Origin of the sequence: Streptomyces sp. CBMA152 (genome assembly GCF_014596475.1) — a bacterium.
Taxonomy (GTDB): domain Bacteria; phylum Actinomycetota; class Actinomycetes; order Streptomycetales; family Streptomycetaceae; genus Streptomyces.
Map to the genome: position 1 here is coordinate 394,093 of NZ_MECJ01000011.1, position 42,294 is coordinate 436,386.

General features: G+C 69.8%; 38 protein-coding genes and 1 pseudogene (1 of these 39 only partly in view). 18 read left to right on the forward strand and 21 right to left on the reverse strand.

Translation table 11 applies throughout. The annotated features are described in order from the left end of the window. Positions 1-244, reverse strand: the 5' portion of a protein-coding gene (locus BG418_RS11615; protein WP_188273674.1) for a RimK family alpha-L-glutamate ligase. 647 nt of this gene lie to the left of the window's left edge; only the first 244 of its 891 coding nucleotides appear in the window; the start codon lies at positions 242-244; the stop codon falls past the left edge of the window. A gap of 190 nt (positions 245-434) precedes the next feature. On the opposite strand from BG418_RS11615, the gene BG418_RS39785 reads away from it, so the two are divergent. After that, positions 435-827, forward strand: coding sequence for a chaplin (locus BG418_RS39785; protein WP_223184648.1), 393 nt, complete (start codon positions 435-437; stop codon positions 825-827). A gap of 63 nt (positions 828-890) precedes the next feature. On the opposite strand, the gene BG418_RS11625 is transcribed toward BG418_RS39785, so the two are convergent. Further along, positions 891-2,360, reverse strand: coding sequence for a vanadium-dependent haloperoxidase (locus BG418_RS11625; protein WP_223184649.1), 1,470 nt, complete (start codon positions 2,358-2,360; stop codon positions 891-893). Between the two features lie 282 nt (positions 2,361-2,642). Between BG418_RS11625 and BG418_RS11630 the strand changes: the two genes are divergently transcribed. The 4 genes from BG418_RS11630 (at position 2,643) to BG418_RS11645 (ending at position 6,211) form a co-directional block, all read left to right on the forward strand. Next, complete coding sequence (locus BG418_RS11630) at positions 2,643-3,113, forward strand: Crp/Fnr family transcriptional regulator (RefSeq protein ID WP_188273676.1); 471 nt, start codon at positions 2,643-2,645, stop codon at positions 3,111-3,113. 146 nt (positions 3,114-3,259) lie between these two features. Next, the gene (locus tag BG418_RS11635) at positions 3,260-4,771 is read left to right on the forward strand and encodes an alpha/beta hydrolase (protein WP_188273677.1); all 1,512 of its coding nucleotides are present in this window, start codon (positions 3,260-3,262) and stop codon (positions 4,769-4,771) included. 136 nt (positions 4,772-4,907) lie between these two features. Continuing rightward, positions 4,908-5,273: a YrdB family protein gene (locus tag BG418_RS11640; RefSeq protein WP_188273678.1), complete on the forward strand. Its 366-nt coding sequence runs from the start codon at positions 4,908-4,910 to the stop codon at positions 5,271-5,273. Positions 5,274-5,404: 131 nt separating this feature from the next. Continuing rightward, entirely contained in the window at positions 5,405-6,211 is an 807-nt protein-coding gene (locus BG418_RS11645; protein WP_188273679.1) for a metalloregulator ArsR/SmtB family transcription factor, read from the forward strand. A gap of 7 nt (positions 6,212-6,218) precedes the next feature. Here BG418_RS11645 and BG418_RS11650 read toward each other — a convergent pair whose 3' ends face one another. Beyond that, positions 6,219-6,734: a GNAT family N-acetyltransferase gene (locus tag BG418_RS11650; RefSeq protein WP_188273680.1), complete on the reverse strand. Its 516-nt coding sequence runs from the start codon at positions 6,732-6,734 to the stop codon at positions 6,219-6,221. Positions 6,735-7,135: 401 nt separating this feature from the next. On the opposite strand from BG418_RS11650, the gene BG418_RS11655 reads away from it, so the two are divergent. The 3 genes from BG418_RS11655 to BG418_RS11665 are packed head-to-tail and all read left to right on the forward strand — an operon-like array spanning position 7,136 to position 9,326. Beyond that, positions 7,136-8,431 carry a cytochrome P450 gene (locus BG418_RS11655; protein ID WP_188273681.1) on the forward strand — a complete coding sequence of 432 codons (1,296 nt, stop codon included), beginning with the start codon at positions 7,136-7,138 and terminating at the stop codon, positions 8,429-8,431. Positions 8,432-8,490: 59 nt separating this feature from the next. Beyond that, complete coding sequence (locus BG418_RS11660; RefSeq protein ID WP_188273682.1) at positions 8,491-8,811, forward strand: helix-turn-helix transcriptional regulator; 321 nt, start codon at positions 8,491-8,493, stop codon at positions 8,809-8,811. Beyond that, positions 8,808-9,326 (forward strand): SRPBCC domain-containing protein, encoded by a 519-nt coding sequence (locus BG418_RS11665; RefSeq protein WP_188273683.1) that lies wholly within the window; start codon positions 8,808-8,810, stop codon positions 9,324-9,326. The genes BG418_RS11660 and BG418_RS11665 overlap by 4 nt, the downstream gene beginning before the upstream one ends. A gap of 102 nt (positions 9,327-9,428) precedes the next feature. Here BG418_RS11665 and BG418_RS11670 read toward each other — a convergent pair whose 3' ends face one another. Next, complete coding sequence (locus BG418_RS11670) at positions 9,429-11,651, reverse strand: RICIN domain-containing protein (protein ID WP_188273684.1); 2,223 nt, start codon at positions 11,649-11,651, stop codon at positions 9,429-9,431. Positions 11,652-11,881: 230 nt separating this feature from the next. Here BG418_RS11670 and BG418_RS11675 point away from each other — a divergent pair, with 230 nt between their 5' ends. Then, entirely contained in the window at positions 11,882-14,245 is a 2,364-nt protein-coding gene (locus tag BG418_RS11675; RefSeq protein WP_188273685.1) for a family 20 glycosylhydrolase, read from the forward strand. Between the two features lie 7 nt (positions 14,246-14,252). Here the strand turns inward: BG418_RS11675 and BG418_RS11680 are convergent, their stop codons facing one another. Next, positions 14,253-15,170 carry an AraC family transcriptional regulator gene (locus BG418_RS11680; protein WP_188273686.1) on the reverse strand — a complete coding sequence of 306 codons (918 nt, stop codon included), beginning with the start codon at positions 15,168-15,170 and terminating at the stop codon, positions 14,253-14,255. 101 nt (positions 15,171-15,271) lie between these two features. Between BG418_RS11680 and BG418_RS11685 the strand changes: the two genes are divergently transcribed. After that, positions 15,272-16,186 (forward strand): MBL fold metallo-hydrolase, encoded by a 915-nt coding sequence (locus BG418_RS11685; RefSeq protein WP_188273687.1) that lies wholly within the window; start codon positions 15,272-15,274, stop codon positions 16,184-16,186. A gap of 49 nt (positions 16,187-16,235) precedes the next feature. On the opposite strand, the gene BG418_RS11690 is transcribed toward BG418_RS11685, so the two are convergent. The 9 genes from BG418_RS11690 to BG418_RS11730 form a co-directional block, all read right to left on the reverse strand. Then, complete coding sequence (locus BG418_RS11690; protein WP_188273688.1) at positions 16,236-17,294, reverse strand: low specificity L-threonine aldolase; 1,059 nt, start codon at positions 17,292-17,294, stop codon at positions 16,236-16,238. 64 nt (positions 17,295-17,358) lie between these two features. Then, complete coding sequence (locus BG418_RS11695; RefSeq protein ID WP_188273689.1) at positions 17,359-18,642, reverse strand: MFS transporter; 1,284 nt, start codon at positions 18,640-18,642, stop codon at positions 17,359-17,361. Continuing rightward, entirely contained in the window at positions 18,635-19,888 is a 1,254-nt protein-coding gene (locus BG418_RS11700) for an acetyl-CoA carboxylase biotin carboxylase subunit family protein (RefSeq protein WP_188273690.1), read from the reverse strand. The genes BG418_RS11695 and BG418_RS11700 overlap by 8 nt, the downstream gene beginning before the upstream one ends. Continuing rightward, positions 19,885-21,519, reverse strand: coding sequence for a class I tRNA ligase family protein (locus tag BG418_RS11705; protein WP_188273691.1), 1,635 nt, complete (start codon positions 21,517-21,519; stop codon positions 19,885-19,887). The genes BG418_RS11700 and BG418_RS11705 overlap by 4 nt, the downstream gene beginning before the upstream one ends. Continuing rightward, entirely contained in the window at positions 21,516-22,616 is a 1,101-nt protein-coding gene (locus BG418_RS11710) for an FAD-dependent oxidoreductase (RefSeq protein ID WP_188273692.1), read from the reverse strand. Before BG418_RS11710 ends, BG418_RS11705 begins: the two co-directional genes overlap by 4 nt. Then, complete coding sequence (locus tag BG418_RS11715; RefSeq protein ID WP_188273693.1) at positions 22,609-22,983, reverse strand: cupin domain-containing protein; 375 nt, start codon at positions 22,981-22,983, stop codon at positions 22,609-22,611. The genes BG418_RS11710 and BG418_RS11715 overlap by 8 nt, the downstream gene beginning before the upstream one ends. Further along, positions 22,980-24,209 (reverse strand): lysine N(6)-hydroxylase/L-ornithine N(5)-oxygenase family protein, encoded by a 1,230-nt coding sequence (locus BG418_RS11720; protein ID WP_188273694.1) that lies wholly within the window; start codon positions 24,207-24,209, stop codon positions 22,980-22,982. Before BG418_RS11720 ends, BG418_RS11715 begins: the two co-directional genes overlap by 4 nt. Positions 24,210-24,226: 17 nt before the next feature. Beyond that, positions 24,227-25,450 carry an ATP-grasp domain-containing protein gene (locus BG418_RS11725; protein ID WP_188273695.1) on the reverse strand — a complete coding sequence of 408 codons (1,224 nt, stop codon included), beginning with the start codon at positions 25,448-25,450 and terminating at the stop codon, positions 24,227-24,229. A 419-nt stretch (positions 25,451-25,869) separates the two neighbouring features. Further along, positions 25,870-26,286 (reverse strand): hypothetical protein, encoded by a 417-nt coding sequence (locus BG418_RS11730; RefSeq protein WP_188273696.1) that lies wholly within the window; start codon positions 26,284-26,286, stop codon positions 25,870-25,872. Between the two features lie 258 nt (positions 26,287-26,544). Here BG418_RS11730 and BG418_RS11735 point away from each other — a divergent pair, with 258 nt between their 5' ends. The 4 genes from BG418_RS11735 to BG418_RS11745 all read left to right on the forward strand — a co-directional run bounded on the left by BG418_RS11735 (position 26,545) and on the right by BG418_RS11745 (position 29,041). Continuing rightward, positions 26,545-27,525 (forward strand): serine protease, encoded by a 981-nt coding sequence (locus tag BG418_RS11735; RefSeq protein ID WP_188273697.1) that lies wholly within the window; start codon positions 26,545-26,547, stop codon positions 27,523-27,525. 98 nt (positions 27,526-27,623) lie between these two features. Further along, positions 27,624-27,812 (forward strand): DUF6381 family protein, encoded by a 189-nt coding sequence (locus BG418_RS11740; RefSeq protein WP_188273698.1) that lies wholly within the window; start codon positions 27,624-27,626, stop codon positions 27,810-27,812. Positions 27,813-28,029: 217 nt separating this feature from the next. Further along, positions 28,030-28,155, forward strand: a complete 126-nt coding sequence (locus BG418_RS40505) for a hypothetical protein (RefSeq protein WP_262928571.1) — start codon at positions 28,030-28,032, stop codon at positions 28,153-28,155. Between the two features lie 19 nt (positions 28,156-28,174). Beyond that, positions 28,175-29,041, forward strand: coding sequence for a methyltransferase domain-containing protein (locus BG418_RS11745; protein ID WP_188273699.1), 867 nt, complete (start codon positions 28,175-28,177; stop codon positions 29,039-29,041). 13 nt (positions 29,042-29,054) lie between these two features. On the opposite strand, the gene BG418_RS11750 is transcribed toward BG418_RS11745, so the two are convergent. Beyond that, the gene (locus BG418_RS11750; protein WP_317453619.1) at positions 29,055-31,151 is read right to left on the reverse strand and encodes a phosphocholine-specific phospholipase C; all 2,097 of its coding nucleotides are present in this window, start codon (positions 31,149-31,151) and stop codon (positions 29,055-29,057) included. Between the two features lie 272 nt (positions 31,152-31,423). Between BG418_RS11750 and BG418_RS11755 the strand changes: the two genes are divergently transcribed. Then, positions 31,424-32,131: an alpha/beta fold hydrolase gene (locus tag BG418_RS11755; protein ID WP_188273700.1), complete on the forward strand. Its 708-nt coding sequence runs from the start codon at positions 31,424-31,426 to the stop codon at positions 32,129-32,131. A gap of 21 nt (positions 32,132-32,152) precedes the next feature. On the opposite strand, the gene BG418_RS11760 is transcribed toward BG418_RS11755, so the two are convergent. Together BG418_RS11760 and BG418_RS11765 are read right to left on the reverse strand one after the other, a co-directional pair. Continuing rightward, a complete protein-coding gene (locus tag BG418_RS11760; protein WP_317453615.1) occupies positions 32,153-32,935 on the reverse strand; it encodes a vWA domain-containing protein in 783 nt (260 codons plus the stop codon). A gap of 29 nt (positions 32,936-32,964) precedes the next feature. Beyond that, entirely contained in the window at positions 32,965-34,314 is a 1,350-nt protein-coding gene (locus BG418_RS11765; RefSeq protein ID WP_188273702.1) for a glutamate-cysteine ligase family protein, read from the reverse strand. A gap of 213 nt (positions 34,315-34,527) precedes the next feature. Here BG418_RS11765 and BG418_RS11770 point away from each other — a divergent pair, with 213 nt between their 5' ends. The 3 genes from BG418_RS11770 to BG418_RS11780 all read left to right on the forward strand — a co-directional run bounded on the left by BG418_RS11770 (position 34,528) and on the right by BG418_RS11780 (position 37,702). Continuing rightward, a complete protein-coding gene (locus tag BG418_RS11770; RefSeq protein ID WP_188273703.1) occupies positions 34,528-35,700 on the forward strand; it encodes a thioester domain-containing protein in 1,173 nt (390 codons plus the stop codon). A gap of 88 nt (positions 35,701-35,788) precedes the next feature. Further along, entirely contained in the window at positions 35,789-36,907 is a 1,119-nt protein-coding gene (locus BG418_RS11775; protein ID WP_223184651.1) for a serine protease, read from the forward strand. Between the two features lie 48 nt (positions 36,908-36,955). Then, the gene (locus BG418_RS11780; protein WP_188273704.1) at positions 36,956-37,702 is read left to right on the forward strand and encodes a DUF4142 domain-containing protein; all 747 of its coding nucleotides are present in this window, start codon (positions 36,956-36,958) and stop codon (positions 37,700-37,702) included. Positions 37,703-37,715: 13 nt separating this feature from the next. Here the strand turns inward: BG418_RS11780 and BG418_RS11785 are convergent, their stop codons facing one another. The 4 genes and pseudogenes from BG418_RS11785 to BG418_RS11800 form a co-directional block, all read right to left on the reverse strand. Continuing rightward, positions 37,716-39,644 (reverse strand): InlB B-repeat-containing protein, encoded by a 1,929-nt coding sequence (locus BG418_RS11785; protein WP_188273705.1) that lies wholly within the window; start codon positions 39,642-39,644, stop codon positions 37,716-37,718. 134 nt (positions 39,645-39,778) lie between these two features. Further along, entirely contained in the window at positions 39,779-40,645 is an 867-nt protein-coding gene (locus tag BG418_RS11790; RefSeq protein WP_188273706.1) for a geranyl diphosphate 2-C-methyltransferase, read from the reverse strand. A gap of 97 nt (positions 40,646-40,742) precedes the next feature. Beyond that, complete coding sequence (locus tag BG418_RS11795) at positions 40,743-41,951, reverse strand: family 2 encapsulin nanocompartment cargo protein terpene cyclase (RefSeq protein WP_223184652.1); 1,209 nt, start codon at positions 41,949-41,951, stop codon at positions 40,743-40,745. Positions 41,952-42,001: 50 nt separating this feature from the next. Beyond that, positions 42,002-42,294: pseudogene (locus BG418_RS11800) on the reverse strand (Crp/Fnr family transcriptional regulator); the annotation flags it as partial.

Sequence of the window (42,294 nt, forward strand, 5' to 3'; positions counted from 1 at the left end):
GCCGGGTGGCCCGGGCCGCCGTGTCCACCCAGGTCAGATACTCGTCGTGTCGTTCCGCGTAGTCCCAGGTGGAGCGGATGACCGCCAGGTCGAACCGCTCCCAGTTCCCCTGATCCGCGTCCCATGTCACCGCCTGTGCGTCCATACCGTCGGCGCGGAGGGCGTCCACGATCAGAGGCAGATCGACGTCGTACTCAAGCCCGGCATCGCTCGTCACCACCGCGACTTTGGTAACGCCGCTCATGCCACCCCCTGGCCACACGTCGGACCCACCGCCGGACCCGCTCTAGATGACACAAGTGTCATGGACTCATCGGGTTGGGGCAAGAACGGCCCGGCCGCACCGGGAGTGGCTTGTATCAACACTCGGACAAACGGGTGTATCTGTGGTGTCGCTACCCACTACGACACCACTCCTCCTCTTTCCTGTTTATATGACAAACCCGAAGAAGTACCTAGTCTGCGCCCTCATCGGCGCCACCCTGTCCGTCGGCTTCGCCGCTCCCGCCATGGCCGACGGCCACGGCAACCACGGCTACGGCGACGAGCGCAACCACCACAGCTACGGTGACCGGGACCGGGACCACCACAGCTACGGTGACCGGGACCGCCGCGACCACCACAGCTACGGCGACCGCAACCGCTACGAGCGCTACGACCGATTCGACCGCTTCAACGAGTCGGGCCGGACGTGCCGCAACGAGGGCGGCGGCGCCGAAGCCTTCGGACGCGTCTCCGACTCCCCCGGCTTCCTGTCCGGCAACCTCGTCCAGGTCCCGATCGACATCCCCATCAACGTCTGCGGCAACGGCATCGGCATTCTCTGACCCACCCCACGACCACCGGCCGGCACCGCCGCGCACACCACGGCGGCGGTGCCGGCCGGGGGGCTACTTCGTGCGGCGCGGATCGATGTGGCGCTGGACGAACTCGTAGGCGCGCGTGCCGAACTGCGGGCCCAGCCTCGACGACGCCTTGACGGCGGACGGGAAGTGCACCCCGGCCCACACCCTCGACTGACCGCAGGCCGCGGCGTAGTCGGTCCAGGTGTCATACGTCAGCGTGAGGTCCTTCGCCGGTGTGACACCCGGTTCGATGTGCGACGAACCGGCCTTGCGCGGCAGGGAGATGCCGATGGTGTCGCTGCCGAGGAAGAGCCGCGCCGCCTGCGCGTACGCATAGCAGGCAGCGGTCGAGCCGGACGGGTACTCGGGGTGGTTGGTGACCGGCAGATAGCTCTGCCACTGGTTGCCCGTGATGTCGTCCACGGTCCCCTTGCCGGGGCCGCCCCAGGCGGTCACCGGCGTGTCGCCGTACAGATACCGGATCGCGCTGAACGGCCGTACCGAGTCGTAGCGCGTCTTCTCGTTCCACACGACGATCGTGGTGTCGAACAACGCGATCTCGATGGTCGCGATGAACTGCACGAACCCCTGGACGTCCAGATGCCCGGCCTTGATCGCGGCCGTCCCGGGGACTTCCGCGAGCGCGACGAACTTGTCGCCGAACATCTCGGCGGCCATCTTCTGACGATCCGTCAATCCAGCGGAGGAGGCGAGGACTTCGTCGACCTGCTGCTTGTACGCCCGCCGGTTGTGGTAGTTGCTGTCGACCGGCGGTGGCACATGGAACCGGCCCGGTTCGTCATACGTGAACGGTGTGACCAGACGCATCTGCGGGGTCGCGAACTTCTGCACCTCGAAGGTACCGTCGCCCCGGGGAACGAGGGCCGGCTGCCAGCGCGAGGGGTCGCGCAACTCATACGCGGTGTTGACCGGCTCGTATCCGGTGTAGTCCGCGTACGGCGCCTGCTGACTACCGCCCTCGTCGCCCAGCCGGTTCATACCGTCGTGATACCGGGTCTCCATGACGTGCCGGGCCGCGAGATTGCCGAGGCCGATCGCGGTCCGGGTGTTCTCCTGGTGGTCGTCGGGGTCCAGGCCGACCGAGGTCATCATCGACCGCCAGGCCGCCGTGGCCTGCGGGATACGGGCGGTGAAGACACGGTAGGACGCGTAGAGAACCGCGATGTTCCGGTTCCGGGTGGTGCGCTCGGCCGCCGGGCGGCGGCCCAGGTTCGAGTAGATGCCCACCGCTGTGTCGTGGTACGGCGCGATGGAGTCGAACCAGGAGATCTCAAGGAGCATGCCGTAGTCGACGATGAGCGTGATGTCGGAGCCGTCCCGCGAGATCGCCGTCCGCTCCTGCTGCTGGAGCGCCGGGTAGACCACTTCGAACGCGGCGTTGCCGGTGTCGAAGTCGAACGACTGCACCGTGCGCTGTGCGGCGGGGTTGCGCTGTGCGCCGGGGGTACCACCGGCCGGGTCGGCCGACGCGAGGCCGGCGGACGTCCCGAACAACAGGACCGCGCTACAGGTGGCCGCCAACCGTAGAGATCCCGGCCGCCTCAGCCGCCTTCGCTTCCTCATGGGTCAATCTCCCTTCGAAGGGATTTGGCCAACGAAGGCACGGTAGAGCCTGCGACCATGCGCGGTGCCTCGGGATTCGGTCGACTTGACGGTGTACGTCCAACCACGTTCGGCCCGTGAACGCGCCCAGGCCACGCGCCCCTCATCCGCCGCACCCGCACACGAGCGCCCCCTGGGCGACACTGAAAGGGGACTCGAACAAGGAGGCCGTCCATGAGCACCCCTGCGCTTCCCTCGATCACCACCGCGCTGCCGACCGAATACCGCGAGCGCCTGATGGACATCGCCCGCGAGGTGAATCACCCCGCCGGGACGCGGATCTTCAACGAAGGCGGCCACGCCGACCGGTTCTGGATCGTCCGCTCCGGCACCATCACGCTCGACATGCACATCCCCGGCAGACGCCCGGCCGTGATCGAGCAGCTGGGCTCCGGTGAACTGGTGGGCTGGTCCTGGATGTTCCGCCCCTTCGTGTGGCAGCTGGGCGCCGAGGCGATGACGCCGGTCCGTACGCACGAGTTCGACGCGGCGACCGTGCGGACGATGATGGACGACGACCCCGCGTTCGCCGCCGCGATCGGATCGTGGGTGGGCCGCGTACTCGCCCACCGCCTCCACGCGGCCCGCATCCGACTCCTGGATCTGTACGGCCCGTACGGCAGTGGCAGCCAGAACCTGCTCTGACTCGCACGCGAGCAGCTACTCACTGTAACCATAGGTACCCGGTGGCCCACCGGGCAGAAACCCCCCGGAAGGCCTCCAGTCATCCACCGCCGGACCCGGGGGTCTGCCTCCTGGGGTGAGGGCCGGGCCGTCCCTAGCATGAGGACATGGGACACCGTAAGGCGGCCGCCGTTCTCACCCTGGCCCTCGCCGCCGTCACCACCGGATTAGTACCGGGCGCCACCGCGAAGGCCGCCGCGCCCGACGACCTCGACCGGTTCCGTCACCAACCGCTGAAGTGGACCGCCTGCAAGGATGCGCAGCTCACCGAGAGCGGCGCCGAGTGCGCGACGCTCAAGGTGCCGCTGGATTACGCCCGACCCCAGGGCCGCACCCTCGATCTGGCGATCTCCCGCATCAAGGCCACCAGCCCGGCGAAGCGGCGGGGCATCCTCCAGACCAACCCCGGCGGCCCCGGCGCGCGCGGCCTGACCATGCCGTCCGACCTGCGGCAGAAGATGTCGCCCAAGGTGGCGGCTGCGTACGACGTCATCGGGATGGACGCCCGTGGGGTCGGCGAGAGCAGCGCGCTGAACTGCGGGCTGACTCGGGCGAGTTGGCTGCGGTCGGCGGGCAAGACCCGGGCGGGCTTCGACGAGAGCTGGCGGCTGGCGAGGAACGACGCCATCGCCTGCTGGAGCAAATACCCCGACGTACTGCCCTACTTCACCACCCGCGATACCGCCCGTGACATGGACCTCGTGCGCAGTGTGCTGGGCGAGCGGAAGACCTCGTTCTTCGGGCAGTCGTACGGGACCTTCCTGGGTGCCACGTATGCGCAGATGTTCCCGGGCCGGGTCGACCGGCTGGTCCTCGACAGCTCGCTCGACCCGGTCAAGTACGGGATGCGGATGCTGCAGGACATGGGCCCGGCGAACGAGCGGGCGATCGACGACTTCGCCCGCTGGGCCGCGCGGAATGATGCCGAGTACCGCCTGGGCGCCACCCCGGCGGCCGTCCGGGCCGCCATCGAGGGGCTGGTCCGTCGGGCCGAGGCGAAGCCGATCCCGATCGCGGGGTTCCAACTGGACGGCTACCTGCTGCCGTACGCGCTCTTCGCCTTCGGTTCCGACGAAGCCGAAAACGCTCAATATGCTGGTGCACTGCGGCAGTTGCTGGACGCGGCCGACGGCAAACCGGTCGACGCGACCCCGGATCTTCGTGAGCTGCTGACCCTCATGTTCCATCCGCAGGGCACCGGCGCCGACGTCGATCTGTCGGCCACACTCGCGGTGCTGTGCGGCGATGTCGCCATGCCCCGCGACCCCGAGTGGTATCGGAAAGCCATCGCACGGGCCCGGCCCACACAGCCGGTGTTCGGCCCGATGCACAACGGCCCGACTCCGTGCGCGTTCTGGAAGGAGAAGCCGCGCGAGAAGCCGACGAAGATCGACAACAGCGTCCCGGCGCTCCAGATCCAGGCCACCGGCGACACCCATACCCCGTACGAGGAGGGCCTTGGCATGCACCGCGCGATGCGCGGCACGCACCTGGTGACCGTACCCGTCCGCGTCCACACCGTGTACCTCTCCGACCACAGCCCCTGCGCGAAGAAGAGCGTCGACGACTACCTGGCGGACGGGAGGCTTCCGGCGAGGGACATGGCGTGCGGGCGGTGAGCGACGACGGGGGCGGGGGCGGCGACGGGCCCCTGCCGAAAACCGGTCGACCGAATCGGTTCTCCTCGACTGGCGCGTTCTGCTCTAATGGCGCGTTCTGTTCACGTGGCTCGCCACCGTACGGAAGGACCGCGCGATGCTGTCCAGACCCCTGCACGTCCTCAACGAGGGATCGGCGTTCCTCCTGGAACTGTGCGCGCTGGCCGCGCTCGCCTGGTGGGGGTATCGGACGGGCGAGAACACCGCTGTGAGTCTGTTGCTCGCGGTGACCGCACCTGGGGTCGCGGCCGTCGCATGGGGGTTGTTCGCCGCCCCGAAGGCGCGGATCCACGTTCCGCTGGCGGGTGTTCTGACCGTAAAGGCGCTGGTGTTCGGTGCCGCCGCGGCCGCGCTGTACGCCATCGGCCACCACATGCTCGCCGTCATCTTCGCGGCCGTGGCCTTGCTCAACACCACCGTCGCGACGCTGGACCGCCGCGCCTTGATGCACCAGGGGCGCTGAGAACGCGGCGCGCGCCCTCAGCCCGGCCTGGCTTTCCGCCACTGACACGACGGATGCGATTGACATGCAGCCTGGAGGCTGCCTATCGTGGAAATGCAGCCATATGGTTGCATTACTGGGGGTGGTAAGCGATGGACGCGGTGTTCAAGGCGCTGGCCGATCCCAGTCGGCGACGGTTGCTCGACCGTCTTCGGGAGCGCAACGGGCAGACCCTGCGCGAGCTGTGCGCCGGGCTGGACATGGCCCGGCAGTCGGTGAGCAAGCACCTCGCCGTACTGGAGGCCGCCGAGCTGGTGACCACGGTGTGGCAGGGGCGCGAGAAGCTGCACTACCTGAACGCCGCTCCCGTCAACGCCATCGCAGAGCGATGGATCAGCCGTTTCGACCGCGGGCGGGCGCACGCCCTCGCGGATCTGAAGAGAGCATTGGAGCAGCCCCCCATGGACAGCAAGACCTTCGTGTACGCGACATACATCCGCACCACCCCCGAGCGGCTCTGGCAGGCCCTCACCGACCCGGCCTTCACCGACCGCTACTGGGGCGTGAGCTTCCGCACCGACTGGACCGAGGGCTCGCCCATGGTCTGGGACGAGTCCGGCGCAACGACCGCCGACCCCGAACAGATCGTCCTCGCGTACGAGCCGCACCGCCGACTGTCGTACACCTGGCACACCTTCAGCCCGCAGTGGGCGAAGGCCAACGGCATCAGCGAGGAACAGCGTGCCCAACTCGCGGCCGAAGCCCGTTCGCAGGTCACCTTCAACCTCGAACCCCAGGGGGAACTGGTCAAGTTGACCGTCACGCACGACTTCGACCCGGAGGGCACGCTGTACTCGATGTGCAGCCAGGGCTGGCCGGTCGTCCTGTCCAGCCTCAAGAGCCTGCTGGAAACGGGCGAGCCGCTGCCCGACTCCCGACGCGCCGCTCAGGACAACTGACCGTCGCCTAGATCCCGAACGGCGCCGGGTAGTGGACGGTGCCGCTCGGCAGCGGATGTGCCTCGTCGAGGGTCATGGCCATCATGGCCTCGTCGGGGACGTCCACCGTCAAACCGATGCCATGCGTGGACGCCCGGGTGAAGCCGAAGCGCGGGTAGTACGCCGGGTGCCCGAGGACGACCACGTAATACTCACCGAGGTCCGCCGCCGCCTTCAACGCGGCCCGGATCGCGGCCGACCCGGCACCGGTCCTCTGACACTCGGGCCGTACGGACACGGGCGCGAGGCACAGGGCCGGGGTGTCGTCGATGTGGCAACGGGTCAGCAGCGCATGCCCGACGACCTCGCCGTCGTCGTCGACGCTGACGACGGACAGCCCGTCGATCCACGAGGCATCGCCCCGCAGCGCATCGACGAGTTCAGCTTCGTACGGCTTCTCGAACGCGGCGAGAGTGATCTCACGGATGGCGGGGACATCGGCACCGGTCTCGGCGCGCGTGATCCAGTTCTTGTGTGTACGCATGACGGGATGAGGATCCGTTTCATGTGAGGTTGGTGTGGTGGGTGTACGCGCACGGCCTCGCGAGCTCACGCTCCCAACGAGGCGGTACGACTGCGTCAGACCATCACCCGGGACGCAAGGCCGATCCGGGTACGGCTCGCCGCAGCGACCATGAACACGGTCATCAACCCACCTCCCGTCACTCTCATCCGACTCATCCGAAACCGTACGAACTCACCGAACGTAGCACAGCGCCTCGGGCCTCTCCCCTCGATTTTCCGCGTCACACTCCCGAGCGGCGCACGAGGCCGCGGACCCTGATGGCTCGATCGGGTTGTCCGTTCTTAGGACGTCACTATTTGCCCCGCTGAGCATCCAGGATCTTGGGTGGCGCCCATCACCCGAGCGATAAGGTCCCGTTTATGAGGAACTTCCGTTCCCTCGTCACCGCCCAGCTGGCCCGTATCTGTCTTGCGCAAGTCCGCCGCAGCCGGAGGGGCGACGGCGGTTCCCCTACCACTCTGCTCCCCGACTCGTTGGCGATGGCCTTACGGCGCGACGGGCTGGAGCCCGTCGTGGACCTGGACCGGAAGCGGGAGGCCGCGCCGGTGGTCAGGGCGGCTCGGTGGTTCGGGGTGAACGCCTGGCTGGTGACCGGGTATGGCGAGGTGAAGGCGGTTCTCGGTACGGCGGGCGCGTTCAGCAATGACTTCTCGCGGCTCGTCGAACGGGCCGGGCTCGACGCGGGGACGAACCCCGGCGGTCTGGGGTTCAGCGACCCGCCCGACCACACGCGGCTTCGGCGGCTGCTGACACCGGAGTTCACCATGCGCAGGCTCGGACGGCTCGCGCCACGGATCCAGGAGATCGTCGACGGTCGGCTCGACGCGATGGCCCAGGAGAGCGGGCCCGTTGATCTGGTGCGGGCCTTCGCCCTGCCCGTGCCCGCTCTGACGATCTGCGAACTGCTCGGAGTGCCGCACGCGAACAGCCCCGAGTTCCAGCGGCTGAGCGTGGCGCACTTCGATGTGTCCGGCGAACCGGACGACGTATTACGTGCGGCGTCAGCATCCTTGTCCCATCTGATGCCTCTCGTGCGGGAGCAGCGCGAGTCACCGGGCGACGGACTGCTCGGCATGCTGGTGCGCGAGCACGGCGACGAGATCAGTGACCGGGAACTCGCCGGACTGGCTGACGGCGTACTGACCGGCGGACTGGAGACGACGGCGAGCATGCTGGCCCTCGGCACCGTCGCCCTGCTCGCCGACCCCGTACACCTCCGGCTGATCCGCGACGAGGTGCGTGGGCCGGAAGTCGACCGGCTGGTGGAGGAGTTGCTTCGCTATCTGTCGGTGGTGCAGGTGGCGTTCCCGCGGTTCGTCCGCCGCGACATCGACATCTGCGGAGTGACGATGAGGAAGGGGGATGTCGTGGTGTGCTCCCTCAGCGGCGCCAACCGCGATCATTCCCTTGGGCCGGGCGGCAGGGGGTTCGACCCGGCGCGGCGCGCCTCCGCCCACCCTTCCCATATGGCCTTCGGCCATGGCATCCACCGCTGCATCGGCGCCGAGCTGGCACGCATGGAGCTGCGCATCGCCTATCCCGCGCTCGTACGTCGCTTCCCGGCCATGCGCCTCGCCATCGAGCCGCACGACATCCCGTTCCGGAAGCTGTCGATCGTCTACGGGGTCGAGGCCCTGCCCGTCCTTCTGCACTGATGCGTCACCTGGCCTCGTATGCATTTGCAAGCATATAGCTCGCCAGCTATATTTGCAGCATGCGCACCCCCGCAAGCGACGTCATCGAAGTGCTCGCCGAGCCCAACCGCCGACGCATCCTCGACCTCCTCAAGGACGGCGAGCGGCCGGTCGGCGAGCTCGTCGGTCTGCTGGGGCTTGCACAGCCGACCGTCTCCAAGCATCTGCGCACCCTCCGCGACGCCGGGCTCGTGGAGGTCAGGGTCGACGCCCAGCGGAGGCTGTACCGCATACGCCCGGAACCGCTGGCCGCGCTCGACGCCTGGCTCGCCCCGTACCGAAAGCTGTGGAGCGCGAGTCTGGACCGGCTCGAACGCCATCTGGAAGAAGGAGCATCATGAACGACTCCATCACCCCGAACACCGAAGGCACTCTCAGCACAGACGGAGCCCGCCCGGTCCTCCGGTTCGAGCGGGTCCTCGCCCAGCCGCCCGAGGCGGTCTGGCGCGCGATCACCGATCGCGAGGAGCTCAAGGCGTGGTTCCCGTGCGATGTCATCGCCGACGCGTGGAAGCCGGGCGCCGCGATCAGCTTCCCGTTCGCGGGCGACCGCGCGCCCACCCTCACCGGGACCGTCCTCGAAGTCGACGAGCCCCGACTCCTCGCCTACACCTGGGGCGAGGAAACCCTCCGCTTCGTCCTGACGCCCGAACCGGGCGGCCGCACCCGCCTGGTGTTCACCGACGAACTGGACCCGGCGGCCGCCGCACGTAACGCGGCCGGCTGGCAGGTCTGCCTCGCCAGACTGACCGGCGAGACCTCGGCCGACGACGCATGGAAGGTCTTCTTCGACCGGTACGTCGCCGCGTTCGAGCCGAAGCTCGGCCCCCAGGAGGGTCCTCCGGCCGGACACTGAACAGCAGATCAGGCGCGGACCCGTGCCCGCTGGGCGCCCTGCACCTGAGCGGGAACCGACCGAGCCACCCCCGCGAGGCCGCTGCTGGCTATTACGGACTCGTCAACTGATCGTCCAGTGCTGCAACGCCGAATTCGTGTCGGCCTGCTGCGTCACCAGCCCCCCGTCGGAAGTCGAGGACGTCGTCAGCAGCAGACCGCTGTGCACATTGGCGATCGTGTAGGCGCCGGAGGCGAGTCGCGTCGCCTTCCAGTGCTGGTTGTCGGCGCCGGTGCAGGTCCACTGGATCACGGAGGTACCGGGTGCCGTGAAGCCACCGTTGTCGTCGGCGCACAGGTTCGCGTACGCGTTGACGAGGGTGTACGAGCCGTCGGGCTGCTGGGTGAAGTTCCAGTTCTGGTTCTGTCCGCCGTTCAGCGACCAGGTGTCCAGCTGAACACCGGTCGACTTCGACCAGTTGGGGTCGTCAAGTGCCTTGCCGGACACGGAGAGGGTGTGCGTGCCGTTCAGGTTGCCGCCGCTTGTCCCAGACGCAGTGAAGGTCATCGTCTGCTCGGCGGCGGTCCTCGATCCACCAACCGCGTTGCCGGTCGTGTTGGTCCAGCTGCGGTTCGGGGTGGTCTCGGCGAGCCGGCTCACCTCCGAGGACATACCGAGAACCAGTCCGCTGTACCGGTTGACGAGCCGATACGTACCGCTCCGTACACCGGCGGCGGACACGTTCGGCACGATGAACCACTGCTGTCCGATGGTGGCGCCGCCCGACCCCGGCGCGGTGACGGACGGTGCGGTCGCCCAGGCACGGGCGGCCGTCGAGCCGGAGTCGACGCCGAGGAGCTGCCCGGTGGCGGTGTTGGTGATCCGGTACGAACCGTCGCCGTTGCCCGTGAAACTCCACGTCTGCAAGGTCGATCCGGTCGCGCTCGGCACCGATGTGGTCGCCGTGCTGCCGGAGACCTGGGCAAGGACTCGGCCCGATCCGCTGCCGATGAGGTAGGTCCGGCTCGGGTCCACGGGCGGGGCGGCGGGCGCGGAGGATCCCACGGTGATGTCGGCGTACTCACCGTCGGAGTGGGCGCAGGCGATCGAGCAGTACGAGCGGAACGTCTTGCCGATGATCGTCGAGTTGGTCCTGTTCGCGCCGTCGACGAGCCAGCGGTACCAGGAGCCGGAGGTGTAGCTGCCCGAGTCGCCGATCAGGGACCACTTCTGGGTGGAGAGGTCGTCGGTGACGTAGAAGCGCTGCGGCGCCGTGCCGGAGACGACCTCGGGCTCGCCGATGTACAGGCCGAGGTGGGCGTCGAAGGCGATGTTCATGATGAACAGGTCGGATTTGGCGGGGAGTTGGCCCGCCGCGACCTGCTGGTCGACGGTTCCGCTGTTCGCGGGGTGGTAGTCGTGGGCGACCGGGGTGTATCCCGTCGGATTGGCCGACGTCGCCGGCACCATGTTGCTCTCCAGGCCGCCGACCCCGGGCTGCGACCACGAGCCGTCGTACCACTTCGACCAGGAGCCGGTCGCCATCTTCGACGAGATCGGCGCGCGGGCGACATGCGCCAGACCGCCGGTGCTGCCGCCGACGCCGCCCTTGGGGACGATCCGCGAGCCGTAGTAGACGTAGAAGTAGCCCGAGGCCGGGTCGACGAACAGCCGCTGGTCGCCGTCGCCGTAGTCGTACGTCTGGTTCGGGAAGGCCGTCGAGTCGTTGCGGGCTGTGCTGTACGGGGATGTGATCGCGTGGCCCAGGATGGTCCACACCTTGCCCTGGTTCTTCGACACCGCGTAGTCGATGGCGTCGTAGTGCAGCCCGTCGCCGAACGGCTGGGGAGTGAACTCGTTGTGCACCAGGCCGTACCAGTCCCCCGTGTCCGGGTCGACCCACACCCCGACCAGGTCGCAGAAGTTCTTCTGGGAGTAGCCCGAGCCCGAGCCTGCCGAGGTCGCGCCGACGCCGGTCGGGCTGTTGTTGCAGCGCCAGGTCGTGTCGTTGTTGCGGTCGCTGGAGTTGGCGGGGTTCACCGCGTCGCTGATCGCGCTCGACCGCTTGGCGTCGTCGAAGGTGGTACCGGTGTAGAAGTCCCAGTACCGGGGCTCCGTGGAGCCATAGAGCGCAGCGGACTGCTGGAAGTAGAACGTGCCGTCCTTGTCGATGTACGAGGAGGCGGGTGTGTCGGTGGGATACGCGTAGGGGCTGACCGAGCCGACCGAGATCGTGTAGGTCGCGCTCGGCACGGTCGCCGACGCCGGGGCCGCGAGGCCCGCGACGATCACCGAGACCGCTGCGGCCGTGGCCGCGAGCGCTCTTTTCACGCGATGAAGAGCCATGGTTGTCCTCCGAGTTCACCCCGAGCGGTCGTTGCCCGATCCCACCGCCCGCGAGGAGCCGGAGTACATGTGTTTTCGTCACGGCGTCTTGGGTTTTCTTGTCGGCCGCCTTACCCCGCTGCGCGTTTGTGCACGTTCCGGCGGCGTTTCCGTCATCTCTTGACATGAACGCGGCGCTGCGCTGCACTTGTGCGCCGATCCTCTGCGGCCCTGACCTGGCTGGAGGCACGATGCCGCGTCCACCCTCGCACCCGGCACCACCCCATGCGAAGCGCCTGCTCAGATTGCTGATCGCCGCCGTCTGCACGGTGGCCGCCCTCGCTCTGCCCACCCTCTCCTCACCCGCCGTCGCCGCCGGTCCCGCGCACGCGGCCGCCGCGTCGGCGCCGCAGACCGTTCCGGCGCTGCGGCAATGGACGGCCGGATCCGGTGCGTACACCTTCACCGCGACCAGCCGGATCGTCGTCGATCCCGCCTACTCCGCCCAACTGGCCGGTGAGGCAGGCACGTTGGCGGACGATCTGTCGGCGCTGACCGGGCGTACCGTGGTCGTCGCCACGGGGACCGCGAGCACGGGCGACATCGGTCTGACCCTCGGTGACAGCAGCTTGCCCGCCGAGGGCTATCGAATGACGGTCGGTCAGATCCTCGCCATCCAGGGCGGAACCGCCACCGGTGTCTTCTACGGAACCCGTACCGTCCTCCAGCTGCTGCACCAATCGCCCTCGGTACCGGCCGGGACGGCGGTGGACTGGCCGACCAAGCCCGAGCGCGGGCTCATGATCGACCAGGGGCGGAAGTTCTTCACCGTGGCCTGGATCAAGCAGCACATACAGGAGCTGGCCTACCTCAAGCTCAACTACTTCCACTTCCATCTCTCGGACACATACGGCTTCCGGCTCGAAAGCTCCACCCACCCGGAGATCGTCTCCACCGACCACTACTCCAAGCAGGACATCGCCGATCTCGTCGCGCTCGGGCGGAAATACCACGTCACCCTGGTCCCGGAGATCGACACCCCGGGCCATATGAACGCGATCCTGGCCGCACACCCCGAGCTCAAGCTCAAGAACAGCTCGGGCAGTGCCAGCGCCGACTTCATCGACCTCTCGCTGCCCGGCTCGTACACCCTGATCAAGGACCTGATCAACGAGTACCTGCCGCTGTTCCCCGCCGCGTACTGGCACATCGGCGCGGACGAATACGTCACCGACTACAGCCAGTACCCCCAGCTGCTGAGCTACGCCCGCGCCCACTACGGCGCCAACGCCACCGCCAAGGACACCTACTACGGGTATGTGAACTGGGCGAACGCGTTGGTACGGGCCGGTGGCAAGACCACCCGGATGTGGAACGACGGGATCAAGTCCGGCGACGGCACCATCAGCCCCGACGCCGACATCGTGGTCGAGTACTGGTACAACTACGGGCTCATGCCTCAGCAGTTGGCGGCCGCCGGGCACATCGTCGCCAATGAGTCCTGGACACCCACCTACTACGTTCTCGGGGGCGCCAAACCCGACACCAAGTGGATGTACGAGACCTGGACCCCGGACCTCTTCCAGGGCGGCACCACCGTCAACGACCCTGCGAGGAACCCCGGTTCGCTGATCCATGTGTGGTGCGACAACCCCTCCGCCGAGACCGAGGACCAGATCGCCTCGGGGATCATGTATCCGCTGCGCGCCCTCGCCCAGCAGACCTGGGGGTCGCCGAAGCCGGTGAGCACCTACGCCGCCTTCACCCCGATCGTGGCCGCCGTCGGCCACAACCCCGCCTGGCCGGGACTCTCCCAGCCAGGCAACCTCGCCCGCAACCGCCCGACCACCGCCTCCAGCACCGAAACGCCCAACTTCCCGGCCGCCCTGGCCACCGACGGCGACCCCGGCACCCGCTGGTCCAGCGCCTACAGCGACCCGCAGTGGCTCCAGGTCGACCTCGGCAGCACACAGAGCATCGGGCGTGTGGTGCTGCGCTGGGAGACGGCGTACGGAAAGTCGTTCCAGATCCAGGTCTCCGACGACGCCGGCACCTGGCGCACCCTCTACTCCACCACCAGCGGCACCGGCGGGGTGCAGGACCTCACCGGCCTGTCCGGCACCGGACGCTACATCCGCGTGTACGGCACACAGCGGGGCACGAGTTACGGCTATTCGCTGTACGAATTCGAGGTGTACGGGGGCCAGTTGAGCGGCACCAGGGCGCTCACGGCGAGCGGAAAGGCGCTCGACGACCCGGCGAGCTCCACCTCGTCCGGCACCCAGTTGATCACCTGGACACCGCACGGCGGCCCCAACCAGCAGTGGCAGCTGACCCTCAACTCCGACGGCACCTACACCATGGTCAACGGCGCCTCCAAACTGTGCGCGGACGTCACGGGCGGCTCCACCTCGGCCGGTGCGGCCGTCGTCCAGGCCACCTGCACCAGCGGCGACAGTCAGCGGTGGCAGATCACCGCCCTGGGCAATGGCGGCTATTCGGTATCCGACAAGAAGAGCGGACTGCTACTCACCACCGCCTCCGGAACGGACGGCTCCCTGGTCACCCAGCAGCCGTCCAACGGCTCGGCGTTCCAGCAGTGGCAGATCGTCTGACCCCCGCTCATGACAGCCGGGCCGCTGCCTCGCGGTAGCGGCCCGGCGTCGTGCCGAACTCCCTGCTGAAGGCGTGGGAGAGGGCGTACGGGGTGCCGTAGCCGACGTGGTGGGCGATGGTGGACAGGGGGTCCGGGGTGTCGCGGAGCAGGGTGGCCGCGCGGGTCAGACGCCACCAGGTGAGATAGGCCATCGGAGCCCTGCCCACCAGCGTGGTGAACCGGCGGGTCAGGGTGGAGCGGGAGACGCCCACCTCGGCGGCAAGCCGGTCGCTGGTCCAGGGCGCGGCCGGGTCCGAGTGCAGCGCCCGCAGCGCGGCGGCCGCCACTGGGTCGCCCAGAACACCTGGCCAGGCTCCGGTCGTGCTCTCCTCCATCCAGGCCCGGATCATATAGACGAGCAGGAGGTCGAGCAGGCTGGGGACGGCGATGCACGCGCCGGGCCGCCCCGCGCCGACCTCGCCTCCCAACAGGTCGATGGCGGACCGGAGTTCGGGGTGGACTCCGATGCGGTTCGGCAGATGGACGACCTGGGGCAGCTCCGCCATCAGCGGGTGGACGCGGTTGCGGTCGAGGCGGTATTTGCCGCAGAGCATCTGCACGTCACCGCCGCCTGCCGGTGCCGAGTCAGTACCGTCGAGCCATCGATCGAACAGTATCGCCCGCTCGACTGCCGCGGCATCCACGGGCGAATCGGCGATCACATGGCCAGCGCCATGCGGCAGCAGCACCACGTCCCCCGCCCCGAGTGTGACCGGCGGGCCACCGCTGTCGGGCAGCAGCCAGCAGGCGCCTTCCAGGACGACATGGAAACCGGCGCCGTCGTACGACGTGAGGCGGGTGCACCATGTCCCGCTCGCCCGCACCCTGTTGGAGGAGGGCTGTCCGATGCGTACAGCCGAGATCGCGTCACTCACCACATCCACTCGTGCAGAGTATCGCCCGACGCGAATATGAGCCGGATGCGTATTCAGACGACCTGGATGAGCATTGAGAGGGTCATCCGGTCCCTTCTAAGGTCATTCACATGAACCAAGAGAACGTGCAGAGCGTCATGCTGGGGGATGTCGAAGTCATCCGGGTCGTCGAGTGGCAGGGGGCGTTCACGCCGGCCCGTGACTTCATCCCGGGGTCCGACGCCGAGGTGTGGAAGGCCAACGAGGACTGGCTGGCGCCGGACCACTGGGAGACCGAGACCGACCGGGCCGCGGTCACCCTGCAGACCTGGGTGCTGCGCAGCGCCGGACGGACCGTCGTGGTCGACACCGGTGTGGGCAACGGCCGCGAGCGTCCCGGTTCGCCCCAGTTCCATGACTGGCAGGGCGACTTCCTGGGCGGGCTCGCACGGGCGGGTGTGCGCCCGCAGGACGTCGACGTCGTGGTCAACACCCATGTGCACGCCGATCACATCGGCTGGAACACCCACTGGGCCGGGGACGACTGGGCACCGACGTTCCCCAACGCCCAGTACCTCGTTCCGGCCGCCGACGACTTCCACTTCGGCCCGGACAACGCGTACGCGGGCGGCCTTCGGGTGGACGACCGGCTGATGTACGAGGACAGCATCGCGCCCGTCCACCGGGCCGGGCAGGTCGTGCTGTGGGACGGCGAGTACCGCATCGACCAGCACCTCACCCTGGAGTCCGCGCCCGGCCACACCCCCGGCTCGTCCGTGCTGCGGCTCGCGTCCGGGAGCGATCGGGCGGTGTTCGTGGGCGATGTGCTGCACAGCCCGGTGCAGATCCTCGAACCGTCCTGCAACAGCTGCTTCTGCATGGACGCGGACCAGGCGGTGGCCAGCCGTCGCCGGGTCCTCGAACGGGCCGCCGACGAGCGGGAGTTGGTGGTTCCCGCACACTTCGGCGGGGCGGGCGCCGTCGAAGTGCGGCGGGACGGCAGTCGGTTCGCCCTCGGACCGGCCGGGGTCAGCCTCGGACGGTGACCTTCAGCGGCGGCCGGGACGTCGGCCGCCGCCACGAGCAGCGGGCGGCTCAGCCCGCCGCCAGCTCCTCGGCGATCGCCGTCGCGAAGGCGTCGACGTCGGCCTCGGTGGTGTCGTACGAGGTCATCCAGCGGACCTCGCCGATCTGCTCGTTCCAGGTGTAGAAGCGGAAGCGCTTCTGCAGGCGCTCGGTGACCGCGGGCGGCAGGATCGCGAAGATCTGGTTGGCCTGCACCGGGCGCGGTATCTGCAGACCCGGCAGATCGCGCACCGCCTCGTACAGGCGCTGGGTCATCTCGTTGGAGCGCGCGGCCGAGCGCAGCCAGAGGTCAGTGCCGAGCAGGGCCTCGAACTGCACCGACATGAACCGCATCTTCGAGCCGAGCTGCATGCTCGCCTTGCGTATGTGGGCCATGCCGCGCACCGCGTCCTCGTTGAGGACGATGACGGCCTCGCCGAAGAGCAGGCCGTTCTTGGTGCCGCCGTAGGAGAGGACGTCGACACCGGCGTCGGTCGTCATCTCGCGCAGGGACACACCGAGGGTGGCGGCGGCGTTGGCGAGGCGAGCGCCGTCCAGGTAGACGAGCATGCCGAGGCTGTGGGCGTGGTCGCAGATCGCGCGGATCTCGTCCGGGGTGTAGCAGGTGCCGACCTCGGTGGATTGGGCGATGGAGACGACCTTGGGCTTGGCCCGGTGCTCGTCGTCGAAGCCCCAGGCCTGACGGTCGATCAGCTCGGGGGTCAGCTTGCCGTCCCAGGCGGGCACCGTGAGGAGCTTGATGCCGGCCATCTTCTCCGGCGCGCCGCACTCGTCGACGTGGATGTGGGCCGTCTCGGCGCACACCACGGCCTCCCAGCGGTCGAGCATGGCCGACAGGGCGACCACGTTGGCGCCGGTGCCGTTGAAGACCGGGAACGTCTGCGCGGTGGGGCCGAAGTGGCCGCGCATCACTTCCTGGAGGCGCTCGGTGTAGACGTCCCCGCCGTAGCTGACCTGGTGGCCGCCGTTGGCCTGGGCGATCGCCGCCAGCACCTCGGGGTGCACACCCGCATAGTTGTCACTGGCGAAGCCGCGGGCATCCGGGTCGTGTCGTCGCTCTACGGTCATCGTGCTCACTCGTTTCGGTCGTACGGTGTGTCGATTGCGGTCCGGAAACGGGCCGGGGCCCGGTTCACAGCGCCACGGGCTCGGTCCGGGCGCGGGCCTTCTCAAGGCCCCGCACCAGCGGCGGCCCGGCCAGGCCCAGCAGCGCGAACAGCACCGCGAGGACCACCCACCCGGTCGCCGCGGCGCCGACGATCAGCGAGGTCATCAGCCACGGCCCGGCGAACTGCTGGAGTCCGCGCCCCAGGGAGAACACCGCCTGGTACTCCCCCTGCCGGTCCGCCGGGGCGAGCCCGAAGGCGAGCCCCCAGCCCGCGGACGCCTGACACAGCTCGCCCAGGACCAGGACCAGCGCGCCGCCCAGCAGGGCCGCACTGTCCAGGAGACCGCCGTGCCCCGCGCTCAGCGCGAAGACCAGGCAGGACGCCCCCAGCGACCAGCCCGCCCACCGCAGCATACGTGCTGCTCCGGCGGGGGTCCGAGCGCCCTTGCTGACCATGACCTGGAAGAGCAGCACCAGGACGGTGTCGAGGATCAGCAGGCCCGAGACCATCAGTGCGGGCGCGTCGGTGCGGGTGACGATCCACAGTGGCAGACCGACGGTGAGCAGCGGTTGGTACAGCTCAAGGGCGCCGCACACCAATGCGATCGCGACATAGCGCACGTCCCGCAGCGCGGAGCTGCGCAGGACGCCTGCCGCTTCCTCGCTCTGCGGTGGCTCCTCGGTGGCACTCACCGGAGTGCCACGCATCGTCAACAGGACGGCTACGGACACGAGTTGGAGCGCGGCGTCGGTCAGGACGGTGGCGTACAGCACGGTCGAGGTGTCGGCCGCGATGGCGGCTCCGGCCAGTACCGCGCCGCCCAGGAATCCCAGGTTGAAGAGGCTGCGCATCTGCGCGCTGACCCTGACGCGCTCCTCCTCGCCCACCAGCGCGTCGGTGAGCGACGCCTGGAGGGCGCCCGCCGAGGTTTCGAGTACGGCGATGCCACAGGCGACCGCCAGGAACCCGGCGAAGCTGTCGACCGCGCAGTACGCGGTGAAGCCGACGGCGGCGAGCAGGAAGTTGGCGGTCAGCACCCGGCCCGCGCCGTGCCGGTCGGCGAGGCGGCCGATCGGCACGGTGCAGAGCAGCCCGCACAGCCCGGCCACCGACAGCGCCATGCCCACACGCTGGGCCGAGATGCCGATGGTCTGCGTGAAGAACACCGCGCTGGAGGTGAGGAATACCCCGAGCCCCAGCGACTGGATCAGGGTGAGCACTCCCAGCCTGCGCGCGTTCCCGGCGGCCGGAAGGGTCTCCTGGAGCCAGCCGCGCAGCACGGGGCCCAGGCGGCGTGCGTCAGCCATGCGACGGCTCGGTGCACAGCCCGTACACGTTCATCACCGCGAGCACGGCCCGGCGGACATCGGCGGCGCTCTCGCCCCGCAGGCGGAAGATGCCACTGCCGTCGTCGTAACTGCCCGGGCCGGTCATGCGCTGCCCGATCGCGGGCAGCTCCTCGTGGTAGACCTCCGGGACGCTCTCGCGGGGCGAGGTGCGGTGGGTGACCGTGCTGGGCAGTTCGCGCGGGGCGGGGTAGATGAGCCACCCTCCCCCGGTCGGTGCCGTGCCGTTGGCCCGCCACAGCGGGGGCAGGCCGATCGCCGCGCGGAACGCCTCGGCGAACAGGTCGATGCCGTAGAGGTCGACGTGCACGAACGGCACCTGGGCACCGCCGGGCCGCAGTCCGACCTCCAGGAACACCAGCTCGCCGCCCGGGCGGCGGATCGCCTCCAGGTGGAAGGCGCCGTCGAGAAGCCCGAGGGCCCGCAGACAGCCGTCGGCGAAGGCGGTGAGTTCGTCGCGCTCGGGCCCCTCGTCGAGGAGGACCGAGCCCAGCGGCAGGCCGTGGGCGTAGTCGAGGCAGGTGTTGACGTACTGGGAGGCACTGACGAAGTGGAGGGCGCCTGCGCGGTAGACGCCGTCGACGTGGAAGATCTCTCCTTCCACGTACTCCTCGCATTCGTACGCGGCGGAGTCGATGCCGTCCAGTGCCTCGCGCAGCGCCTCCATCGTGCCGACGACGGTGACGCCCTCGGAGCCCGCGGCGGCGCGGGGCTTGAGGACCAGCGGCAGACCGCCCAGCTCCTCGGCCACCGTCTCGGCGCTCGGCGCGTCGTCGAGGTGGCGGAAGCGGGGTACACGTATACCGGCCTCGCCGACGACGCTCTTCATGGCGGGCTTGTCCTTGAACCGGCGTACGAGATCGAGCCCGTAGCCGCCCGCGACGCCGAGCTCCGCCGAGAGGCGGGCGGCCGTGAAGATGTCGTACTCGGACTGGCCGAACACGGCGTCCGGGATGCCGTGCCAGACCGCGATCTCGCGCAGCACCGGCAGCACGTCGTCGTAGGCGAGGCTGTCGAGCACCCGGATCTCCAGGGCGCTCTCCTTGTCGAGCGCGGGCAGCCCGCCGGGAGTGGTGAGATACACCATCCGGCAGGGGGTGCCGTCGAGGAAGCGGTGGTACTCGCCGAACTCGTCGCCGGAGCGGTTGAGGACGACGTACAACGGAAGCGGCTCGTTGCCGCACAGGGGAAGGGTCTCGTCGCTCACGCGTCCGCTCCCGGTCGCAGGGTGTCGGGCAGGCAGGCGTCGAGGTCGGCGGCGCTCACGCGGGTGAAGCCGGGGGCGGGCAGCGTCCGGTCGGCCGGAGCAGGGGCGAGGAAGGCGGCCGCTCGCGGCTCGCCGGTGCCGCCGAGCGCCTGCCAGATCTGCTCGGCGAGGTCCGGCATCACCGGGAACGCGAGCAGGGACAGGCCCTTGAGCCACCAGTACGCGCCGTCCTCGGCCGCGTGCGCCACCGCGTCGTCGGCGCACCAGCGGTCCAGGGCCGCGACCGCGCGGCGGGTGGAGACCCGGGTGGCGTCCAGGGCCTCGGACTGCTCGGCGAGCAGGGCTTCGAGGAGTTCGACGGTGGCCGTGGCGGGCGCGTGGGGCGGGCCGTCGGGAAGCCTGCCCCAGGCGGCGGCGATGCGCTTGCCGAGGTCGTCGGCGAGCGTGGCGTTGGCCGTGGTCAGGAAGTCCGCCGTCTCGAAGCTCGCGGGTGCGGACTCCAGGTCGGCCCCGGCGAGGAAGTACCGTACGGCGTCCACCGCGATGGCGGGCGAGGCGGCGACGTCGGCGGCCCAGATGGCGTGCCGGGCGCTGGTGGAGAACTTACGGCCGGCCAGTTGGTAGAAGTGGTTGATCAGACACCGGTCGTACGGCTTCATGTCGCCGTGCAGCAGGCTGGTGCCGACGATCGAGACCAGCGTGGGGATCACGTTGTCGATGCCCAGCGTGGTGATGGTGGTGACACCGGACCCGGGGTCGAAGGCGTTCACCCCGGTGCCGGAGAGCTGTCCGTGGACGGCTCCGGCGAGCCGCGCGAACATGAAGATCCCGGCGTACGGGAAGAGGGCGTGCGGGACGTCCGCCTCGGGGGCGGGCAGCGGCAGGCCCCACTTCTGCGGGGCGCTGAGCCGTACGGTCAGACCGTCGCGCTCCAGGAACCGCGCCACCGTCTCCCGATAGCGGTCGGCGATCTCAAGCTCCGCGAGGGTGGCGTCGAGGACATCCCTCTCGGGCACCCGCAGGAACAGGCTGGAGATCTCCCGCCAGGTCAGCGGGCCCTCGTCGAGCAGCGGGCGCGGTTCGACGACCGACTCGGGCAGGAAGTGCGCGCTGCACTCCTCGCAGAAGTAACTGGCCACGCCCGCACCGCAGTCGGGGCAGCGCCCCTGGAGCCAGCCGCCCACGACCCAGCGGTCCGACGCCTCACAGTACGGCACGCGCTCGGTGCGGGTCAGCACCGCGCCCCGGTCCTTCAGTCGCGCGATGGAGGTGACGACCTCCTGCTCGAACAGGTCGCGCCACGGCTCCTGGTCGGGGCTGATGAAGGCGTCGACACCGATGCGCAGGGCGGCCAGGTCGTCCTGGATGCGGCGGCCGTAGCGGGCGGCGACCTCGGTGGGCGTCGAGTCCTCGGCGTGCGCCTTGAGCGTCACGTACGACTCGTACACATCGCTGCCGGTGATCACCAGCGGCAGGTCGCCGCGTACGCGCAGATGCCGCGCGATCATGTCCGACCACAGGAAGGGGCCGCCGATGTGGCCCAGGTGCAGCGGGCCGTTGGGGGTGGCCTCGGGCGGCACCAGGAGGTAGTGCTGGGGGACGCGCGCGTCCCCCGTCAGCAGCAGGCTCATATCCGCGTTCTCCCGTAGAGCAGGTCAAGTGCGTCCTCGGCCATGGCCGGGGCGAGTCGGTAGCCGGAGCCCGAGCCGCCGATCGCCATCACCACGTCGTCGTCGCCGACGGTGTCGACGACGGGCAGGTGGCCGGGGGTGAAGCAGTCGCCGAGGACTCGGCCGCCGAGCAGGTGCGGGACGAATCCCGGTACGTGCCGCTCCAGCAGGGCGACGGCCACTTCCCGGTCGCGGGCGTCGATGGCCAGCGGTTTGTCGGGGCCCCGGTCCCAGTCGGGCGAGGTGATGCTGAAGATCCAGTGGCCGCCCGGGTGGTGGGGCAGCAGGAACGCGTCGGCGTCCTCGAAGATCAGCGCGGGGGCGTGCGGCGGGGGCGGCGCCATGATGTGGAACGCCACCACCTTCTTCACCCGGGAACCCCGCTCGCGGGCGGCATCCGCCACCGGGCCGTCGAGGGCCCAGGGGCCGGGTGCGACGACCGCCTTGTCCGCCGTGACCCGGCTGCCGTCGGTGGCGACCAGCTCGATGTGCCCGCTCGTACGGCCGATAGAGGCGACCCGGAACCCTTCGAGCAGGGTGTTTTCGGGGTTGCTCAACACCTCGTCGAGCAGGTGGTCCGCGAGCAGTTGGGGCTGCCCGGCCGTCATGGGGGCGGAGGCGAGCAGCACCTCGTCGTCGGCGTGGGCGAGCCCGGGGAACGTCTCCTCCAGCATGCGCCGCTGCTGCGGCTCCACCGGGAAGGTCGTGCCGCCGTCGGCCATCGTCGCGTCGAGCGCCGCTTGGTTGTCGCGCCCCAACAGCCAGTGGACACCGACCTGTTGGCGTCCCGCGTCCGGCAGATCCGTCAGCTCGGCGGCGAGCTTGTCGAACAGTACGGTGCTGCGGGCTGCCAGCTCACGTTGGGCGGGGTTGTGCCCCGTGGGCGTGTCGAACCCGGCGGACAGGCGGGTGGCGCCCGTCCCGCGCGCCGCGTGGGTGATCACGAGGACGCGCCGCGCGGGGTCCTGGCGTACGGCGTAGTACGCGGTGAGGGCGCCCACCACGCCCGCTCCGACGACGGCCAGGTCGTAGTGGGCACCGCTGGTGGTGTCAGGCATCGGGGGCCGACCACCAGAAGGAGAAGATGACCAGTTCCTCGCCCCGGTCGGCGAAGACCTCGTGCACCACCTGCGACGGCCAGCCGACCACCGAGCCGGGGCCGACGACCGACCGCTCGCCGTCCACCACCAGCGTGCCGGATCCGGCGTGCAGCACCCAGATCTCCTGCACATCGTGCTGGTCGGGCGAGCTGGTGCCGCCGGGCGGCACCGTGAAGCGGGCCATCTTGAACGGTACGGAGGGGAAGCACGAGCGGGCGAAGTCCGCCTCGGCGACGGTGACTCCGTCCGGCTCGACGTCGGTGGGCAGGAAGGGCACGGCGGCCGTGGACACAGGGGCGTCGGCCTGCTGCTGACGGTCCGTCATACCTGGTACCTCGTCTCGCCGAGCATGCTGTTGAGGATGACCGCGCTGCGCCACGCCAGCAGGCTCAGATTGGGGTCGGCGACACCCCAGGCGTGCCGGGCACCGTTCTGGATGTAGATGCGGTTCCCGTCCGGCCCGTCCCAGTCGAGGGAGAAGTCGTCGCGGACGGAGAGCAGCCCGTCGGTGCGCCGCAGCCGGGGTGCCAGGGTCGCCATGAAGTCGGGCAGCTCATAGGCGTATCCGGTGCACAGGATGACGATGTCCGCGGCGAGCATGGCAGGCGCGTCGAGGCCGGAGGACTCCGTGTGCAGTTTGAATTCGTCCGGGCCGCCCTCCAGGGCGGTGACCGCGCAGTCCGGCAGGAACCGCAGTCGGCCGGGGTTGTTCTCCAGGTACTCGTCGCGGTAGCTCAACCGGTAGATGTCCTGGAGGACTTGGAGGTCGATGCCGTCGCTGGTGTACTTCTGCCGCTCCAGGAGGCGGGCCTTGCGCTCGGCGGGCAGCGCGTGGAAGTGGCGGACATACTCCGGGGAGTAGAGGTCGTTGGCGAACGGCGAGTCGTCCATCGGCTGGAACGAGGTGCGCCGGCTGGCCCAGGTGACGCTCTCCGGGGCGGCGTCGGTGGCGAGGTGGCGCACGATCTCCGCCCCGCTCTGTCCCCCGCCGACCACGACGACCCGCTTGCCGGTCACGTCGGGTGCCCGCAGCAGGAACTCCCCGGAGTGGAACACCGAGGGCCCGAGGAACGGGCGGAACGTCTCGGGGATGGAGGGGGTCAGACCCGTACCGAGGACGAGATGACGAGCCGTCACCTCGCTGTCTCCCGTACGGACTTGAAAGGCACCCTCGCGGAAGTCCACGCTCTGCACGTCCGCGCCGAACGTCAGGCTGGGCAGCCGGTCGGCGACCCACTTGAGGTACTGGTTGAACTCCGTGCGCAGCACGGCCGGGAAATCCGCCGCGAGGAACCGGTAGAGGCGTCCCTCGGTCGCCAGGAACGACAGGAAGGAGAACGGGCTGGTGGGATCGACGAGGGTCACCAGGTCCTTGAGCAGCGAGACCTGGAGGGTGGCCTCGGGCAGCAGCAGACCGGGGTGCCAGGAGAAGGTCTCCCGACGCTCCAGATGGGCGCCCCGCAGGCCCTCGACCGAGTGCGCGAGGGCGGCCAGGCTCATGTTCGCGGGCCCGACGCCGACGGCGGCGTAGTCAAGTATGTGTTCGTTCATGGTCCGGTCCCCGAGGGTCAGTTGGGGACGACGAGGTCGCCCAGAGCCTGCCAGCGGTCGAGCGCACCCTGCGGCGAGTCCGCCGTGAACAGGGCGTGACCCAGACGCGAGCGGCAGTCCTCGACGCCGGGAATGGTCTCGCCGGGCGCGAAGTACACCGAGGTCTCGGTGACCTCGGGCAGCGCCGCCATCTCCTGCCAGCCGGTCAGTTCGCGGTACGAGGAGCGGCCCTCGGCGGCGAAGAACCGGATACCGGCGCTCTTGGCCTCGGGCTCGGTGAAGACCCCGGCCTCCTCGAAGCCGATGCCGAGACCTGCGGCGATGGCCACCTTGGGCAGGCTCACACCGGTGACCAGGCGCAGCAGTTCCACGATCCGGTCGCCGGGCAGCCGGGCGCCGATCTCGATGAGGACCGGCCCGTCGGCGGCGATCCGCAGCTCGCAGTGGAACGGGCCACCGGTGACGCCGACGGCGCGGACGACATCGCCCACATACGCCTCGACGGCCGCCAGGGTCTCGTCGTCGACCAGGGCCGGGGTGAGGTGACCCATCTCCATGAAGTCGGGCTCGGGGCCGAGCAGCGTCCGGGTGAGGGCGACGACCTTCACCTCGCCGCTGTCCAGGACGTAACCGTCGGCGCTGAACTCGGGCCCCTGGACGTACTCCTCGACGAGCACGCGGTGCTCGTGCAACTGACCCATGTCCGGGACGGGGTCGGTGACCAGCCGGTGGAAGGCGGCGGCGAGCTGTTCCATGTCGTCGGCCCGGCTGACGTGGATGCTGCCGGAACAGGCCACCGGCTTCATCACACAGGGAAACCCGACGTGCTCGGCGGCCGTACGGAGTTCGTCGTCGGTGGTGGCCTGCGCGAACCGGGGTGTACGCAGCCCGGCTTCGGCCACGGCGGCCCGCATGACGCTCTTGTCCCGGACCCGGTCGACGCTCTCCACGGGCAGACCCGGCAGGCCGAGGGCCGCGGCGACGCGCGCGGTGGCCGACACATAGATGTCGGAGCCCGGCAGCACGGCCTCGAACGGCTCCCGCTCGTGCAGTGCGAGCACGGCGGCTTCCAGCGCGGACTGGTCGTTGGTCTCCACCGTGAGGACCGACTCCGCCGCGCCACGCACGGCGTCGGAGAGCCGACGGTCACCGGAGTCGGCGGAGGCGACGACGACCCGCAGCCCCATCTCGGCGGCGACGCCGATGAGGGTCGCACCTCCGGAGGAAGCGGGTTCGACCACGACGACGCGCGCGGGACGGAGTGAATCTATGCGTGGCAAGGCGAAATCTCTCGGGTCAGAGGTGAGTCGGGCCGGCCTTGTGGGCTGAACAGGCCCGGAGAACCGGTTGTTTCCCCGGCAGGACGGGCATCGGAGCCGCTGGTGTGACTCGCCTTGATCTTTCTATCCGGGAGGCTTGATCTCGGTCAATGGCTAACGGGAAGAATGTGCGCGCCACGCGATGTATGCCACACAACTTCCCGTGTGCGGTCTGTTTTTGGGCGATTTCATACGGTGGGTGGGGGTGCGGGGTGGGTCGTGCGGCATGCGCGGAGTGACCCCGCTCTCCGGCTGAACGGCCTGAACATGACTGTGCTCCGGCGCCTGTTCTGTCGGCGCCGGAGCACAGTGGGGTGGGTTGACCCGGAGAGACAGGTCGGTCAGCGCACGGTGACGTCGAAGACGGGCGAGGCGGTGCTGCTGCTGACGATGCGCAGGTTGTTCTTGCCCTTCAGGCCGAGCTTGACGCCCAGCGAGTAGGCACCGTTGTGCGCGACGGGCACGGAGGCGGGCAGGGTGACCCACTTGGCGCCCTGCTTCTGCTGCAGGGTCACCTTGGTGCCCGCCTTGAGGCCGGTCGTCGTGCCGGTGACCCGGAACAGCTGCCACGCCTTGACCGAGGTCACCGACGGCTTCGCACTGATGGTGGCCTTGACGGCGGGGGCCTTCTGCGCGACGGACGCGGTGGGGGCGGCCGGGGCGGCCGCCATCGCGGCGGTGCCCGCCAGGGCGACGGAGGCTGCGCTGATGACACCGACGGCGGCGATACGGAGGGAGTGGCGCTTGGTGATGGTCATGGATGTCCCTTTCCAAAGCACAGTTCTCAATTGGCCGCCATGGCACGGTATTCGCCCTTGACGCCCTTCTCACCTGAAAAGACGATCCATCACACGAATGCGTTGTAGGCGCAATTGTCACTGTCCTGCAACAGCCACCGACCCTCGCGTCGTCACCCGGTTACCGCGACGCAGCACTCTGGCCACTCCTGGCGCTACTTGCCGCCTCACTCGCGCCCTATGGTGAACCGTCATGTGCGTCCGCCCAGAGGGGAACTGATGGTGCGTAGGACCAGATTCATCCGGCACGCCGCCGTGGCCGCGGCGGCTCTCCTGCTCTCCGCCGGGCTCGCCCCGGCCGCCTCCGCCCACGGCGTCACGGCCGGGCCGGACCCGGTCGCGGTGCAGCTCGACGCGTACTGGACCGCGGCCCGCATGGCGGCCGCACTGCCCGACGACGCCGGCAAGGGCGCCGTGGCCGGGCAATCCACCCGGGCCGTCACCCCCACGGTGGACGGGCCCCGGCCCGGCGAATACATCCCGCCCAGCCACAGCTTCGACGGCATGCCCCAGGCGGGCACGTTCTTCTGGACCGACGCCACCAACACGGGACGCACCTGTAGCGGCTCGGTGGTGCGCAGCCCCGGTCACGACCTGGTGCTCAGCGCCGGACACTGCCTGAAGGGCTACTCCGGCACCTCCCCCAAGCGCCATCTGGCCTTCGTGCCGCAGTACCACGACGGGCTCAAGCCGTTCGGCATCTTCCCGATCAAGAGCGACGGCATCTACGTCTCGCAGGAGTACTACGACCTGGGCGAGCACGCGGGCGCGGAGTACGACTTCGGGTTCGCCGTCACCGAGCCCAACCAGGACGGGACCCGCCTCCAGGACGCGGTCGGCGGAGTGAAGCTGCTGACGGACACCGGATACTTCCACGCCCCCGTACGCATGATCGGTTACCCGGGAGGGGCGCAGAAGCCGCTCGAATGCTGGAGCTGGACCACCAAATGGGCCAGTGACGACCCGGCCGAGCCGGGCACCTTCCCGCGTATCGCCTGCGACGCCTTCGTGGGCGGGACCAGCGGCGGGCCGATGCTGGTGCCGACCTTCGACGGCTGGGGCGTGATCGGGGTCATCGGCGGCTATCACACGGGCGGCAACACCCCGCAGATCTCGTACAGCGCCTACTTCGGCGACGCGACCCGCGACCTGTACCGCGACGCGATCACCGGGGCGCCGCCGGCTGGCCCGGCCACGTGAGCAGCGGCGGTCACGGCGAGTGAGGGTTCGAGATGCGGCCGTACTCCCCGGCTGATTCGCTGGCAATGCCCGCTCTCCCCCAGATCCGAGGAGTGATCATGAGCGTTGCAGGAGAATCCCGCGAACGAGCTCAGCAGATGCGCGAGAAGGCGCAGCAGCTCAGCGACGCGGCGGAACGTGCCACCGACCCGGAGCAGCGCAAGCGCCTCCAGGAGAAGGCCCGCCGCATCGAGCAGCAGAGCCAGCGGGAGAGCGGCACGGGGCCCGAGAACATCGACCCCATGTAAACGGCGGTACGCGACCGCAGCCGGGGGTGTCCGGCTGCGGTCGGCTTCGTGTCCTCGCGCGCGTCACGCGCGCGAGGACACCGGCGCGTTCGAGGCCATGGCCGACGAGCCGTCCGAGCGCGCCTCACGCGCGCGTGGGCACCGGCCGCCCCCTGGCGATCAGCTCCCGCCGACGCGCACACTGAGTCCCGTCCAACACCCATGAGGGGGAGCCGAGATGGGCCACAGGCGGGACGGCAACGGCGAAGTGGGCGGCGACTACTCCAGCCCCGGAGACCCGGGCAATCCCGTGCCCGACGACCACGACGACACCGGCGACGACACGCCCGACGACGAGGACTAGGGCCACTCCGGGGGCTGTGATGGACGCGGCCACACTGCGCGCCCGGTGCGCGGCGAAGATAGCGGCCCGGAAGGTCGGGCACTTCCATGACCACCCATGGCTGTACGAGGCGTTTCTGTCCGTCCCACGGGAACACTTCGTCCCCGATGTGGTCTGGTGGCCGGTCCAGGACGACGCCGGTCTCTTTCCCGTCCTCGACCGTACCGCCGCCCCCGACCCATGGCTGCAGGCCGTCTACGACCCCCGGACGCCCCTCATCACGCAGATCGCCGACGGTGCCGTACGCCCCGAGGACGGACCCACCGACCGCGCCGACTTCACCAGCTCCATCTCGTGCGCGGCCGTCGTGGTCGACATGCTCCACCACCTCGACCCGCAGGAACCGGACACGGTCCTGGAGATAGGCACCGGCACCGGCTACAGCGCGGCGCTGCTGTCCCGCCGGGTCCGCGCCGACCAGGTCGTCACCGTGGAGATCAGCCCCGAACTCGCCGACCACGCCGACCACAAGCTCGATGAACTGGGCGTGCGGCCGCTGGTGGTCACGGGCGACGGCGAGCTGGGATGGGCCGCGCGCGCCCCGTACGACCGCGTCCTGTCCACCGTCGCGGTCCGCCGCGTCCCCCAGGCATGGCTCGACCAGACGACCGCGGGCGGCACCATCCTTACGCCGCTGGACACCCCCTTCGGCCACGAGGCGCTGTTACGCCTCGTCGCCGACGGGAAGGGTGGCGCCGAAGGCCACCTCGTCACAGGCGTCTCCTTCATGAAGACCCGCGCCCAGCGCCCCCGCCGACCGTACGCCGAGCTGGGCTGGCCCACCTGGACCGACTACCGCGTCACCGTCCGCGACGGCACCCAGCGGATCTGGGCGCCGCGCGAGTGACGAGGCCGAAGGCTCAACCCGAGACGCTGGCCCGCCCGTTCTCGATGTGGCCCATCAGGCGACGCCGGAAGCCGCCGGAACGGTCGGCGGTGATCTCCAGGTCGTACCAGCCGTGCGCGTCCGCGGCCGAGTGCGCGATCGTCCGCGTGCGGCCCGGCTTGACGGTGATCGTACGGGTCCAGTCGCGCAGGTCGGACTCGTCGGCGTAGCCGAGGGGGCGGACCGAGAAGGTCACCGTGGTGGTGCCGGTGTTGCGCAGGGTGAGGTGGAGGTCGCGGTGGTCGGAGTCCACATGCGAGGTCACCTCCGGCCCGGTCGGCGTCGCGGTGCCCTGGAACTCCCGCCGGAAGCCGTTGGGGCCGGTGACGGTGAAGTGGTAAGCGGCGTCCGCGAGTTGGGCCAGCGGCACGCTCCACTCACCTTTGCCCCGGACGTCCTTGTGCTGGGGCGCTGCGAACTCCTTGGCGTAGGGGTACAGCGCGAAGTGCGCGCTCGCGCGGCCCGTGTTGGCCAGCTCCACCTTCAGGCTGCCGCCCGCCACGCGCGCGTGGGCGTCGGGCTGGTACGGCAGCGCACGGGCGGGACGCGTGCCCTCCTCCTGGACGGGCATGTGCTGCACGGCCGGGGGCAGCGGGCGCCAGCGGTCGCTCATCGGCGGGATGGGGCCCGGGTGCGCGACCTGGGGGCGGCGCCGGGTGCGGGAGAAGTCGAACGCCGAGGTCAGATCGCCGGTGACGGTGCGCCGCCACTGGCTGATGTTGGGCTCGTGCACCCCCGTCCACTTCTCCAGGAAGCGGATCACCGAGGTGTGGTCGAAGACCTCGGAGCAGACGTAGCCGCCGACGCTCCACGGCGAGATCACGAGCATCGGTACGCGCGCGCCGAGGCCCGTCGGCTTGCCGCCCCACTGCTCCTCGGCGACCTCGGGCGGGGCCACCGGCGGCGGGACGTGGTCGAAGAAGCCGTCGTTCTCGTCGTAGTTGAGCAGGACGACCGTGTGCCGCCAGACGTCCGGGTTGCGGCCGAGCGCGTCCAGGACCTTGTAGACGATCGTGGCGCTGTGCACCGGCGACGAGACGCTGGGGTGCTCCGAGTCGAGCGCGGAGGGCACCAGGTAGGAGACCTCCGGGAGGGTCCCGGCCGCCACGTCCTTCGCGAAGGACTCGGCGAGCGTGCCGGTCGGCAGGCGTCGCAGTCCCCGCTCGAACAGGCTGCGCTCGGCCTTGGTCAGCGTGGCGACACCCTGCTCCAGGAGGCCGAGTAGCCGCCCGCGTTCGGCGTTGTCAGTGGTGCCGCGTACAACGGAGTAGAAGGACTCCATGTACGTGTGTCCGCCGGTCTTGGCGAGGGCCTTGCGGGCGATGGCTTTGAAGGTGGTGAAGAACTCGATCTGGTTGTCGGTGAAGTTCTCCCATTCCGTGTACGTCTTCCAGCTGTGCCCGGCCTGCTCCAGCCGCTCGGCGTACGTGCCCCAGCCGTATCCGGCGTGCGTCCCCTCGTCGTAGGCGTCGTTGCCGACGGCCCGCTTCCCGTTGGCCTCGAACCCCGTCTTGCCGCTCCAGAGGTGGTTGCGGTTGGGGCTCGTCGAGGAGTGGATGGAGGAGTGGTAGGCGTCGCAGACGGTGAAGGTGTCGGCGAGCTCGTAGTGCAGGGGGATGTCCTGGCGGTCGTAGTACGCCATGGTGGCGGAGGTCTTGGCGGAGACCCAGTTGTCCATCCAGCCGCTGTTCCACGCCTTGGCGCCGCCGCTCCAGGAGTGGTCCAGGGCGCCTATGTACTGCAGGTCCTTCTTCTGCGTGGCTGCGGCGCCGCGTACGGGGAAAGGCAGCACGGTGGTGCCCAGCGGCCCCGGCTGCTCGAACACCGGCTTGCCGTCCGGCAGTTGGAGTGCGTTGCGGTCACCGAAGCCACGCACTCCGCGCAGGGTGCCGAAGTAGTGGTCGAACGAACGGTTCTCCTGCATCAGGATCACGACGTGCTTGACCGCCCGGAGCCCGCCGGACGCCGGTTCGGCGGCCATCGCGGCCTGGAGCGACGGCGGGAGCAGCGAGCCGGCGGCGACCGCCCCGAGCGCGCCGCCGCCGAGGGCGAACAGGCGCCGCCGCGAAATGCCGCTGCCCGCGCCGTCCGTGCCGTCTGCGATGTCCGTGGTCAAGGGGTCCTCCTGGGCCGTACGTGGTGAGGTGCTACGACCGTGACGGTACTGACATGCGATGTCCAGGAGAAGACCGGCCGCCGGATTGCCGGTGAACGTCCACATGCCCGTGCCGGAGGTCCACGGGGTGTCCGGTTCCGCCCGAAGTCTCACGGCTGCCACTCATCCTCCGTGCGGCCACAGCCGGTTCCGGGGCATTGTCAGACCCCGCTACTACGCTTCCTTCCATGACTGAATTCGTACTTGTGGCAGGCGCTTGGCTCGGGTCCGAAGCATGGGACGACGTGCTGCCGGGGCTGCGCGCGGCCGGGCACGGCGTGCATCCCGTGACGCTGTCGGGTGTCGCCGAGAAGCAGGGCGTGCCGGCCGGGCAGCAGACGCATGTCCAGGACATCGTCGACGAGATCGAGCGTCTCGATCTGCGCGATGTCGTCCTGGTCGGGCACAGCTACTCGGGCATCCCCGTCGGTCAGGCCGCCGAGCGGATCGGCGACAGGCTGGCCCGGGTGGTGTTCGTCGACTCCAACGTCCCGACCGACGGCGAGTCGTTCGTCTCCCGCTGGCCCGAGTGGCGCGCGGTCCTTGAGGCGTCGATCGCCGAGAACGGGGGCTTCTGGCCTCCGCTGCCCGCGGCCGAGTTCGAGGGCCACGGTCTCGACGAGAAGCAGATCGCCCGGATCCTGGATGGTGCGACGCCGCATCCGGGCGCCTCACTGACCGAGCCCGCGGTGCTGACCCGCCCGCTGGGCGAGCTTCCGACGACGTATGTGAAGTGCCTGCTCGACGGGGCCGAACCGACCGACGACGTGGCCGAGTTGCTGACCAGCGAGCACTGGCGGCTGGTCACGCTGGACACGGGGCACTGGCCCATGTTCTCCCAGCCGCGCGAGCTGACCGCGATCCTTCTGGAGGCGGCGGCCGCTCCCGCCATATGAACCGCGGCCGCAAAGACCCGGTCACAGACTCCGCGCGATCGTGCTGATCACCTCGTCCAGCGCGATCGCCTCCAGGCCCGTGCCCGCCCTGGAGGAGACGAACAAGGTCTTGTCCCAGGTCTCGGCCAGGTCGCGCCACGGCTCGGCCTCGGGGGCGAAGAGGAGCAGACGCTTGGCGGACTGGTCCATGACGGCGCCGTCGTGGCCGGGGCGGCCCCACTGCTCGTGCAGCTCGTCCAAGCTGCGCGGGTAGACGTCACCGTCGTAACCGGGGACGGGCACCAGCCCCGAGGCCGGTCCGGCGTCGCGCTCGCCCCGGCGCCGGCCCAGCCACGACCGTGTGCGCGAGGCGAGCGGGGCCCTCTGCCAGCCGGGGGTGTGCTTCCCCAGCGGGTGGGCCGCGGCGTCGGTGAACATCACGACGATGTGCCGTTCGGCGCCGCCCCGCTCCTTCCGTGACCACGGCGACTGCACGGCCAGGGCCAGGGCCTCCAGACCCGACTCGGGAGCGTCACCGCCGCCGGTCGCCTTCAGAGCGTTCACGAAGTCCTTGAACTCCTTTACCTGTTGCGGGAGTTCAAGGAACGGGGTGCGCTCGATGGACCGGTCGCCGTCCGAACCGAAGTCACGGAAGGCGATCACCCGCAGCCGGAGCCGCCCCATGGCCATGCCCCGCTTGACCATCACCGACTCCAGCCGCTGATGAAAGGAGAGTGCCCCCTTCTTCACCTTCTCCAGCACCGGGCTCATGCTGCCCGTCACATCGATGCACAGCACGATGTCGACGCCACAGCCGTCACGCACACCGGACTCCGCCAACGCCCCCGACCCCCTCAGACACGGAACGCGTCGACATAGCGGCGCGGATCGCGTCGCAGGTCCCCGTCCCAGCGCTCGGCGCACTGCTCGGCGAAAGTCTTTCCCGTACGCAGCACCTCGTCCAGCGGATCGAGGAAGTCCAGTACTTCGGGCGCCTCCAGGCCCGCGTCCACGCGTGCCCGCAGCCCCGCCCTGGCCAACTTGACGAGTTCCAGGGCGAGTTCGTCCATCCGGTCCTTGCCGAGCAGGGTGCGCAGCCCCTCGACGGGCAGCCTGGCGGTGGCCGCGGCATGCTCCGCCACGGTGTACTGCTTCAGGAGCTCCCAGGCCGCCTCCCGGGACGGCGGGTGGTAGGTGAGTCCCACCCACAGCGCGGGCACGGCCGGGATGTTGCGGTACGACGGGCCGTCCGCCGCGCGCAGCTCCAGGGTCCGGCGCGGCCGTACATGCGTCCACACCTGCGTCAGATGGGAGACCCAGTGGTCGAAGGTCGGCATGAGTCCGTCGTCGAAGCCCTGCTCCATGATGGTGGCGAACGACCGCTGCGGGGCCGTCCGGTAGCGCCCCTCCGCGTCCACGTAGTAGATCATCGGGAGGCCCAGGGCCCAGTCGATGATGTCGTCGACGCTCACGTCACCGCACAGCGCGGGCCGCAGCGGCCCGCAGCGCTGCGGATCCACCCACAGCCAGTCCCGCGACCGCTGCGAGAGCAGTCCGTTCAACTGGCCACCATGGAAAGGCGAGTTGACCATCAGCGCGGCGACCACCGGCGACGCGGCCGCCTGCATCCGCAGCTTGCGGGTGAAGTCCTCGTCGGAGAGGTAGTCGAGGTGCACCTGGGTGCTCATGGCCAGGGTCAGGATCTCGGGTGCGTAGCTGCCGACCGAGCCGATACGGCTGAAGTGCCGGCGCATCACCCTCCCCCGGGTCATGGGCACCCATGAAATGGTGTCGACCCGGTCGAACGGGAAGCGCGAGCCGGGCACCAGGGCCCAGCCGAACCGCCCGGCGAGTTCGCTCAGGCGCTCCATGGCCGCCCGCATGTCGGCCACCGCGCCGGTGACATTGGCGGCCGGGACCGACGAGTACTCGATCTGGCCGCCGTGCTCCAGTGTGATCCGTATGCCGTCCGGCAGTGCCACGCCGGTCAGTTCACCTGCGTCCTGCTCGGGTTCGCCGTCCCATTCGTCGAGCATGGCCTCCAGGACGGCCTTGACTCCGTTCTTGCCCTGATACGGGGCGGCTCGCCCGGTATCAGGATCCACGAGCCCGCTCTCCACTTCCAGCCCGACACCTTCGGAGGTGTCCGTCGGCCGGGCGAACAGAGATCGGAGCTCGTCACGCTTCAGCTGGTCGGTGCGCACAGCAGCCCTCCCGCTCGTCGTCCGCTCACAGCGTGAATGACCCGGCGTCGGCCAGCAACAGGGCAGTCCCGGACACCGGCCCGTCCACCCCACTGGGTGTTTTCCGTCCCGGTGTTGAGCGTGCCGCCCCGGTTTTGCGTACTGAGGTGAATGAGTCACCTCGATGGAGAACGTGCCTCGGCCGGGCGCCGCCGACCTCGGGTACGGAAGTGGGTGCCCGCCCGGCGAGCCGTCGCGATCCTGGCGTTCGTGGTCGTGGCGGCGAGTGCTCCGGCAGAGGCGGCCGCCGCCGATCCGTCGACGGGTCAGCAGTCGGCTGTGACGGCCACCCTTCGTGGGCTGCGGCGCGGAGCCTTCGACCGGGCCGTCATCCATGGGCGCGGCCGGAACGCGGTCGTGCCCGCAGGGCTGCTGCTGATGGACACCGACGGCGGCGGCACCCTGGAGACGTACGGGATCGATCTGCGCGACTCGACCCGGTCCGGGGCGAGCTACCGGGAGTCCGCCACCGGCGCGACGCCGCTCAACGGCAACCCCGGCGCGGGCCGGATCCGCTGGATCGCGCAGAACTCGTTCCCGCAGGTAGACGACCTCGCCGGGCTGGCCCGGCGGGCCGGTCTGTCGTCCCCGCTCAGCGCGGCGGCAGCAGCCGCCGGCACCCAGGTGGCCATCTGGCGCCTCGCGAACAACGTCGACGTCGACGCGACCGACCCGCAGGCCGACCGGTTCGCGGACTGGCTGCGGGACCAGGCGCAGAGTGTCGACGAGCCCTCCGATCCGCTCACCCTCGACAACACCTCGGTGTCCGGCAGGCCGGGAACACGGCTCGGCCCGGTCGTCGTGCGCACCACCCCGGGCGGCCGGGTCACCGTCACCCCCTCCGGTGAGCTGACCGGCCAGAACGTCACGGTCGTCGACGCGGCGGGCCATCAGGTCGGCGGCGATGTCGGCGACGGCAGCACCCTCTTCTTCGACGTGCCCGCCGCCGCGTCCGACGGCAGCGGCGCGGTGACGTTCCGTACGACAGCATCGGGTCTCGTCGGCCGCGTGTTCACCAGCGAGGGCAGCCAGGCCCAAATCGCCGCCGCGGCAAGCGAGTCCGCCACTTCGGCTCAGGCCACCGTCTTCTGGTCGGCGTCCGGCCCGACCTCGTCGCCGAGCCCGTCCGCGTCGGCCGGAGCGGCGAACGGCTGCACGGGAGCGGGCTGCGCCTCACGTGCACCCGGCGCCGACAAGAGCACGCCGAGGCAGAACCTCGGCTCGGTCGTCACGCGTGACGACCTCGTGCAGACCGCCCTCTCCAGGACCAACTCGCTCATCGGGGGGGCGGTGTTCGTGCTGATGGGCGCCATGGTCTTCGTGCTGCGCCGACTGCGGCTGCGGTGAGACGGATCGGTGGGCGCTGAACATTCCGCGCTCCCGCACCGTATGGCTCCCCGAGTCGAGTCGTCCCCCAGGGCAGGAGGCCACCCGCATGTCACTCACGCGCCGCGCGTCATACGCCTGGGCCGCGTTCATCACCACGTTGGTGCTGCTCGGCGCCGGGTATCTCGTGGTCGGCGGTTCGTCGGACGACAGAGCCCTCGCGGGAGCGGCGCTTCCCGCGGGCTCGCACGGGACCGGCGGTGCGTCCGGCGACTGGCGGAACTGGGACGTGCACCAATGGCTGCGCCGGGCGGGCGACTTCATCAACCCGGTGGTCGACGGCGTATGGGGTACGGACCGTATGCGCGCGGCGCAGGGGTGGAGCAACACGGTCGGCGCGGGTGTCGCCGACGCCCAGGGCGTGTCGGACCCGGCGCCCTCGCCCGTACCGGCTCAGCCCGAGAACCATCCCTACCGTGAGCACGCCGGCGCCTCCGGCAAGATCTTCTTCGACACTCCGGAAGGGCCCGCCGTCTGCTCGGGCACCGTGGTACACGATCCCGCGCACCCGGGGCGGTCGGATCTCGTGTGGACAGCCGGGCACTGCGTCCACGCGGGGCGCGCCGGGGGCTGGTACCGCAACGTCGTGTTCGTCCCCGACTTCAACGACACCGGAGGCAACAGGCGCGCCGGGGGCTCCCTGACCGCGATCGCCCCGCTGGGCACCTGGTGGGCCGACTGGGCCGAGACCTCGCCCGAGTGGATCAGTACGGGCGCCGCGACCGGGGGCGCGGGCGCGCCGTTCGACTTCGCGGTCTTCCATGTGCGCCAGGCACGCGGGGTCACCGGCTCGCTGGAGGAGACGATCGGTACCGCCGCACCGCAGGTTGACTTCGACACCTCGCCGACGGCGAGCGGTGTGCCGGTGGGCGTGTGGGGCTATCCGGCCCGTAAACCCTTCGACGGTTTCTCGATGTTCCGCTGCACCGGCCCCGCCAGGCGGCTCTCCATGGCCGACGACCAGCCGACGCTGTACCGCGTCGGCTGCACGATGAACGGCGGCGCCTCCGGTGGCGGCTGGCTCACCCGCCGCGCGGACGGAACGCTCGCGCTCGTCTCCAACACGTCCATCGGCCCGACTCCGTCCGTCTGGCTGGCCGGACCACGGCTGGGCCCGCAGGCCCGAAAGGTCTTCGACACGGTCAGCGCACGGTTCGCCGACCACTGAGCCACCTTCCCCAGGCCAACCACCCCCACCCCACTCCAGGAGGAACCTTTGCGGCGCATCGTCTTTTCCGGCACCGGCCTCGTCGTGGTCGCACTGATGGCGACCATCGCCGCGCTGGCCTTCCCGATCTGGTCGTACGCCGACCGCTCCGGAACCGGACTCGCCAACCTCAACGCCAGTACCGTGCCCACCCGTTGGGGACCGCTGTCCGCCGCCGACCGCGACTTCGTCGCGCGCGTGCGCCTCGCCGGGCTCTGGGAGATGCCCGCGGGACAGCAGGCCATCGAGCGCGCCCCCACCACGGCGGTCAAGACGGCCGGTGAACACCTGGTCCAGGGGCACACCTTCCTCGACGCGCGGGTACGGGAAGTCGCGGCCCAGCTGAACATGGAACTCCCCAGCCAGCCCAACGCCCTGCAGCAGGGCTGGCTGCGCACGCTGTCGGGCGACAACGGGAAGAAGTACGAGAGCGACTTCGCCAACTTCCTGCGCTCGGCGCACGGGCAGGTGTTCGCCCTGGTCGCCCAGATACGTGCGAACACCCGCAACACCCTGGTGCGGGAGCTGGCCGACGACGCGAACACCACCGTGCTCGACCATATGAAGGTCCTGGAGAGCACGGGATTCGTGGACTTCGACGGGCTCGCCCGGGGCGCGGCCACCGCGACGGCCAGCCCCACGGGCCCGCCGCCGCCCGTCGCGGGCTCGAATCCCCCGCCGGCCGCACCCGCCCAGCCCGGACCGTCCATGAGCCCGCAGCAGCCGGGGGCCGACCCCGGTACACCCGGCTACTGACCGGGCCGCGCGGTCAGGACGTGTACGTGAAGTCGGCCGACCCGGTCAGCGCCCCGTTCGCCACGGTCGCGATCTGCACGGCCGCGGCCGTCGGCCAGGCGGGTGCGGTGAAGGTGACCGTCGAGTCGTCGACCGCCTTCACCCCGCTCGCCGGGCGGCCGCTGAAGCCGTTGGCGGTGCGTGTGCCGACGTATACAGCCGTCGTGCCGGAGAGACCTGCGCCGGTGAGGGTGACGGTGTAACCGCCCGACTTCGGGCCGGTGGCCGGAGACACCTTGGTGATGGTCGCCGGGAGCTGGGTGAGTGTGTCCGTGGTCTCGACGAAGTGCGCGCTCACGTAGTGGTTGCCGTCCATGGTGACCGTGAACTCGGGCGCCCGGCTGGACTGGATCCGGCCCTCGACGGTCCAGTAGTCGAGCCTGTAGCCCGACTTCGGTGCGGCGGTGACCGTGACCTGGTCGCCCTTGCCGAACATACCGGTCGCCGCAGGGGTCACCGTGCCGCGCTCGGGGTCGTCCGGCGCGGCCGTGAGCGCGTAGCGGGGGGTGGCCGTACTGTCCGACGGCGTACGGTAGTTGGCGAGGACGGGGCCGGTGAGGTTCATGACGCGTACGCAGTCGGCCGGTTGCGGCTCGCCCAGCGGCACACCCCGTGGGGCGTCCTCGTAACTCTGCCGGGGGTTGGAGAACCAGAGCTTGGTCTCACAGCGGTTCTCGTCGGCGCAGGCCATCGTGTAGCCCATGATGTCCGTCCAGGTGCGGCTCTTGGGCAGGAAACCGTGGTTGTCGGGGTAGTACGGGTTGAGGTTTCCGGCCCGGTATCCCTTGGCGGCGGGGTCGATGGGGTCGGTGAGATAGTCGTGGTTGAGGCCGAAGTTGTGCCCGATCTCATGGGCGAGGTGGTAGGTGCCGAGGGTGTCGGACTGCTGCGCGCCGAACGCCGCGTGGTCCGTGCTGTACGCGGGGTCGGCGCCCGGGATGAGACGCACCAGCGAGGGTGTGTTCGCGGTCCCGGCGGTATAGAGCGTGCCGGGCGCGGGAGTGAACTGGGTCAGTACGTGCAGCAGGTCCGCGCCCTTGTCGTCGCGGTTCTTGCGGGCGTCGACGGCGAACGCGCTGGAGTATTTGCTGTCCTTCGGGTCGGACAGGGCGCTGGTGATGCCGTCGGTGTCCCCGGCCTTGCCGGTCCACTCCTTGGTGGTGAAGGTGCCGGCCAGGTTGAGCCGGGCCGTCACCAGGCTCGTGGCGTAGGCCGTGTTCGTCCCCTCCACGGCGGCCTTCACCTTCAGGTCGAGCGCCGGTACACCGCCCTTGGTGTTGCGGACGGTTGCCGGTGTGTAGCCGATGAGCAGGTCAATGAGGGGCGCGCTGATCGCGGCACGCGGGCGCGGTGTGGGGAGTGCCGCCCGGGGACCGGCCGGGTCCGCGACCCGTACGGTGTCGTCGTGCAGCAGGCTGTGCCGGTTCACCGGGAGCTCGCGCACGGTGGAGGCGCCGGGCCGGTCGGCGTCGATGCTGTACTCCGTACGGCCCAGATGCACCTCCCCGGCCACCCGGGGCACACCCCGCCCGCAGGCGCCGTCCACCGCGAGGGTGACCGGCTGGTCGGGGCGGCCGACGATGTGCCCGGACCACAGCAGGGTGCCCTGCCGGTCCCGCGACACGCGGTCGGCCACCGCATCCACCCGGGTGTCGGCGAACAACCGCAGGGTCCGGCGGTCGGGCCCCGTCCCGTGCCGGGCTCCGCACACCGCGCCGAAGGCGCCCGCCGCCCAGTCGATACGACCCGTACGGGATGCTCCGGGCGCCTCGGCTGCCGTTCGGTGGAGCCCGACGGAGGCCGCCGCGCCGATGGCCGGGGCGGCGACGGCGGGCGGCACGGTGGACATGAGGGCGACGGCTGCCATGAGCGCGGCGCCGGACAACTGCGTGGGACGGGGCACGCGAGGGTCTCCTTGGGACGTCATCGACACGATCACGCCCAGGCTCGGCCAAGACCGCCACCTCGGCGCGGTGGCGGCGACCAGATGGAGCAGAAAAGTGCGCCGGTCCCTCCCGTCGGGGACCGGCGCGGCCGTCAGACCAGGTCGGCGGCGATGAGCAGATACTGGAAGCTGCCGTCCTTGTACGCGCTGAGGAAGGCGTCCTCGATGCCGGTGGCCAGCGGCGAGCGGGCGCGCAGCTCCCAGTACGGGATGGTGGCCTGGGTGAGGTCGAGCACGCTCACCGGGACCAGGCGGTTGGCCGCCATCTCCTTGAAGTAGGCGCTGCGCGGGTGGATGTTGCAGATGTAGTGGGCGTTGATCTCGCTCACGGCCCGGGACGGCAGCCCGTACGCGTCGTTGTAGCAGCCGGTGATGGTCACATACCGGCCGCCGTGTTCGAGCATGCGGGCGTACTCGGGGAACAGCACCGACAGATCGACGTACATCGTGCTCTCGTTGTTCCAGATGGCCCGGAAGCTGTTCGACTCGAAGCCCGTGTCGATCATGTTCTTCAGATGGAAGCGCACCTGGTCGGACACACCACGGTCCTCGGCCTGGCCATTGGCGAAGGCGACCTGTGTCTCGGAGATGGAGATGCCGTCGACACGGCAGCCGAAACGCTGGTTGGCGACGAAGCTGCTGCCGCCGCGCCCCGAACCGGAGTCCAGCAGCCGGTCGTCGGGGGCGATGTCACCGAGGTTGGTCATGAGCACATCCGCCTGGGCGCATTCCAGCCGGTGCAGCTCCTCGGTGATCCGCTTCTCCCGGGTCTCCTCGGGCCCCTCCAGGACGGACCAGTCCACGGACCCGATGCCGTAGTGGTGGTGGTAGATGCCGTCCACTTCACCGAGGCGCAGATTGACGGGGTTCTTCTCACGGTTCCAGTACTCGGCCACGGACTTCTGGTAGGCACTGGCGAGGAACGGAGCAGGGGTGTTGGTGGTGTCCTGAATCGTCATGGTGGTTCTCCTGATTGCCGCTGCATGTGTGGTGTCATACGTACGCGGTGCGTGGTGCGCCCCCGTCATACGTACGTGGTGTGCCGGGCTCCGTGCGTCATACGCCGTGGTACCGGGGACTCGTGGCGTGCCACTCCTTGCTGCCGCCCATCCAGGCCCACAACCCGGCCAGATAGCGCCGCAGTTGGGGTGATCCCGCCGCACTGAGGAGGGCGCACTCGGCCTCCACCGTGTGCATCAGCTCGTCGTGCAGACAGGCCGCCTTGTCGACGGCCTCCTGGAGCGAGCACTGCTCCTCGGCGGCGATGAGGTTGGGCAGGTTGGTATCGGTGGGGTCTTCCTTCGCCATCGAGTACAGGTCGTTGAGCAGGACGTTGGCCGTACCCGCGTACAGATAGGTACGGCGCACCCGTGCGTCGGCGAACTCGTGGGCGGGCAGCTCATAGCCGCCCACGGGGTCGATGAGGACCATGCAGGGGTAGAAGGCGTTCTCGTAGCGGTGCAGCAGGTACTCCCACACCGCGGGCCTGCGGCCCGAGTTGCGCCACTCCCCCTCCTGTCCGTATCCGACGAACATGACGGCGAGTTCATGCCGCAGCCGGGCGACCTGGGTGGGGCTGGCGATCTGTTCGAGGTGGAACAGACAGGAGCGGAACGCCCGCAGTACGGGTTCCTGATCGACGACCTCCTCGAACTTCGGCAGATACCGGGCCGGCAGGCGGACCGGGTCGACCACCGCGTGGGCCATGGCGAGACGCGAACCGAGCAACTCCGGTTCGGTGTTGTCCCCTTCGTCCACCCAGTGGTCGTCCACGGCCCATTCGGCCAGCCCGCACCGGGCGGCCGCCAGCAGCAGGTCGGGGTCGTCGCAGTCGGGGTGCGCGAGCATGAACAGCCGCCCGAAGTTGTGCGAGCGCAGCCGTTCGAGGCGCCCCTGGAAGATCCCGATCTCCTCGGCCCAGTCGACCAGGCGCTCGTTGACCTCCTCGGCGAGCGCCGGGTCGTCGCGGACCGCGTCGGGACAGTAGAGCGGTGGTACGCGGATCGTGGACTCGGTGGAATCCGAGTGCGCCGGGGTGGGAGACGGGTCGGGAGCTTCGGCCGCCGGTTGTTCCGCGTCGCTCAGCGAGCGCGGCCCGAACAGCCGGGCGGCCGAGGTTCCCAGCCCCGTGGGACCGGAGAGGAGGCCGTGAAGGGCCTCCGTCCCGGCGGCCGCAGCGTCACGTACGGGGGCGGGTGCGGGCGGGCGGGACAGCGTCGGTGGCCCGTCCCACCCTGGTACACGGGCACCGATGAACTCGGGCATGGGGGTTCTGCCTTTCCGCAGATGGCTGGCCGAGGCCGAGGAACACGTCGTCAGCCACGCCAGCGGCTGACTTCGACGTTCTCCAGCACACCCAGCGCGTCCGGCACGAGGATCGCGGCCGAGTAGTACGCGGTCACCAGGTAGGAGATGATCGCCTGCTCGTCGATCCCCATGAACCGCACCGACAGACTCGGCTCGATCTCGTCCGGAATCCCACTCTGCCGCAGCCCGATCACACCCTGCTCGTCCTCACCCGTACGCATACAGATGATCGACGTCGTCCGCTCCGGCGTCACCGGGATCTTCCCGCACGGGAAAATCGGCACCCCCCGCCACGTCGGGA

What these genes read in the sequence shown, in the direction of transcription:
- BG418_RS40505 (WP_262928571.1), top strand. Translation starts at nt 28,030, where the DNA reads ATGGGCCACAGGCGGGACGGCAACGGCGAAGTGGGCGGCGACTACTCC.
- BG418_RS39785 (WP_223184648.1), top strand. Translation starts at nt 435, where the DNA reads ATGACAAACCCGAAGAAGTACCTAGTCTGCGCCCTCATCGGCGCCACC.
- BG418_RS11715 (WP_188273693.1), bottom strand. Translation starts at nt 22,983, where the DNA reads ATGACGGACCGTCAGCAGCAGGCCGACGCCCCTGTGTCCACGGCCGCC.
- BG418_RS11640 (WP_188273678.1), top strand. Translation starts at nt 4,908, where the DNA reads ATGCTGTCCAGACCCCTGCACGTCCTCAACGAGGGATCGGCGTTCCTC.
- BG418_RS11720 (WP_188273694.1), bottom strand. Translation starts at nt 24,209, where the DNA reads ATGAACGAACACATACTTGACTACGCCGCCGTCGGCGTCGGGCCCGCG.
- BG418_RS11660 (WP_188273682.1), top strand. Translation starts at nt 8,491, where the DNA reads ATGCGCACCCCCGCAAGCGACGTCATCGAAGTGCTCGCCGAGCCCAAC.
- BG418_RS11685 (WP_188273687.1), top strand. Translation starts at nt 15,272, where the DNA reads ATGAACCAAGAGAACGTGCAGAGCGTCATGCTGGGGGATGTCGAAGTC.
- BG418_RS11630 (WP_188273676.1), top strand. Translation starts at nt 2,643, where the DNA reads ATGAGCACCCCTGCGCTTCCCTCGATCACCACCGCGCTGCCGACCGAA.
- BG418_RS11740 (WP_188273698.1), top strand. Translation starts at nt 27,624, where the DNA reads ATGAGCGTTGCAGGAGAATCCCGCGAACGAGCTCAGCAGATGCGCGAG.
- BG418_RS11635 (WP_188273677.1), top strand. Translation starts at nt 3,260, where the DNA reads ATGGGACACCGTAAGGCGGCCGCCGTTCTCACCCTGGCCCTCGCCGCC.
- BG418_RS11675 (WP_188273685.1), top strand. Translation starts at nt 11,882, where the DNA reads ATGCCGCGTCCACCCTCGCACCCGGCACCACCCCATGCGAAGCGCCTG.
- BG418_RS11655 (WP_188273681.1), top strand. Translation starts at nt 7,136, where the DNA reads ATGAGGAACTTCCGTTCCCTCGTCACCGCCCAGCTGGCCCGTATCTGT.
- BG418_RS11645 (WP_188273679.1), top strand. Translation starts at nt 5,405, where the DNA reads ATGGACGCGGTGTTCAAGGCGCTGGCCGATCCCAGTCGGCGACGGTTG.
- BG418_RS11790 (WP_188273706.1), bottom strand. Translation starts at nt 40,645, where the DNA reads ATGACGATTCAGGACACCACCAACACCCCTGCTCCGTTCCTCGCCAGT.
- BG418_RS11795 (WP_223184652.1), bottom strand. Translation starts at nt 41,951, where the DNA reads ATGCCCGAGTTCATCGGTGCCCGTGTACCAGGGTGGGACGGGCCACCG.
- BG418_RS11690 (WP_188273688.1), bottom strand. Translation starts at nt 17,294, where the DNA reads ATGACCGTAGAGCGACGACACGACCCGGATGCCCGCGGCTTCGCCAGT.
- BG418_RS11695 (WP_188273689.1), bottom strand. Translation starts at nt 18,642, where the DNA reads ATGGCTGACGCACGCCGCCTGGGCCCCGTGCTGCGCGGCTGGCTCCAG.
- BG418_RS11710 (WP_188273692.1), bottom strand. Translation starts at nt 22,616, where the DNA reads ATGCCTGACACCACCAGCGGTGCCCACTACGACCTGGCCGTCGTCGGA.
- BG418_RS11705 (WP_188273691.1), bottom strand. Translation starts at nt 21,519, where the DNA reads ATGAGCCTGCTGCTGACGGGGGACGCGCGCGTCCCCCAGCACTACCTC.
- BG418_RS11745 (WP_188273699.1), top strand. Translation starts at nt 28,175, where the DNA reads ATGGACGCGGCCACACTGCGCGCCCGGTGCGCGGCGAAGATAGCGGCC.
- BG418_RS11755 (WP_188273700.1), top strand. Translation starts at nt 31,424, where the DNA reads ATGACTGAATTCGTACTTGTGGCAGGCGCTTGGCTCGGGTCCGAAGCA.
- BG418_RS11665 (WP_188273683.1), top strand. Translation starts at nt 8,808, where the DNA reads ATGAACGACTCCATCACCCCGAACACCGAAGGCACTCTCAGCACAGAC.
- BG418_RS11650 (WP_188273680.1), bottom strand. Translation starts at nt 6,734, where the DNA reads ATGCGTACACACAAGAACTGGATCACGCGCGCCGAGACCGGTGCCGAT.
- BG418_RS11775 (WP_223184651.1), top strand. Translation starts at nt 35,789, where the DNA reads ATGTCACTCACGCGCCGCGCGTCATACGCCTGGGCCGCGTTCATCACC.
- BG418_RS11730 (WP_188273696.1), bottom strand. Translation starts at nt 26,286, where the DNA reads ATGACCATCACCAAGCGCCACTCCCTCCGTATCGCCGCCGTCGGTGTC.
- BG418_RS11735 (WP_188273697.1), top strand. Translation starts at nt 26,545, where the DNA reads ATGGTGCGTAGGACCAGATTCATCCGGCACGCCGCCGTGGCCGCGGCG.
- BG418_RS11670 (WP_188273684.1), bottom strand. Translation starts at nt 11,651, where the DNA reads ATGGCTCTTCATCGCGTGAAAAGAGCGCTCGCGGCCACGGCCGCAGCG.